Origin of the sequence: Hyphomonas polymorpha PS728, from assembly GCF_000685315.1 — a bacterium.
Lineage (GTDB): Bacteria > Pseudomonadota > Alphaproteobacteria > Caulobacterales > Hyphomonadaceae > Hyphomonas > Hyphomonas polymorpha.
In genome coordinates this window covers 1-52,500 of record NZ_ARYM01000020.1, presented here as the reverse complement: position 1 = coordinate 52,500, position 52,500 = coordinate 1, and the positions used below count along the sequence as shown (strand labels likewise).

Annotated in this window: 50 protein-coding genes, 2 tRNA genes and 1 pseudogene; 29 read left to right on the top strand and 24 right to left on the bottom strand. The window is 63.0% G+C overall.

Features of this window, described 5'->3' with window-relative positions; genetic code table 11:
- Positions 1–214: 214 nt before the first annotated feature.
- The gene (locus HPO_RS15335) at positions 215–649 is read right to left on the bottom strand and encodes a CBS domain-containing protein (protein ID WP_035600624.1); all 435 of its coding nucleotides are present in this window, start codon (positions 647–649) and stop codon (positions 215–217) included.
- Positions 650–763: 114 nt separating this feature from the next.
- Entirely contained in the window at positions 764–1,477 is a 714-nt protein-coding gene (locus tag HPO_RS15330) for a rhomboid family intramembrane serine protease (protein WP_051612667.1), read from the bottom strand.
- 107 nt (positions 1,478–1,584) lie between these two features.
- On the opposite strand from HPO_RS15330, the gene HPO_RS15325 reads away from it, so the two are divergent.
- Complete coding sequence (locus HPO_RS15325; RefSeq protein ID WP_035600621.1) at positions 1,585–1,965, top strand: DUF4345 family protein; 381 nt, start codon at positions 1,585–1,587, stop codon at positions 1,963–1,965.
- A gap of 63 nt (positions 1,966–2,028) precedes the next feature.
- Here HPO_RS15325 and HPO_RS15320 read toward each other — a convergent pair whose 3' ends face one another.
- Positions 2,029–4,623, bottom strand: coding sequence for a TonB-dependent receptor (locus HPO_RS15320; RefSeq protein WP_241767939.1), 2,595 nt, complete (start codon positions 4,621–4,623; stop codon positions 2,029–2,031).
- A gap of 410 nt (positions 4,624–5,033) precedes the next feature.
- Here HPO_RS15320 and HPO_RS15315 point away from each other — a divergent pair, with 410 nt between their 5' ends.
- Entirely contained in the window at positions 5,034–5,582 is a 549-nt protein-coding gene (locus HPO_RS15315) for a PAS domain-containing protein (RefSeq protein WP_035600620.1), read from the top strand.
- A gap of 164 nt (positions 5,583–5,746) precedes the next feature.
- Here the strand turns inward: HPO_RS15315 and HPO_RS15310 are convergent, their stop codons facing one another.
- Positions 5,747–7,384: a choline dehydrogenase gene (locus HPO_RS15310; RefSeq protein ID WP_035600618.1), complete on the bottom strand. Its 1,638-nt coding sequence runs from the start codon at positions 7,382–7,384 to the stop codon at positions 5,747–5,749.
- Between the two features lie 167 nt (positions 7,385–7,551).
- Between HPO_RS15310 and HPO_RS15305 the strand changes: the two genes are divergently transcribed.
- Both HPO_RS15305 and HPO_RS15300 read left to right on the top strand, forming a co-directional pair.
- Positions 7,552–8,163 (top strand): PilZ domain-containing protein, encoded by a 612-nt coding sequence (locus tag HPO_RS15305; protein WP_035600616.1) that lies wholly within the window; start codon positions 7,552–7,554, stop codon positions 8,161–8,163.
- On the top strand, positions 8,163–8,768 hold the full coding sequence (locus tag HPO_RS15300) for a hypothetical protein (RefSeq protein ID WP_035600613.1): 606 nt from the start codon (positions 8,163–8,165) through the stop codon (positions 8,766–8,768). Before HPO_RS15305 ends, HPO_RS15300 begins: the two co-directional genes overlap by 1 nt.
- A gap of 56 nt (positions 8,769–8,824) precedes the next feature.
- Here HPO_RS15300 and HPO_RS15295 read toward each other — a convergent pair whose 3' ends face one another.
- Positions 8,825–9,355: a gamma carbonic anhydrase family protein gene (locus tag HPO_RS15295; RefSeq protein ID WP_035600610.1), complete on the bottom strand. Its 531-nt coding sequence runs from the start codon at positions 9,353–9,355 to the stop codon at positions 8,825–8,827.
- A 262-nt stretch (positions 9,356–9,617) separates the two neighbouring features.
- Here HPO_RS15295 and HPO_RS15290 point away from each other — a divergent pair, with 262 nt between their 5' ends.
- Positions 9,618–10,424 carry a PhoH family protein gene (locus HPO_RS15290; RefSeq protein ID WP_035600607.1) on the top strand — a complete coding sequence of 269 codons (807 nt, stop codon included), beginning with the start codon at positions 9,618–9,620 and terminating at the stop codon, positions 10,422–10,424.
- A 118-nt stretch (positions 10,425–10,542) separates the two neighbouring features.
- Positions 10,543–11,619 carry a hypothetical protein gene (locus HPO_RS15285; protein WP_035600604.1) on the top strand — a complete coding sequence of 359 codons (1,077 nt, stop codon included), beginning with the start codon at positions 10,543–10,545 and terminating at the stop codon, positions 11,617–11,619.
- A 21-nt stretch (positions 11,620–11,640) separates the two neighbouring features.
- Here HPO_RS15285 and apaG read toward each other — a convergent pair whose 3' ends face one another.
- Both apaG and metZ read right to left on the bottom strand, forming a co-directional pair.
- A complete protein-coding gene (apaG, locus tag HPO_RS15280; RefSeq protein WP_035600601.1) occupies positions 11,641–12,057 on the bottom strand; it encodes a Co2+/Mg2+ efflux protein ApaG in 417 nt (138 codons plus the stop codon).
- 25 nt (positions 12,058–12,082) lie between these two features.
- Entirely contained in the window at positions 12,083–13,282 is a 1,200-nt protein-coding gene (gene metZ, locus HPO_RS15275; protein WP_035600599.1) for an O-succinylhomoserine sulfhydrylase, read from the bottom strand.
- A 61-nt stretch (positions 13,283–13,343) separates the two neighbouring features.
- On the opposite strand from metZ, the gene HPO_RS15270 reads away from it, so the two are divergent.
- The 3 genes from HPO_RS15270 to HPO_RS15260 all read left to right on the top strand — a co-directional run bounded on the left by HPO_RS15270 (position 13,344) and on the right by HPO_RS15260 (position 15,587).
- Positions 13,344–14,360, top strand: coding sequence for a 2'-deoxycytidine 5'-triphosphate deaminase (locus HPO_RS15270; RefSeq protein WP_035600656.1), 1,017 nt, complete (start codon positions 13,344–13,346; stop codon positions 14,358–14,360).
- Between the two features lie 207 nt (positions 14,361–14,567).
- The gene (locus HPO_RS15265) at positions 14,568–14,885 is read left to right on the top strand and encodes a hypothetical protein (protein WP_035600597.1); all 318 of its coding nucleotides are present in this window, start codon (positions 14,568–14,570) and stop codon (positions 14,883–14,885) included.
- Positions 14,886–15,587: a cysteine peptidase family C39 domain-containing protein gene (locus HPO_RS15260; protein WP_035600594.1), complete on the top strand. Its 702-nt coding sequence runs from the start codon at positions 14,886–14,888 to the stop codon at positions 15,585–15,587. It abuts the gene before it with no gap.
- Here HPO_RS15260 and HPO_RS15255 read toward each other — a convergent pair.
- The 7 genes from HPO_RS15255 to HPO_RS15225 form a co-directional block, all read right to left on the bottom strand.
- Positions 15,584–16,327 carry a DUF481 domain-containing protein gene (locus tag HPO_RS15255; RefSeq protein ID WP_035600591.1) on the bottom strand — a complete coding sequence of 248 codons (744 nt, stop codon included), beginning with the start codon at positions 16,325–16,327 and terminating at the stop codon, positions 15,584–15,586. The two genes, HPO_RS15260 and HPO_RS15255, sit on opposite strands and share 4 nt — an antisense overlap.
- Before the next feature lie 63 nt (positions 16,328–16,390).
- Positions 16,391–17,122: a proteasome-type protease gene (locus HPO_RS15250; protein WP_035600588.1), complete on the bottom strand. Its 732-nt coding sequence runs from the start codon at positions 17,120–17,122 to the stop codon at positions 16,391–16,393.
- 24 nt (positions 17,123–17,146) lie between these two features.
- Positions 17,147–17,950, bottom strand: a complete 804-nt coding sequence (locus HPO_RS15245; protein ID WP_035600584.1) for a transglutaminase family protein — start codon at positions 17,948–17,950, stop codon at positions 17,147–17,149.
- Between the two features lie 10 nt (positions 17,951–17,960).
- A complete protein-coding gene (locus tag HPO_RS15240) occupies positions 17,961–18,902 on the bottom strand; it encodes an alpha-E domain-containing protein (protein ID WP_035600581.1) in 942 nt (313 codons plus the stop codon).
- A gap of 3 nt (positions 18,903–18,905) precedes the next feature.
- Positions 18,906–20,333, bottom strand: a complete 1,428-nt coding sequence (locus HPO_RS15235; protein ID WP_035600579.1) for a circularly permuted type 2 ATP-grasp protein — start codon at positions 20,331–20,333, stop codon at positions 18,906–18,908.
- 119 nt (positions 20,334–20,452) lie between these two features.
- Positions 20,453–22,285: an SLC13 family permease gene (locus HPO_RS15230; RefSeq protein ID WP_035600577.1), complete on the bottom strand. Its 1,833-nt coding sequence runs from the start codon at positions 22,283–22,285 to the stop codon at positions 20,453–20,455.
- Between the two features lie 279 nt (positions 22,286–22,564).
- Positions 22,565–22,638 (bottom strand) — tRNA-Gly (locus HPO_RS15225).
- Positions 22,639–22,861: 223 nt separating this feature from the next.
- On the opposite strand from HPO_RS15225, the gene HPO_RS15220 reads away from it, so the two are divergent.
- A complete protein-coding gene (locus HPO_RS15220; RefSeq protein ID WP_035600573.1) occupies positions 22,862–23,956 on the top strand; it encodes an acyltransferase family protein in 1,095 nt (364 codons plus the stop codon).
- A gap of 40 nt (positions 23,957–23,996) precedes the next feature.
- Here the strand turns inward: HPO_RS15220 and HPO_RS15215 are convergent.
- Positions 23,997–24,081: transfer RNA gene (locus HPO_RS15215), tRNA-Tyr, on the bottom strand.
- Positions 24,082–24,227: 146 nt separating this feature from the next.
- Here HPO_RS15215 and HPO_RS15210 point away from each other — a divergent pair.
- Together HPO_RS15210 and HPO_RS20580 are read left to right on the top strand one after the other, a co-directional pair.
- Entirely contained in the window at positions 24,228–24,998 is a 771-nt protein-coding gene (locus tag HPO_RS15210) for a TrmH family RNA methyltransferase (RefSeq protein ID WP_241767938.1), read from the top strand.
- A 42-nt stretch (positions 24,999–25,040) separates the two neighbouring features.
- Positions 25,041–25,958: a hypothetical protein gene (locus HPO_RS20580; RefSeq protein ID WP_035600567.1), complete on the top strand. Its 918-nt coding sequence runs from the start codon at positions 25,041–25,043 to the stop codon at positions 25,956–25,958.
- 7 nt (positions 25,959–25,965) lie between these two features.
- Here HPO_RS20580 and HPO_RS15200 read toward each other — a convergent pair whose 3' ends face one another.
- Positions 25,966–26,670, bottom strand: coding sequence for a hypothetical protein (locus tag HPO_RS15200; protein WP_035600565.1), 705 nt, complete (start codon positions 26,668–26,670; stop codon positions 25,966–25,968).
- A 142-nt stretch (positions 26,671–26,812) separates the two neighbouring features.
- Here HPO_RS15200 and HPO_RS15195 point away from each other — a divergent pair, with 142 nt between their 5' ends.
- A complete protein-coding gene (locus HPO_RS15195; RefSeq protein ID WP_035600654.1) occupies positions 26,813–27,439 on the top strand; it encodes a sulfotransferase family protein in 627 nt (208 codons plus the stop codon).
- A gap of 12 nt (positions 27,440–27,451) precedes the next feature.
- Here the strand turns inward: HPO_RS15195 and HPO_RS15190 are convergent, their stop codons facing one another.
- The 3 genes from HPO_RS15190 to HPO_RS15180 are packed head-to-tail and all read right to left on the bottom strand — an operon-like array spanning position 27,452 to position 30,134.
- Positions 27,452–28,624, bottom strand: coding sequence for an acyl-CoA dehydrogenase family protein (locus tag HPO_RS15190; protein WP_035600562.1), 1,173 nt, complete (start codon positions 28,622–28,624; stop codon positions 27,452–27,454).
- Positions 28,625–28,680: 56 nt separating this feature from the next.
- Positions 28,681–29,847, bottom strand: a complete 1,167-nt coding sequence (locus HPO_RS15185; protein ID WP_035600560.1) for an FAD-dependent oxidoreductase — start codon at positions 29,845–29,847, stop codon at positions 28,681–28,683.
- Positions 29,848–29,870: 23 nt separating this feature from the next.
- The gene (locus HPO_RS15180) at positions 29,871–30,134 is read right to left on the bottom strand and encodes a hypothetical protein (RefSeq protein WP_035600557.1); all 264 of its coding nucleotides are present in this window, start codon (positions 30,132–30,134) and stop codon (positions 29,871–29,873) included.
- Positions 30,135–30,364: 230 nt separating this feature from the next.
- Between HPO_RS15180 and HPO_RS15175 the strand changes: the two genes are divergently transcribed.
- The 5 genes from HPO_RS15175 to HPO_RS15155 all read left to right on the top strand — a co-directional run bounded on the left by HPO_RS15175 (position 30,365) and on the right by HPO_RS15155 (position 36,407).
- Complete coding sequence (locus tag HPO_RS15175; RefSeq protein WP_035600555.1) at positions 30,365–31,441, top strand: extracellular solute-binding protein; 1,077 nt, start codon at positions 30,365–30,367, stop codon at positions 31,439–31,441.
- A 32-nt stretch (positions 31,442–31,473) separates the two neighbouring features.
- On the top strand, positions 31,474–33,039 hold the full coding sequence (locus HPO_RS15170) for an ABC transporter permease (protein WP_035600552.1): 1,566 nt from the start codon (positions 31,474–31,476) through the stop codon (positions 33,037–33,039).
- Positions 33,036–34,043 (top strand): ABC transporter ATP-binding protein, encoded by a 1,008-nt coding sequence (locus HPO_RS15165; RefSeq protein WP_035600549.1) that lies wholly within the window; start codon positions 33,036–33,038, stop codon positions 34,041–34,043. Before HPO_RS15170 ends, HPO_RS15165 begins: the two co-directional genes overlap by 4 nt.
- Positions 34,044–34,134: 91 nt before the next feature.
- Positions 34,135–35,568 (top strand): M48 family metalloprotease, encoded by a 1,434-nt coding sequence (locus HPO_RS15160; protein ID WP_035600547.1) that lies wholly within the window; start codon positions 34,135–34,137, stop codon positions 35,566–35,568.
- 89 nt (positions 35,569–35,657) lie between these two features.
- Positions 35,658–36,407 carry a DsbA family protein gene (locus HPO_RS15155; protein WP_035600545.1) on the top strand — a complete coding sequence of 250 codons (750 nt, stop codon included), beginning with the start codon at positions 35,658–35,660 and terminating at the stop codon, positions 36,405–36,407.
- Here the strand turns inward: HPO_RS15155 and HPO_RS15150 are convergent, their stop codons facing one another.
- Positions 36,408–37,370, bottom strand: a complete 963-nt coding sequence (locus tag HPO_RS15150) for a UDP-glucuronic acid decarboxylase family protein (RefSeq protein ID WP_035600543.1) — start codon at positions 37,368–37,370, stop codon at positions 36,408–36,410.
- 77 nt (positions 37,371–37,447) lie between these two features.
- The gene (gene arfB / locus HPO_RS15145; RefSeq protein WP_035600541.1) at positions 37,448–37,882 is read right to left on the bottom strand and encodes an alternative ribosome rescue aminoacyl-tRNA hydrolase ArfB; all 435 of its coding nucleotides are present in this window, start codon (positions 37,880–37,882) and stop codon (positions 37,448–37,450) included.
- Positions 37,883–38,022: 140 nt separating this feature from the next.
- Here arfB and HPO_RS19925 point away from each other — a divergent pair, with 140 nt between their 5' ends.
- The 4 genes from HPO_RS19925 (at position 38,023) to HPO_RS15125 (ending at position 42,111) form a co-directional block, all read left to right on the top strand.
- On the top strand, positions 38,023–38,538 hold the full coding sequence (locus tag HPO_RS19925) for an RcnB family protein (protein ID WP_051612666.1): 516 nt from the start codon (positions 38,023–38,025) through the stop codon (positions 38,536–38,538).
- Positions 38,539–38,680: 142 nt separating this feature from the next.
- Positions 38,681–39,091: an NUDIX hydrolase gene (locus tag HPO_RS15135; RefSeq protein ID WP_035600538.1), complete on the top strand. Its 411-nt coding sequence runs from the start codon at positions 38,681–38,683 to the stop codon at positions 39,089–39,091.
- 311 nt (positions 39,092–39,402) lie between these two features.
- Positions 39,403–40,434, top strand: coding sequence for a hypothetical protein (locus HPO_RS19920; RefSeq protein ID WP_157532871.1), 1,032 nt, complete (start codon positions 39,403–39,405; stop codon positions 40,432–40,434).
- Between the two features lie 30 nt (positions 40,435–40,464).
- A complete protein-coding gene (locus HPO_RS15125) occupies positions 40,465–42,111 on the top strand; it encodes a ShlB/FhaC/HecB family hemolysin secretion/activation protein (protein ID WP_084324355.1) in 1,647 nt (548 codons plus the stop codon).
- Here the strand turns inward: HPO_RS15125 and HPO_RS15120 are convergent.
- Positions 42,099–43,271: an aminotransferase gene (locus tag HPO_RS15120; RefSeq protein WP_035600534.1), complete on the bottom strand. Its 1,173-nt coding sequence runs from the start codon at positions 43,269–43,271 to the stop codon at positions 42,099–42,101. The two genes, HPO_RS15125 and HPO_RS15120, sit on opposite strands and share 13 nt — an antisense overlap.
- A 433-nt stretch (positions 43,272–43,704) precedes the next feature.
- Here HPO_RS15120 and HPO_RS15115 point away from each other — a divergent pair, with 433 nt between their 5' ends.
- The 5 genes from HPO_RS15115 to HPO_RS19915 all read left to right on the top strand — a co-directional run bounded on the left by HPO_RS15115 (position 43,705) and on the right by HPO_RS19915 (position 49,275).
- Positions 43,705–45,297 (top strand): phosphoenolpyruvate carboxykinase, encoded by a 1,593-nt coding sequence (locus tag HPO_RS15115; RefSeq protein ID WP_035600531.1) that lies wholly within the window; start codon positions 43,705–43,707, stop codon positions 45,295–45,297.
- Between the two features lie 161 nt (positions 45,298–45,458).
- Positions 45,459–46,667, top strand: coding sequence for an acetyl-CoA C-acyltransferase (locus HPO_RS15110; protein WP_035600530.1), 1,209 nt, complete (start codon positions 45,459–45,461; stop codon positions 46,665–46,667).
- 135 nt (positions 46,668–46,802) lie between these two features.
- On the top strand, positions 46,803–47,540 hold the full coding sequence (locus HPO_RS15105; protein ID WP_051612664.1) for a TlpA family protein disulfide reductase: 738 nt from the start codon (positions 46,803–46,805) through the stop codon (positions 47,538–47,540).
- A 4-nt stretch (positions 47,541–47,544) separates the two neighbouring features.
- Positions 47,545–48,063: a hypothetical protein gene (locus HPO_RS15100; protein WP_035600528.1), complete on the top strand. Its 519-nt coding sequence runs from the start codon at positions 47,545–47,547 to the stop codon at positions 48,061–48,063.
- A gap of 150 nt (positions 48,064–48,213) precedes the next feature.
- Positions 48,214–49,275 carry a hypothetical protein gene (locus HPO_RS19915; RefSeq protein WP_051612663.1) on the top strand — a complete coding sequence of 354 codons (1,062 nt, stop codon included), beginning with the start codon at positions 48,214–48,216 and terminating at the stop codon, positions 49,273–49,275.
- On the opposite strand, the gene trhO is transcribed toward HPO_RS19915, so the two are convergent.
- Positions 49,259–50,206, bottom strand: a complete 948-nt coding sequence (trhO, locus tag HPO_RS15090) for an oxygen-dependent tRNA uridine(34) hydroxylase TrhO (RefSeq protein WP_051612662.1) — start codon at positions 50,204–50,206, stop codon at positions 49,259–49,261. The two genes, HPO_RS19915 and trhO, sit on opposite strands and share 17 nt — an antisense overlap.
- Positions 50,207–50,764: 558 nt before the next feature.
- On the opposite strand from trhO, the gene HPO_RS15085 reads away from it, so the two are divergent.
- Both HPO_RS15085 and HPO_RS20575 read left to right on the top strand, forming a co-directional pair.
- Positions 50,765–51,256, top strand: coding sequence for a flavodoxin family protein (locus tag HPO_RS15085; protein ID WP_035600523.1), 492 nt, complete (start codon positions 50,765–50,767; stop codon positions 51,254–51,256).
- Positions 51,256–52,074, top strand: a complete 819-nt coding sequence (locus HPO_RS20575) for a hypothetical protein (RefSeq protein ID WP_157532869.1) — start codon at positions 51,256–51,258, stop codon at positions 52,072–52,074. Before HPO_RS15085 ends, HPO_RS20575 begins: the two co-directional genes overlap by 1 nt.
- A 91-nt stretch (positions 52,075–52,165) precedes the next feature.
- Here the strand turns inward: HPO_RS20575 and HPO_RS21255 are convergent.
- Positions 52,166–52,477, bottom strand: a pseudogene (locus HPO_RS21255) (REP-associated tyrosine transposase); the annotation flags it as partial.
- Positions 52,478–52,500 lie beyond the last annotated feature (23 nt).

Below are 52,500 nucleotides of genomic sequence, written 5' to 3'. Positions count from 1 at the left end.
CATTTGTTCGGGCGTTCGGGAGAACCGCACATATAGCCGCTGTTCGATGTAAAGGGCAACCCCTTTTCTTCCGTTCGGCGACCGCTGGGCGGTCTTCGCTGGGCCGTTTGTTTCCGCCCGGCTCAGCGAAGGCCGCGATGTATCGGTGCCTTCTCAGAACCACAAGCCCTCATTCTGCGAAATTCACAGATTCACTGCTGTTTGTGGAAAAGGGTCAGAACTGGGCGGAGAGGTAAGACTTCATCGCCTGAGCCTCCGCCTCGGTCTCCGCGATCTTCCATTTCACCAGATCCCCGATCGAGACAAAGCCCGTCAGCCGGTTATTGCGCACCACGGGAAGATGCCGGATGCGCCGGTCCGTCATCAGCTGCAGCGCCTGGTCGATGGGGGCGTCCGCCGTGATGGTGATCACGGCCCGGGTCATGGCGTTGCCGACCTTCATCTCGAGGGCCGCCTCCCCCTCCCTTGCAAACTGCCGGACGATATCGCGTTCCGACAGCACACCGACGATCTCGCCATCAGCATCCAGCGTCACGGCTGCCCCGATCCGCCGTTCATCCAGCAGGCGCGCCGCTGCGCGCAGGGTATCATCGGCCCGCAACGTGATGACTTCACGGCCCTTGTCGTTGAGAATCTGTTCAATGATCATTCCGGTCCTCCATCGCGGCGGCGGCCTTCAGGCCGTCTCACCTGAACGAAGGATACCATAAGCGGGAACGCGATGCGACTCCCATGAAATCGGCGTTAAATGCCCTGTTTCCGTCTATATATCGAGTTTGCGCAGAGCGTTCCAAATCAGCACACGGGCAAAAAGCGCCCCAGCAACATAGCCGCCCGCATGCACCTCCCAGGCAATCGATGCGCCCAGAAGGGCCGGCCCAACCAGGGCAAACAGAAAGTTTGCGATGATGAATATACTGGTCACCGTCAGGAAGTTGCGAGACAGAAGCCGCGATGACGCGCCTTCCCGCATCAGGAAAAAGGCTCCCATCAGACCACTGATTCCGCCCGAAGCGCCCACCGCAATCGGGCCGGATGGATTGTTGAGCAACAGATAAACCAGCCCGCCTCCCGCCTGGGAAAAGAAGATCAGCACAAAGAGCATTATGATCGCACCGGGACCATATCCACCGCGCAGAGCCGAGAGCATTTCCAGCACCGGCTTGCCGATGGCGATCATGAAAACGGCGTTCAGAATAACGTGAAACCAGTCCCCGTGCAGCAGGGTGCTAAGCACAAAAGGCGCCATCGCGCCCATCCATCCGGCGTAGGGCGGCGCCACGCCGGGCAGCAGAACGGGACCGCCGATCCACCCCCAGAAGCGTTCCGGAAACAGCGCCCCATGATACAGCGCCGCGATTTCCAGCTCTTGCGGAGCGAAGACGCGAGCGCCGTGAAGCGCGATCAGCAGCAGCGCAAACACTGTCAAAGGCAGCGGCGCGTTGACGATCGGGGGGCGCTTTTCAGCAGGTTGCATCCGGAAATCCTCATTTTGCGCGGCCAGAATCGGCCTGCGGCGCGTCCTTTCATGTAGGCGCGAACGTTAAATTTGCCTCGCCGACGCCTGAAACTAGTTCTTCTCTTATGTACGTGAAGCTGTTTCTCGGGCTCGTCGCGGCCCTTTTCGCCCTCTTCGGCGCCGCCTCCCTAGCAAACCCTGTCGGCATGGCCGGCAGCCTCGGCGTCGTTGTGAGCGGCCCAAATGGGGCTTACGAGCTGCGCGGCATCTATGGCGGGGTCAGCCTGGCTGCCGCCCTGCTCTGCGCCGGCGGCGCGATTCGCCCCTCCCTGACGCTGCCCGCGCTCTGGTTTCTCATTGTATATATGGGCGGCTATGTGTTCGCGCGCGGCTTTGCCCTGCTGCTCGGCCCCGCCCCCACCAGCGCGTATATCGGCTTCGTGGCCTTTGAGGTGATCGTTCTGGCCGGGGCGATTCTCGCGCTCAGAGCCACCCGGCAGCCCTGATCCCAAAAGAAAAGCCCCGCCAGCGAGGCGGGGCTTCCATAAGAAACACTGGCCGGAGCCGTCTCAGAACGTCTTGCGCAGCGTCACACCATAGGAACGCGGCGCTACCGGATAGCCCATATAGGAGCCAGCCTGCGCCACGGCCGGGAAGGCGGTCGTGATGTATTCGTCGTTGAACACGTTGCGCACCCACAGCGTCACACCCAGACCCGACTCATTGGTGAAGCCGGTCGAGGCATTGAAGGTGTTGACCTTCTTCTGTTCGCCGAAGGCGGCCTGTTCGGCGTCGCTGTCGAAATGGTCGACGGCGCTTTCATACTGCCAGTCGCCGCGGACATAGGCGTCCCAACCCGCGACATCGAAGAAATACGTCGCCGCCGTGGAGGTGGCCACTTCCGGGATACCGTAGACCTTTTCTCCGGACAGGTCGCCGCTCGCCGAGTTCGGGAAGCTGTCATAGACCGGATCCTGAAGCGTCCCGGCCACCATCAGCTGCAGATTGCTGATCGGGTTCCAGGTCACGTCGAATTCAAGACCCTTGTTGGACTGCTTGCCGGCATTCGCCAGCGCGAAGCCCGTGCCCGTGAACACGTTCGACTGGAAGCCTTCAATCGTCTGGTCGAAATAGGCGAGATTGAACGCGACGTTGGAATAGACGCCTTTCAGGCCCACTTCGAACACAGTCGAATCTTCCGGCCCGGCATAGCGTGAACCGGTCGTAAGGTTCGGTAGGGCAAGGCCTGCGTCACGGATGGGAGAGGAAGGCGGGCTCGTCACGGGCGAACCGGGGATGAAGTCCGACGCAAAAGGACGCGAGTCGCGCGACAGGTTCCAGGACGTCGCCTTGAAGCCCGTGGCATACGACACATAGGTGTTGAGGTTGTCGTTCACATCGTACGCGAGGCGCAGCGTGTAGGTCGTGGCGGAATCTTTCGAGCGGCCATCTTCCACGGCGTTCGGGAAGCCCAGGAAGGGCGGCAGGAACTGCAGCGGCTGGAGGGCCAGCAGCGGGTTTTGTGCCGGGTTCTGAACAGCGGCCTGAATGGCGGCGAAGGCCGCCGGGTTGGCCTGCGCGAAAGCAGCCACCTGCGCCGGGTTCTGCGCGTTCACGCCGAAACCCGCCATCGTCTGGGCAAAGCCGATCGCAACGAAGTCCAGCGAGGAGAGCACGTCCGTCGCCTGGATGCTGTTGCGCGCGTCTTTCTTGTCTTCAGTATAGTTGAGGCCAATCGTTGCCGTCAGGCGGTCCGTCAGGCGGTAGTCAACCGTTCCGAAAAGCGACCAGGCGGTGTTGTCCTGGCCGGCATCGTCGCGGAAGCCCTGGCCTGCCTGGGCGAGCGTCGTGCCCACCGGAAGCCCCAGCGCGCTTTCAAGGCCCGCCAGAATGTCGGTGATCACGCCCGTATTGGGGTTAAGGCCGCCCGCCAGCGCGTTGGCATAGGCGCGGTAGTCCGTCCCGTAGAGCAGCGCATTCTGGATATCGACCTTTTCGTCGAAATAGAAACCGCCGACCATCCAGTCGAGGCGCTCGCCATCGGTCGATGTCAGGCGGAATTCCTGGGTGAAGGTATCGATATCGGTCTTGTTGGAGTTCTCGCCCAGCAGGTCAGCGCCGGTGAAGTCGGAATCCTGGTTCGTCTCCAGGCGCGACATGCGATACGCGGTAATCGAGGTCAGGCGCACTTTTTCGAAGTCGAAGTCTGCCTGCAGCGACAGGCCGCCATTGTCGACCTTGTTCGTGGACGGAAGGTTGTAGGCCACGCGATAGCTGTAGGGATCTTCCGGAACGATCTGCCCGCCGATGGCCTGCACGATGGCGCCTGTCGGTCCGTTGACGACGTTGGCCGCTGCGCAGCACAGCTCGTCGATCTGGTCATAGTCCGCCATCAGACGGAAAGAGGTGTTCACATCCGGCTCGAACAGCAGGTCTCCGCGGATGCCCCAGCGGTTGCGTTCGTTCGTCTCGGTGCCCGTGCCGATATCTTCGACATAGCCATCGCGCTTGTTGTACGTGACGCCCACGGCGCCGGCGAGGTTCTCCGCCAGCGGACCCGTGACATAGCCGTTTGCGCGGTAGCCATTCTCATTGCTGATCGTGCCATCAACCACGCCGCCAAACTCGTATTGCGGTTTCTTGGTGACGACCGAGATCACGCCTGCCGATGCGTTCTTGCCGAACAGGGTCGACTGCGGCCCGCGCAGGACTTCCACGCGCTCGATGTTCGGAAGGTCGGAAATCTGCGAGGCAGAGCGCGAGCGGTAGACACCATCAATAAAGACACCGACCGACGGCTCGATACCGGCATTATTCGCCCCGTTGCCGAAGCCGCGGATCACGAAGTTGGTGTTGGCCGAAGACTGCAGCTGGCCAACGCGCAGCGACGGAATGATCGACTGCAGGTCGTTGAGGTCGACAATGGCCGCCCGCTCAATGGTGGTATCGTCCACCACCGACACGGCAATTGGCACATCCTGCAGCGTCTGTTCGCGCTTGGTGGCCGTGATCGTCACGGTCTGCATGGTGCGGGTTTCTTCGGCGGCTTCCTGTTCCTGGGCCAGCGCCGGGGCGGCGGCCGAAAGGGCAGTCAGGCCGACGCCAAGGCAAAGCACGGCGCTCAGGGCCTTGCGGCCTGCTGGCGTCACTTCAGATTTTGACACGTGGAGTTTCCTTCCTGGGAGTTCTGCTGATCGTGTGTGCCATCGCCCTGTCCGGTGGGAACGCGGGCGCCAGCAAAGTTTCTTATTATTATGAATAGATTGTAATCGGCAGATTCGCGGCAAGGCAAGACCTGCCCACAGACAACCGGCAGGCGCACCGGGCGTAACCCTGGCGCATGTGTTCCGGCGTGAAACGCTTGGTGGCCGCGCGCGAGGCACAAGCGTTCGCCCCCGCCCGCCCCGCCCCGCCAATTCTTCCCTCTGAAGCGTATTAAACCGCCCCCGCACGCACGTTTATTCCCCCACTGCGTGAATTACACCGCGGCGCGCGAACTGGAACAATTATTGCGATTGAGGAGCCGGAAAGGGCCTCCCCTTGGCCCGATGGAACACCAGGAGCAATCCAGAACATGGTCGAGCATTCGATCCACCCGAACACCCGTGTCCTGCTGGACGCCTGGCGCCGCATGCAGACCGAGCCGGATGTGCACGCCGCAGCCGGCCCCAACGTGGCCGAACATGAAGACCTGATCGAGCGCATCTTCGTGCTCGAGCTGATGGACGATCGCACCTGGCTTGTGCGCACCGCCGGCGAAGCCGTCACCTCACTGGTCGGGCGCCGCCTGTCGAATCATAATTTCCTGGATCTCTGGACTGGTCCGGACCGCGTTATGGTCGATGCCTGCCTTGAGGCGATCCGCCTGGATGGCGGTCCGGGTGTCATCCGCGGGCGCGGTGAAACCCTATCGGGCGCCCGCGCTGAACTGGAAGTCACCCTCATGCCGCTATCGGCTGGTATGACCGGCGCAACGCGCAGCCGTATGCTCGGCCTTTATCAGACGCTCGGCAGCGAAGGCGCGCTCAATGGCCAGCCAGTCTTCCGTCACCGCGTCTCGATGATCGTGCCCCCCGATACCCGCCGCGTCGGCCCGAAGCTGCGCTTGGTGGCATCGAACTGAAAAGAACAGGCTCTGCCCGCAAGGGCAGCCTGCGTGAAGCCTGGCCTTGCCGGTGGTCAGGGGGCTGAGCGCGCCAGAATGGCGCGCATCACCGGGCGGAACGCGAGATCCCCATAATCTCCGCGTCCCGCGCCAGGTTTCACGCTATCGGTTTCAAAGACAGCTCAGGCCCCCGCCAGCGCGGGCTCCTCGCGGGCCAACGCGGCGCGGCCGAGGATCATGTCGGCAGCTTTCTCCGCCACCATGATGGTCGGCGCATTGGTGTTGCCGCCCACCAGTGTCGGCATCACCGAGGCATCCACCACGCGCAAACCTTCCACACCGCGCACGCGCAGCTCTCCGTCGACCGGGCTTGCTTCGGTTGCGCCCATCGAAACCGTGCCGACCGGGTGATAGATCGTCTCGCCCTTCTGGCGGATGAAGGCGTCGATCTCGGCATCGGTCTTCACCGATGCACCGGGGAGGATTTCCCCGCCGGTATAGGCTTTCAGCGCATTCTGGCGGCAAACCTCGCGCACCATCTTCACCGACTCGCGCATCACGCGGCGGTCTTCTTCCGTAGCGAGATAGTTCGGGTCGATTGCCGGATGGGCAAACGGATCGTTCGAGGCCAGCATAACCGTGCCCCGGCTTTCCGGACGCAGCTGGCAGGCGTGGACCGTATAGCCATCCTTCTCCGGCCCGGCATTGCCATGGTCCATCATGATGGCATTGACGAGGTGCAGCTGAATGTCCGGCATCGCCAGGCCCGGCCGTGAGGAGAGGAACGCGCCCGCCTGCAGGAAGTTATCCGCCCCCGGACCAGTCTGGTTATAGAGATATTGCAGACCCACGCCCAGCTTCTTGATGCCCTTCTGCAGCGAATAGGCCGACAGCGGCACCGGCATGTCATGGATCACCGTCACGTCGAGATGGTCCTGAAGGTTGCGGCCCACACCGGTGGATTTCACCGTCGTCTCGATGCCATGGCGCTTCAGTACCTCCGGATCGCCCACGCCGGACAGCTGCAGGATCTGCGGCGACTGCACTGCGCCTGCCGAGAGGATCACTTCACGGTCAGCGCGGATCTGCCGGGCAATGCGCCCCTTGCCTTCCACGACTTCCACACCCACGGCCTTGCCCTTTTCGATCACCACGCGCGTCACCACACCGGTGGAAATGATCTTGAGGTTGGGCCGCTGAGTTTCGATCGGGCGCAGATAGGCGAAAGATGCGCTCCAGCGCCCGCCTTTGAAAATCGTGCGCTGATAGCGGCCAAAGCCTTCCTGGCTGGCGCCGTTGAAGTCTTCCGTAACCGGATAACCGGCTTCCCGCCCGGCATCGATAAAAGCCTGGTAGACCGGGCCGGACATCGGGCTCTCGGTCACGTTCAGCGGGCCGCTACCGCCATGGAAATCATTGGCCCCGCCCTCATAGCTCTCCGACTTGCGGAAATAGGGCAGCACATCGGCAAAGCTCCAGCCCTTCAGGCCCATCTGGCCCCAGAGATCATAGTCGCCCGCATGGCCGCGGATATAGACCATGCCATTGATGGAGGACGATCCGCCCCAACCCTTGCCGCGGGGCCAGTAGAGGCGGCGGTTTTCCATATACTGCTGAGGCTCGGTGAAGAAACCCCAGTTATGGTCGTTCGCCTGCTTGATCAGGCCGCCGACGCCCGCAGGCATCTTTACCATCAGGGAGGTGTCTTTTTTCCCCGCCTCGATCAGGCAGACCTTCACTGTGGGATCTGCAGAGAGGCGGTTTGCCAGCACGCATCCCGCGCTGCCGGCACCGACGATAATATAGTCGAAGCTGTCCATCTTGTTTTCCTCCCGGCGGCCGGCCGTTCTTCATTGTTAGCCGTAAACTATCTTGTTCACGGGTGTGCGCAAGAAATTGTCAACGATCATGAACTATCTGTCAGACGTGACATATTGCCTTTATTGCGTTGGGGTGAGCGCAATCGGCCAAGCAGGAAGTAGCGATAATGACGCGACCGCTCGCCCATCCCCAGGACGCTGAGTCCGGACGGCTTTCCCGCCGTGACCGCCGTGGCTTCAAGCGGGTCGAGTTGAAACTGACCGGCCGTTTCCTAATCGGCGACAGTGAAGACCATGTGCTCAGCACGGCCGACATTTCCTGCGATGGCGCCTTCATCGTCTCTTCGGAACGCCCCGGACTTGATCAGCAGGTCGTCTGCTATTTCGACGAGGTTGGCCGGGTTGTGGCCAATGTCGTGCGCGTTTCGCCCGAAGGCTTCGCCGTGCGCTTCCACACCTCGCCGCACAAGCGCGACAAGCTCGCCGACCGTCTCACCTGGCTGATCAATCGCGACAAGCTCGGTCTTGAGGAAGAGCGGGGCGAAACCCGCTACCGCGCCAGCGGTGAAGCCATCGTAAATCTGGCCGATGGCAGTCAGCTGAAGTGCAGCGTGACGGACATCTCCCTCACCGGCGCTGCCTTTGAAACCACCGGCAAGCCACCCTTCGTGGGCGAACGCGTTACCGTCGGCAATCTTGTCGGCGAAGTTGTCCGCGTCACCGGCGACAAGTTCGCCGTCCGCTATGTCCATGGGCAGAAACCCGCCGCTTCCAACTGATGGCAGATGATCTTGGCCGCCGGGTGAAACAGGTTACCGGCCAGGCGCCCGGCGCGCCGGCCAGCGCTGCCGCCGCCCCGATCGACCTCTCCCGCATAGACCCCGCCATCTGGCGGGTGCTTGCCGGCGGCGAGGTTCACGGTCCTTACACGCTCGGCCAGATACAGCAATTTGCCATCGAAGGCCGGCTTCACGCCGCCTCACGCATCTCCGGCGGCGATGATCAGCCCTTCCTGCCGATCCGCGACATGCCCCGGCTTGCCGAAGCGCTGGCCCCGGCTTTTGCTGAACGCGCCCGCCGCCGGGCTGAAGCGGCCAACTATCTGATCACCGCCCGCGCCCCTGCCCCGGCCGAAGCCGCGCTCTGGCGCGACCTGCCTGCCTGCCTCGACACGCTCGGCAAGCATATGCAACCCATTCCCGGCACGTTCCTCCTGCGCTCGGCCCGTTCTCTTTCGGAAGTACGCGCCACCCTTGCCGAGGCCCTGCCGAAGACAGCGCAGGTCTTCGTGTTGCAGACCCGTGAGGCCCGGCTCGGCTGGGTCGGTTTTGAGGAAGACATGGCGGCGGCGGTGCGCCCCGTCTGGAACGCGCCCCTCTCCTGACCTCTAAATCTGTCCGAAAGTGTCCGGATTTGTCCTGCAGGTGTCCGCCAAACGGCTCAGCCGATACGCTTGATGCCCTTTGAATGGCGCTGCCAGTTCTCGACATAGTGGATCGCGGACATCCTGATCACCTGAAGCTGGACCTCTGATACATCTTTGACCACTTTTCCCGGCGCGCCCATCACAAGCGAGTTGTCGGGGATCTCTTTTCCTTCCGGAATCAGGGCATTAGCCCCGATGATGCAATTTCGGCCAATCTTGACCCGATTGAGGATCGTCGATCCCATGCCGATCAGCGTGTCATCGCCAATTTCGCATCCGTGCAGGATCACCCGGTGGCCAATGGTGACATTCTTCCCGATCGTCACGGGCGCGCCGATGTCGGTATGGATCACTGAAAGATCCTGAATGTTGGAATTTTCTCCAATGATTATAGGGTCATTATCCCCGCGGAGGACACAGCCATACCAGACCGAGGCGTTCTCCTTCAGGATCACATTGCCAATCACTTCGGCGCTTTCGGCAATCCAGAACTTGCCCTCGCCCGGCAATTGCGGCGCCACCCCATCCAGTTCGAAAATGGCCATATCAATCTCCTCCTGCCCGCAAATCGTTACGCTCGCGGAATGTCACTTAACCGTCGGATAATACTGGTAGTGTATAGTCATCTCAGATTCGGAGAGGCAATGGCTCGCTTGGTGCCCATTTTCACCTCACCACCGGAAGCGCCCCTTCCGGATACGGGCTCGCCGCCTGCAAGGCTGGGGCCTCTCTCTTCCTTCTCTTCACCGGGCCGCTGCGCATTCCTGCCAGCGGCTTTTTTCATGCCTGCAAGCAAGGAGGCCTCCCATGGGTAAACGCAATCCTGCCAAACGCCTGAAAGCCGCTTCGGAAGTGCGCTCGTCAGCCTGGTTCGACGAGCCGGCACGCGGCAAGGGCGCCCATCTCCACGCCATAGAAGGCGGGCGCGGCTGGCACCCTGACGATGCCCATCCGGTGACCAATCTTTCGCCCCAGCAGGACCGCACCCAGCGGTATCAGAAAACCGTCAAGCCCCGCTCGGAAAACCAGGCCCAGCTTATGGCGGCTATGGACAGCCATGCCCTGGTCTGCGCCCTGGGGCCCGCCGGCACCGGCAAAACCTACCTGGCCATCTGCAAAGCCGTTGAAGCCCTGCAGAAGGGGCGCGTTTCCAAGATCGTGCTCTCCCGCCCGGCGGTTGAGGCGGGCGAACAGATCGGCTTCCTGCCCGGCGGCATGGAAGACAAGCTCGCCCCCTATCTGCGCCCGCTTTACGACGCCCTGTCAGACCGGCTCTCCCCGGCGCAACTCAAGCACATGCTGTCGGAAGGCGTGATCGAGATTGCGCCCATCGGCTTCATGCGCGGGCGCACGCTCAACAATGCCTTCATCGTCATCGACGAGGCGCAGAACTGCACCTACACCCAGCTCAAGATGCTGCTGACCCGCCTTGGCTGGCACTCCACCATGGTCATCACCGGCGATCCGAACCAGTCAGACCTGCTGCCCGAATTCTCCGGCCTGGCCAAAGCCGCAGACAAGCTGGAAGCCCTGTCTGGCGCCTCGGTCATCCGGCTGGAGGCGGCAGATGTGGTCCGCCACCCCCTCGTTGCGGAGATGCTGGACGTTCTCTGAACCCGGCGCGCCCTTGCCGCTGATTAACCTTAAAGCCGGGTCTCTCGCGGGGCCCGGCTTCTTAATTGGCCTGTTTCTTGCCTGCCGACGGGAAGATACCTGTCCCCAGGAGGGAAACATGCTGAAATCAGGCTCCAAACTTGCTGTCGCGCTGTCGGTTCTGGCCGTTGCAGCCTGCGCGCAGACCGGATTTGATACAAAATCGGCGCCCGCCGCCGCGCCAACGCCCGCTGAGATCGCTGCCGCTGCCGAGGCGCCTGCAGGCTGGCGCCCCTTCTCGGCAGACAGCCCCTGGAACACCAAAATCCCCGCGGATGCGACGATCGACCCGCTCTCCGAAGTCCTGATCGAAGATTTCGCCAGCCACAGCTCGCTGGCCATCAACATGCCGCTCTATTCGGTAGCGACCTACTATATCGACTCCGCCAAGACGCCGAAGAAGAAGGTTTTCCCTTACTTTGAAGGCTATTACGGACGCGGCTTCGAGCCGGGCACGCGCATTCCTGCGCCGGCGTTCGCTGTGCCTCCCGGCCCCGAAGGCAGCACCGCCTATCTCGCCATGATCGACCCTGCCGCCGGCCGTGCCTGGGAAATGAAGCAGGGCGCTCAAGACCCGGAAACAGGTTACTGGGGCACCTCCTTCGGCGCCGAAGCGGACCTGACAGGTACAGGCGTTGCCGCCCCCTGGATGACGGCGCCGGACGCCAACCTGTCGGCCTCCCCGCGCCCCTCGGGCGTTCCGCTGATTGCAGGCCTGATCCGGATTGACGAGATCAAGGCGGGCCGCATCGATCATGCCCTTGCCATTGCCTACCCCGCGCCGCGTACCGGCAGCTTCGTCTCGCCCGCCAGCATGGCGCTGGAAGCCCCCGAAGGCGCCGAGCCTAATCTTGTCGGCCTGCCGATGGGGGCCCGCATCCAGCTCGACCCGGCCTATGATATAGAGAACACGAACCTCACGCCCGCTGCCAAAGTCATCGCCCGCGCGCTGCAGGAATATGGCGCCATCGTTGTGGACCAGACCGGCTCAACCGTTCTCTTCGCCGAATCCGCGCCGGCACAGCTCGAAGCCTGGCAGGGCCTGCTGGCCCCCGCCGACCTCAGCCTGCTGTTCACCGAAGACATGATGGGCCGCAATTTCAGGGTTCTGAAACTTGGCGAACAGATGCCCGGCCGCCCGGAAGCCTGGCGTTAGCCCCGGCAGCACATCCCCGCCTCAGCTGGGGCGGGAGGTGTCATACGGGCTGTCGAGCGAGAAGGCCGGGATCCGCGCCACCATCTCTTCGCCCTCATCGTCCACAAGGTCGTAAGTGCCGGTCATCATGCCCGATGGCGTGGCCAGCGGCGCGCCGGATGTATAGCTGAAGCGCTGACCCGGCCCGACCGTGGGAGTCTGGCCGATCACGCCCTCGCCATCGACCGCCTGCAGCCGCCCCGCCGAGTCCACAATGCGCCAGTGACGGCGGATGATGGTCCAGGTCCGGTCGCTCTCATTCTCCACTTCCACCGTATACTGCCACATGAATTTCGCCCGCGCGGGCTCGGATTCGTCGTGCAGGAATTTCGGCCGCACACGGATGCGGACGCCATCAGTGATGGCCTCATATTGCGGAGGAGCGGGGCGTCTTGCCATGGACCAAGCCTTCCCCGGCATAGGTTCACAAGCTGTTAAGGGCGGCAAGGAGATCGGCTTCCAGATCGTCGCCATCTTCCAGCCCGACAGACAATCTGATCCAGCTTCGGTCAAGCCCCATCGCTGCCTGCTCGGCATCGCTCAGGGCACGGTGGGTCGTGGTCGAGGGGTGGCAGGCGAGCGATTTGGTGTCGCCCAGATTGTTGCAGATGTCGACCAGTTTCAACCCGTTCAGGAAACGGAACGCCGCGTCCTGCCCGCCCTTCAGCGACAGGGCGAGCAGCGTGCCCCCCATCTTCATCTGCTTCTTGTGCACCTCATAATGAGGATGGTCCTGGCGGTGGGGATAGCGCACGGCATTGACCGCCGGATGCGCTGCCAGCGCGTCGGCCAGGCGCGCCGCCGTCCGGCTCTGCGCCTCGACGCGCAGCTGCATCGTCTCAAGACCTTTCAGCACTACCCAGGCATTAAACGGCGACGCCGCAGGCCCCATATGGCGCAGCCACGGATCGTAGACGTCGCTCATCCGCTTGGTGTCTGTCAGGATCGCGCCCAGCAGAACCCTGCCCTGCCCGTCCATATGCTTGGTGGCCGAATAGGCGACCACATCGGCGCCCAGCTCCAGCGGGCGCTGCAGCACCGGCGTTGCGAACACATTGTCCACTACCAGCAGCGCGCCAGCGGCCTTGGCAAGCTTCGCCACCGCCTCAATGTCCACCCCGTCGAGCAGCGGATTGGCCGGGCTTTCGATCAGCACCAGCTGGCAACCCTTGCCGATCTCGCGCTTCCAGGCGTCGAGGTCTGCCCCGTCCACGAACACCGCCTCGATGCCGAATTTCGGCATCTGATTGGCGATGATCCAGCGGCAGGACCCGAAAAGGGCCGTTGCCGCCACCACCCGGTCACCGGCCTTGAGCGGCGCCAGAATGGCGGAGGAAATGGCGCCCATGCCCGATCCGGTCACCCGGCAGGCCTCGGCGCCTTCGATCAGGCAGAGACGCTGCTGGAGCATCTCATTGGTCGGGCTGCCATAGCGGGAATAGACGAAGCCTTCTTCTTCCCCGGCCATGCGGCGCATCGCCTGTTCGGCCGAGTCGTAGGCGTAACCGGAGGTCAGGTAGAGCGCTTCGGAAATCTCGCCATGCTGGGAACGCATCAGGCCGCCGCGCACCGCCTGGGTGGCGGGCTTCCAGCCCTTCTTGTCGTTGCCCGATGCATCGGCCATGGCTCTGATCCTTGTGTTTCCAGCAGCGGGTCTTATGCCTGAGCCCAACAGGGTGCAAGTGATGGCTGATATTAGCGGGGTTATTCCCGACTTCGAGATTGAAGACCTGCTGAAAAGCGGGGCGATCCGGTGCGATGAAGCGCCGGAACCGGGGCAGATTCAGCCCGCCAGCCTCGATCTGCGCCTGGCAGTGGACGCCTATCGCCTCCGGGCCAGTTTCCTGCCCGGCAAGGATCGCACCGTTGCCGAGATGCTGCAGGAGCCCGGCATCCACCTTCACCGGATCGACCTCACCCAGGAAGGCGCGGTGCTGGAAACCGGCTGTGTCTATCTGGTGCCGCTGCAGGAGTCCCTGCGCCTGCCCGCTGGCCTGTCGGCGCGGGCCAATCCCAAAAGCTCCACCGGCCGGATCGACGTGTTCACCCGCCTTGTCACCAACAAAGGCAAGGCGTTCGATGAAGTGCCGATGGGCTATTCCGGCCCGCTCTATCTGGAGGTCAGCCCGCGCACCTTCCCGATCAAGGTGCGCCCCGGAGACCGCCTCGCCCAGCTGCGCTTCAAGAAGAAGAAGCCTGAAACGCTGCGCGAGAAGGTCGTGTCGATTGACCTTGAGCCCCCGGCGGGAGAGCCGGCCGGCTACCGCGCCAAGGCCCATTCCGGCGTGGTCGATCTGCGCGGCCTTGGCGCCCATGAGGTCAGCCAGTTCTGGGAACCGGTCTATCCGCAGAATGGCCGCATCGTGCTCAATCCCGAAGAGTTCTACATTCTCGTTAGCCGCGAGACCGTGAAGGTGCCCGCAAATGAGGCCGCCGAAATGGCGCCCATCGCGCCGGAGCTGGGCGAGTTCCGCGCGCATTATGCGGGCTTCTTCGATCCGGGCTTCGGCACCAACAAAGGCGGCAGCCGCGCCGTGCTGGAAGTGCGCTCCCGCGACGTGCCGTTCATCCTTGAGCATGGCCAGCCGGTCGCCAAGCTGATCTATGAGCCGATGACGGAAAAGCCCCGGCACCTTTATGGGGGCCAAGGCTCGAACTATCAGGGCCAGGGCCTGAAGCTCTCCAAACATTTCGCGGTTTGACCGGGAAACCGCCGGCATGTGACTGCCTGAGCCAGATCGATAAAAATCCGAAAATAACCAGACAGTAGGGAACAACTCCCCGGCCCCTGCGTTGATCGGCTGACCCGGATTGTTTCGGGCTCGCAACCGCCGGTGCCCCTTACCTCCCGCACCGGAGGTGGCCGGGTAGCCTAGGTGTTGCTCAATTAAAATAGAAGAGGATTGCCCATGAAACTCCGCGTTCCGACCGCTATTGCCGTGAGCCTGGCTCTGTCGCTCGCTGCTCCTGCAGCTACGTTTGCGCAGGAAGCTCCGTCGCCTTTCCGCAGCGTTGAAGCCCAGACTTTCAGCGCCAATGACCTGCAGCGCTACGGCCTGTCCGACGGCCAGATCGCGACCGTCCAGTCCTACCAGCAGCAGGGCTATGAAGTTCAGGTGATGTCGCCGGAAGAAGCAGCCGAATATACGGGCGGCATGTCGACCAACAACTTCCTCGCCATTGTCGGCCTCGTGGCGATCGTCATCGTTGTGGCCTCCGTTCTGTAAATGAAAGCGCAGGCGCTGTTTGCGGCCATGTCGCTGACGCTCAGCGCCTGCGCCACGCAACCCAATCCAGATCCGGCCAGCTTTGCCAGCCGGACATCGAACAACAGTTTCGAGATGTTCGGCGGCGCTGTTTCACCGCCCGAAACGTTGCTGCTGCCGGTCCAGCATGACCAGCAGATAGATGGCGCGGCCTGCGGAGCGCATGCCCTTGCAAGCGTCGTGAATTACTGGCGTGGCCCTGCCACGGTTGCTGGCAATGACATTTTTCTCGCCCATCCCCCGGCTGATACCAAGGCGGGCTATTCGATGGCCGAATTACAGGCCCTCGCCCAATCCCAGAATCTTGTCAGCAGCGCCGTGCGCCTGCCCGCAGGCGGGCTGAAGGCAGAACTGGAAGCGGGCCGGCCCGTTCTGGTTCCGGTGCAGGTGCCATCCATCTATGTCCAGACTTGGCAATTGCCCGGCGCAAATGTGCCGGTCCTTGGTTTTCCGGCAAATTTCATCACATCGCGGGCCGCCTGGCTGTCGGAGAAGACCGGCAGCAATCTCCTCAATCACTATGTCCTGGTCTCGGGGTATGACGGAGACACGTTCATCGTGATGGAACCGATCATGGGTCTACGGACGATCAGCGCCGAAAGGCTGGCGCGCTACCGCGAAGCCTTCGGTAATGCCGCCATCGTTTTCAGCGCGCCGGACTAACCCCCAAACGCATAGACGATGGAAAAGCGCGTCGCCGTGTCGGTCGCTTCAAAGCGCGGCTGCGGGTTTGTGTCGTGGCGCACTTCAAACGAGAACCGGGCCGAGAGGCTCTTGGTCAAGAGCGCGGTCAGCGTAGTCTTGTTGCCGATCTGGGTGGAAGTATCGGCGTAGAGCAGGTTCGTGTTGTTCCCGAATTTCACAGCGTCATTGAAGGTGTATCCGAATTTCGACGCGGCGATGAACGAGAAAGACTCTTCCCAGTTCGCTGGCACCGTTTCTGGCGGAACGCCTGTGGTGGATGCTTTCAACCGGTCAAATTTCACACCGGGGCCACCCTCAAGCGACCAGGTGGCCGCGCCGCCCTCGAGCACCTGCCAGCCCAGACCGCCGCCGAGAAATGAGCGGCTATCGAAGGCGGAAAACTCGTCAATCTCGTGCGACAGGCGGGCAAAGCCAAAAAGGCGATCATTCAGTGTGCGGTCCGATTGGCCTGCGAAAAACAGCCGGTTCTTGGTCTGACTGCCATTCTTCGTGCCATAATCGGCGATGAATTCCACGCCATTGCGCCAGGCTTGCGTCTCGTGGCTGATTTTGAGGCCAATACCTAGATCACTTGTCTCCGTGTTGCCCGTGTTCAGACCGGCGCTGAAAGAGCCTTCGCCTTTCCACGTGCCTTCTTCGGCAATTGCCGGCAAGGCGAGATAGCTCACGGTGGTGATGGCGGCGAGAATGACCTTCATGCAAGGGCTCCCTGTTCTCATATCTGACTGGGCCGGCCGCTGGATATGCGACCGCGCCTCCTGTCAAAACTTGAATGGGGGCAAGGAGTCGAACGCTTTTTTCAGTGCCTCGCCCCATCCGCTGGATATCTGCGCGAAATAGGGATCATCTGCCTCGATCCGTTTGGAGGCGCCAAGCTGTAGCGTGTCGTTCTCGACGATCTGCAGATCCAGCGGCAGGCCCACCGAGAGATTCGCCTTGATCGTGGAATCGAACGACACCATCAGCAGCTTCACGGCTTCTTCCACCTCCATCGCCGGGTCATAGGCGCGTACCAGAATCGGCCGGCCATATTTGGTCTCACCAATCTGGAAGAAGGGCGTGTCGTCGCTCGCCTCGATGAAATTGCCTTCCGGATAGATGAGGAACAGCCGCGGCTCGACGCCCTTGATCTGGCCGCCGAGGATCATGGTCGAGTTAAAGGTGGAATCAGCCTTCTGCCCGGTGGCCGCGTTGGATTGGATCACCTCCCGCAATGTTTCCCCGACCAGCCGCGCGATCTGGAACATTGTAGGCAGTTCGAGAATCGAGGGGCGCCGCTCCGAAGGCGCCTTGGTGCGCTCCTCCAGAATGCTGACTACTGACTGGGTGGTGGCAAGGTTGCCTGCCGTCATCAACACCAGCGCACGCTCGCCGGGCTTGGACCAGGTAAACAGCTTGCGGAACTTGGAAACATTGTCGACGCCCGCATTGGTGCGGGTGTCCGACATGAAGACCAGTCCGCGATCGAGCTTCATTCCGACACAATACGTCATGGGTGAGCCGCTTTCAGCGCCTTCTTATTGTTGTTGTACCTGGATCAGGACATTCATCGATTCGGTGGCCTCACCGAAGCGCATACCTGAAACAGGCGCGGTCTCGGCATAGTCAAGACCTGTCGCCACGCGAACATAGCGGTCATCCGGCGAGATGGCGTTGGAGACATCAAACCCGACCCATCCAAGCCCCTCCACATGCACCTCTGCCCAGGCATGGCCCGCCTCCTGCTCCACGCGGTCATTCATCATCAGATAACCGCCCGCATAGCGCGCCGGATAGCCCAGCAGGCGCGCCGCCGAAATGAAGATGTGCGCATGATCCTGACATACGCCATGGCCAGCCTCGACCGCCTCCTCGGCCTTCGTGTCCGGGTCCGTGCGGCCGGTTTCATAGCGCACCGCGCCGCGCACAATCTCGGCCAGCGCATGCAGGCGGGGAACATCGCCGCCGCTGGCATCGGGAACAGCCTTGGCGAGCCGGCGGATGTGCGGCCCGGGCCGGGTCAGCGGCGTCGCGCGACGGAACAGCCAGAGCGGGGCAAAACCGGTATGCGGCCCGACCACCCCGGCTGTATCACGCACTTCGACCTCGCCTTCACAGGTGATCGTCAGTTCCGAATGCCCCGCCTCCATGCTGACGAGATGCACACGGTTTGCATGCTGATCATCAAACTCCGCCTCGACCTTTCCGCCTTCGATGACAGTCTTCCAGTTTAACACCTGCTGGTTCGGGCGCGGCTTGGGTGTCATGCGAAGCTGCAGCAGGCCGTAGCCGACCGGATTATCATACACTGAGCGCGTCTTGTGCAGGATCCTGAGAAGCATGTTCCTGTCCTCAGTTGTAGAAGCGGAAGTCCTGCTCGACCTGATGGGCGAGCGCGTTGTTGTTCTGGATGAAGGCCAGCAGAAATTCATGCAGGCCGCTATCCATGATGCGTTCGATACTGCGATCCTCAAGATCATCCCGCATCGACAGCGCCATGTCGAGGCTCGGCGCGCGGGTGTTGTAGTCCGCACACAGATGTCCCAGGTTTCCGGCGATCTTGCGCAGACAATACAGCAGCGAGCGCGGCATCCGCCGGTCAAGGATCAGGAAGTCGGCAATCGTGCTGGCGCGCGCCTCTCCGCCATACAGCCAGCGGAATGCCCGCTCCGCCGAGGCCGAGCGCAGGATCGTCTCCCACTGCACATTGTCCAGCGTGGACCCCACCAGCGTCACCGATGGCAGCAGCACATAATATTTCACGTCCAGAATACGCGCGATGTTGTCCGCCCGCTCCACAAATGTGCCAACCCGCGCGAAGTTGTAGATGTCATTGCGCAGCATGGTGCCGACCGTCGCGCCGCGCACAAGTGAACTCTGCTTGCGGATGATCCCCAGAACCTCGGGCAGCTCCGTTTCCTTGATGGGCCGCGCCAGGACATCCTTGAGCACGATCCAGGATTCGTTGACCGCCTCCCACACTTCCCGCGTCAGCGCCGTGCGCACCAGGCGGGCATTGTTCCGCGCCGCCTCGGTCACGGAAATGACCGAAGACGGATTGCCCGGATCCCGCAGCAGGAAATTGACGACGCTCTGGCCATCGAATTTTCCGCCGGCAGCCAGGAAATCATGGCGGGCGGAGGCAGTATCAATGATGGAGGCCCATTCGTCCTCGGCATGATCAGAACGGGTGAGCGCCATGCGGAAGCCGGCATCGACGAGACGCGCGGTATTCTCGCTCCGCTCCAGATAACGGAACATCCAGAAGAGGCCGCCTGCGGTTTTCCCAAGCATCGCCTATTCCTCCAGAACCCAGGTGTCTTTCGTGCCGCCGCCCTGGCTGGAGTTCACGACCAGGGAGCCTTTCTTCAGCGCCACGCGCGTCAGGCCCCCGGGGGTGATCTCGATGCCATCGGGCGAGACGAGCACGAAGGGCCGCAAGTCCACATGGCGCGGCGCAAGGCCCGCCCGCGTGAGGATCGGCACGGTGGAAAGCGCCAGGGTGGGCTGGGCAATATAGGCAGACGGGCGCGCCTGCAGCTTGGCGCGGAAGGCTTCGATTTCCTTCTTCGACGCGGCCGGCCCCACCAGCATTCCGTACCCGCCCGATCCATGAACCTCCTTCACAACGAGTTCGTGCAGATGCTCAAGCACATAGGACAGGGATGAGGGCTCAGAGCAGCGCCAGGTCGGCACATTCTTCAGGATCGGCTTCTCGCCGGTATAGAACTGAACAATGTCAGGCATGTAGGAATAGATCGCCTTGTCGTCGGCAATTCCGGTGCCCGGCGCATTGGCGATGGTGATACCGCCGGCGCGGTAGACATCGAGAATCCCCGGCACGCCCAGCATTGAGTCGGGCCGGAAGTTCAGGGGATCGAGATAATCATCATCCACCCGGCGATAGAGCACATCGATAGGCGTGTAGCCGAGCGTGGTGCGCATCGCGATCCGCCCATCGACCACGCGCAGGTCATGCCCCTCCACCAGTTCGGCGCCCATCTGGTCAGCCAGGAAGGCGTGTTCGTAATAGGCCGAGTTGTGGATGCCGGGCGTCAGCACCGCCACCACGGGACGGCCCGTGCAGGCCGCCGGCGCGCAGGCCGCCAGGGAGCGGCGCAGGGATTTAGGATAGTCGCTGACGGGGCGCACACGGATTTTGGTGAACAGCTCCGGAAACATGTGGAGCATCGTTTCCCGGTTCTCCAGCATGTAGGAAACGCCCGACGGTGTGCGGGCATTATCCTCCAGAACGAAAAACTCGTTCTCGCTGGTGCGCACCAGGTCAACGCCGACAATATGAGTGTAAACCTTGGCCGGGGGCACCACGCCGATCATCTTCGGCAGGAAGGCGTCATTGTTCTGGATCAGATCCACCGGAATACGCCCGGCGCGCAGAATTTCCTGGCGGTGATAGATGTCGTGCAGGAAGGCGTTGATAGCCCGCACCCGCTGCTCGATGCCTTTGGTCAGCCGCGCCCATTCCTTGCCGGAAATGATCCGGGGCACGACGTCGAACGGGATCAGCCGCTCGTCCGCATCGGCGGCACCATAGACGTTGAAGGTAATGCCGGTCCGGCGGAAGAACGTCTCCGCCTCGCGTGCCTTCCGGCGGAGACGCTCGGGAGGCTCGTCGGCAAACCAATCGCAATAACGTGCATAGGGAGCGCGGGGTTTTTCACCGCTGCCGTCCATCTCGTTGAAAAACCGTGGAGTTTCAGCCATCGACGTATCCTTACGCCGTATTTTGCAGCACTCAACGCCCTTCTCTTAGGCGCTCACTTGCGGCCAAACCCGCCCGAAAATCATGCAAACAGGCGCTTTTGCTGCACAAAAGGAGAGCATCACCCCTGTGGTGTGACCGGCACGAGCGGCCAGAAAATCGGGATCACGATCGCGGCAACCGCCACAAAGATCAGATTCAGAGGCAAGCCGAACCTGACAAAATCCATGAACGCATACCCCCCCGCCCGGTAAACCAGCGTATTCGTCTGGTATCCGATGGGGGTGGCAAAACTGGCGCTTGCGGCAAACATGACCGCCACGATGAAAGGGCGCGGGTCGACGCCCAGGCCGTGGGCAAGCCCAATCGCCAGCGGTGTGATCAGGATCGCCGCCGCATTGTTGCTCATGATCTCCGTGACCATGGAGGTGAAGGCGTAGACGATGATCAACAGGATGAGGGGCCCCGCCCCGCCCGCGACCTGCGAGAGCAGACCGACCACCACAGCCGCTGCCCCGGTCTTGTCCATCGCCGTGCCGAGCGCCAGCATGCCGAAGATCAGCATCAGGATATCCCACTGGATCGACCGGTAGGCTTCCTGATGATCAAGACAGCCGAAAGCCACCACAGCCGTGGCGGCAATCAGGGCAAGGCCGGCAATCGGCATCAACTCGATGGCAGCCAGGCCCATCACCATCAGCACGGCGGCAATCGCCACCGGCGCCTTGTCGCGCCGGATGGCCCGGTCGGAGCTTTCGGTGAGGTTGTTCAGCAGGCCCTCGTCAAACATCTCGCGCATGCCGCGCGGCGGGCCCTCCAGCAGAACGGTGTCGCCCACTTCAAAGCGCAGCTCGTTGATCTGGGAAGCCATGTTCTCACCGCGCCGGTGAATGGCGAGCACATAAACGCCATAGAGGCGGGCGAGGCCAAGGCCGGCCAGGCGCCGCCCGATGAGGCGCGAATGGGGGCCGATCACGCCTTCCATGATCACCGTCTCGGTGGTCTGCACCGGCTCGAAGGAAGCCTGTTTCCCGCCCTGCGTTCCAATCGCGATACTGCCCGCCTCCTTGAGCGTGAGCATTTCCGAAACCGGCGAGCGCAGCACGATCCGGTCGCCCGCCTGCAGCACGATTTTCTTCAGATCCGCCCGCAGCGACACGCCCTCCCGGAACACGTCGATCACGGTGAACCCCTTTTCCGCCGTGAACCCGGTCTCGGCGATCGTCTTGCCGATCAGATCAGAGTTCAGCGGGATAAGGATCTGCGCGATGAAGCGGCGTTCCTTCTGATCGGGCAGCATCGCCGCCAGCGTCTCGCGCTTGGGCAGCAGGAAGGGGCCGAGCACAGAAGTATAAGTGACCCCCACGGCCGCAAAGATCATCCCGGCCAGCGTAATCTCGAACATCCCGAAGGGCGCCATACCCTGGTTCTGGGAAACGCCATCGACCAGAATATTGGTCGAGGTGCCGATCAGCGTGGTGGTGCCGCCGAAGATGGCCGCGAACGACAGCGGCATCAACAGCTTGGAGGGGGTAATATTGATCGCCTTGGCGAGGCGAATGGCGACAGGGATCAGGATGATCACAACCGGCGTGTTGTTGATGAAGGCCGAGAGAAAGATGACAGCCGCCATCATCACCACGACGGCGATGGCAGGTGACCCGCCGTTCGCCAGCCTGACGACGGCGCGCCCCACATAGTCGATGACCCCGGTTCGCTCGAGCGCCGCCGACAGGATGAACATCGCCGCGACTGTAATCGGCGCCGAATTGGAGAAGACCGCAATCGTCTCGTTGACGGACAGGATACCCGTCAGCATCAGCGCGCCCATCGCGATCAGGGCGACCACATCGGCCGGTATCTTCTCCCGGATGAAACCGAAAAATACAAAGACAACAAGGACCAGAACGAAACTGATCTGGAAGACCGAACTCTCGAGGAGCGGAGCGAGCATGCGGTGTCCTGAAACTGTTGCGCTTATTCCCTAGAAAGCCGGAACAGACCGAAAGCGCAATGTAAAACCCGTCCGGTAAACCGAACGGGGGAGGAAATGCTGGGCATTGATTCAATTCGCCTTCCGGGGGTCGCCCAACGGCAACAAGCGCCCGGCAAATCCCCCGCGCCCTAAAGCGCACACCTGCATTTGCATAGGGCGAAACGCGCCGAAGAGTGCCCGTTCATCCGGCGGCCTCAGCCGAGGGCGCGATTTGTCAGGCGATCAGGGGAAACGGGCTGGAGCGGGTAGACGGAATCGAACCGACATACACAGCTTGGAAGGCTGGTGCATTACCATTATGCTATACCCGCCCGCTTCCGAGCGCTTGGTAATATGAGCGATTGAGCCGCCAAACAAGCTCAGCCTGCACATTTTTCACCGCTTCTTTCGCCCCCCGCGGGTGGCACGTGTCTTGCTCTACAATCAGGCAAGCCGGCCATCTGGGAATTTTCTTTGTTTACCAAACTGCCTCCACCGGCGCTGACAGGCCATTTGGCGAAATCCCGCCTCCCCACTCGGGGCCCAAGGTTTATCATGCTTGATGCCCTGCGCGGCATCGGCGCCCTGCTGGTGATTTACGGCCATTACCATTTTGAGCTTTGGCCCGACCGGGGCGGCCTGATCACGAGTTCGCGCGGCTATCTGGTCGTGGACGTGTTCTTCCTGCTCTCCGGTTTCGTGCTGGCATATGCTTTTTACGACAGGCCTAGCTTCGATATCTGGGAGTTCACCAAGAAGCGCGCCTTCCGGCTCTGGCCGCTGCATCTGGCTTCCCTCTTCTGCTTTGTTTTGGTGATGTATCTCAGCGGAGATGCCATCAACGAGCTCGGTCTGCTGCTCAACGTCCTGCTGCTTCACAATGCCGGTTTCGGCGACTGGCACACGAACGCCTTCAATTATCCCTCCTGGTCATTGTCAGTGGAGCTGATCGTCAATCTGGCGCTCGCCGTCGTGATCCTGGCGATACCGAACCGCCGCTGGAACACCCTGTTGCTTGCCGCCCTCGGCCTGATCAGCGCGGCTATCCTTTTCTTCACGGTCGACAGTCTGAACAAGCAGGTTTCCAACGTATTCGGCTTTCTCAATATCGGCTTGCTGCGTGGCTTCATCACCATGCCGATGGGCATCCTCGCTTATCGGATCTTCGCCGCGCACAGGGACTGGTTCGAACGCGAATCGCGCCTGCGGACACTCGGTGTCGGCGTTCTCCTGCTCCTGTTCGTGGCAACGCTCTCCTTGCCGAGCCCCTACAAGACGGATTTCCTTTATCTGCCGCTCTACGGGGCCGTCATCCTACTGCTCGCCAGCCCCGGCACTTTCTGGACGGGCATTGCCCGGCAATTTCGCTTCCTCGGGGAAATCTCTTTCGCGATGTATATCGGGCACATGATCGTGTTGAAGATCATGAAAGAGACAGGCTTCTGGCCGCAGGACTACGTGCCGGGCCTGTTGTTTGCCTGGGGCTTGTCGATCCTGCTGGCGATCGTCGCTCACCACGCAATCGAAAAGCCTGCCTATGACTGGCTGACCCGCAGGTGGTGCAAATCCCCGGCGCCAACGGCCAATGCCGCGTATCAGCTTACGGAGACGCGGTCTGCCCCGGCCCTGGCAAAGGAAAAGTCTCTGTAGGAAAAAAACCCATTCCGGCAAGCGACCGGCGGCGCGGGGGTGGTGGAGGGAGCTGGATTCGAACCAGCGTACGCTAGGCGGTCAGATTTACAGTCTGATGGATTTAACCACTCTCCCATCCCTCCACGGGCCCCCGCGACATACGCCATTTGACGCCGCCGCGCAGTCGCTTCACAAGGGCGGTTTCCCGCCCCGGCTCTACGCTGGAAGCGGCCTTATAAGGACGAACATCATGCGGCGCAACCACCCAAAACGGCGTCAGAACACAGATGTGGCAACTCGCCCCGACCGCCCGGAAACTCAACGGTTTTCCCGCCGCGAGGAAGAAGGCGGCCCCGTCTGGCTGTGGGGCACCCATGCCGTGATGGCGGCCCTGGCCAACCCCGCCCGGCGTTTCCACACGCTGCTGGCCACCGAAAACGCCGCCCAGAAACTCCCGGCAGGACGGCTTTCCCCGCAGATCGTCACCGCCAAGGAAATCGATCAGCGCCTGCCCCCCGGCGCAGTGCACCAGGGCATCGCCCTGCGGGCCGACCCGCTGGAAGAGGCCGTGCTGGAGGACGTGATTGCTGCGGGCGCCACGCGCATTGCCGTGCTCGACCAGGTTTCAGATCCGCATAATCTCGGCGCCATCTTCCGCTCGGCCGCCGCGTTCGGCTTCACCGGCCTGGTCCTGCAAACCCGCAACGCCCCGACGATCACCGGGGTCGTCGCCAAAAGCGCTGCCGGGGCGATTGAAAGCGTCACCGAAATCCGCGCTGTGAACATTGCCCGCGCCCTGGAAGAACTCGGCGAGGCCGGTTTCCACACGGTTGGGCTTGCCGGCGAAAGCGCCCGCCCGCTCGATCAGGCGGTCAAAGGGGCGGCAAAGGTTGCCATCGTCCTGGGCGCCGAAGGGCCCGGCCTGCGCCCCGCCGTAGCCAAGGCCTGCGCCGAGCTTGCCCGCATCCCGATTGCGGCGGAAATGGAAAGCCTCAACGTGTCCAATGCTGCCGCAATTGCCTTCTATGAGGCTAGCCGGGGCAGTTTCCCTGCCACCTGACTCTGTTACACTGCTCCGCAACGCGATCGGGGAGACGCCGGCATGATGCGCTTGATTTCCATCCTTCTGGTTATTGCCGGGCTGGCGGCGGCCGGTCTCGGGGGCGCCGCCCTGATGGAGCGTTACTTCCCGAAGGACGCTGCCCCGGCGATCACAGCGGCCCCGCAGGATATCCCCCTCGCTGAGGCGCCCGCACCAGCGCCGCCGCCCGTCCAGGACGAAACGCCCCCGGCAGCTTCTCCGGCAGAACCGGAAGCCAGCATCGAATCGGCGCCGGCTACCGATGACGACTTCAATTTCCAGCCGATGGTCGAGGAAGGCCCGGCAGACGCCGCCCCCATGGCGCGCGCGATACGGGCCGAGCCCTCGGCGGGCGAAGAGGCCGCCGCTCCCGCGCCGCCCGAAGCGGTGGACATCGACGATCCCAACGTCACCGCCGCCGTCTCCGAATCCTTCATCGATACGCTGAAGACCGTGCCCGTCGCGCATGAGACGCCCGCCTCAGCCGAATACAAGCGCGCCTTCGACGTTACCTTCGCCATCGACGCGACCGGCGGCGACAGCGCCGTGGACGCCCTGCCCGGCCGCGGCGTGATCGAGGAAGGCACCGCGCTCGTGTCAGACCGAGTGGAAGTCCGCCTCTCCGGCGCCGCCTTCACCATCGTGCCGACTTCGCCGCCGGTTCAGTCGCTTTCTCCGCTGACGGAGAATACCTGGCGCTGGTCGGTCACCGCGCTCAGCGCCGGCGACCATGACCTTACCTTCGAGATCTTCGCGGTGGACGCAAATGAAGTCGTGCCCCTGCGCACCTATCGCGACACGGTGACGGTGAAGGTCTCCGGCCTCAACCGCGCCATCGCCTTCGCAGATCAGGCCAACCCGCTGTTTGTGCTGCTCGGCGGCCTCGGCTCCATCCTCGCCGGCGTGCTGGGTGTGGCGCGGTTTGTGCTGAAGAAATAGGAACTGCCTACTTCAACTCGATCCAGAGCTGTTCGGTCTGCGCCAGGAGCTCGCCGTCTGCGGTGAACAGTGCGCTCGCCGCGCCATGCTTGCGGCCATCGTCATAGAGATGCCAGGCCGCCACGATCAGCGGCGCGCCTGCCTCGGGCCGGCGCAGCACCTCGCCCCTGATCCGCCCCAGCACCATTGGCCGCTCCTGAAAGCCAATGGCAAACGCTCCGGGGCAATCCAGCGCCGCCCACAACACTTCCTCGCGCACCAGGCCCTCGGCATCGGCATAATCTGCCTCAGGCGTCCACACATCGGTCACCCCGTCATAGCCATGCGGGCGTCCGGTGAAGATGCAGAGCCCATCCTCGCTCCGTGCTGGTCCGCACACGAAGCAATGGGGGAAAGCATGATCAGCTGCCGGCGGAAAATTGTCCCGTCCCTGCGCAGCCACATCGAGCGATGGCGCGGCCGGCGCACGGCCTAGCGTCTCCACGCGCCGCGCGGCCCCCACAACCGTCTCTCCATGGCGGCACTCACAGGCCCCGTCTGCAATCACGAGGTCCATCGCCGCCTCAACCGGCGGCGGCGCGCGCAGCGACACTTCGATCGCCCCGCCCATGCCGGCCTTGCGCATCTCGCTCGCAATCAGCCCAGCCACATAGCCACCATTGGCTGTATCCGGCGGGCCATTGAAACGCTTTGGAACGAATATCTGCGGCATGGGAGGAGCGCCTTGTCTGAAACCTGTGCCTGTCGCTTACCCGGCCCGCAAAGGGCGGGTCAATCGCCAGAGCGTTTTGCGCAGAGCTCGCCCGTGCTAGTGTCTTGAAATAAGCGCCGTTCAGAGCGCTATGGGGGACAAAATGACACTCTCTGTAATCAGCGCAGGCTTTGGCCGCACAGGCACGCTCTCTCTCAAACTGGCATTGGAAGAAATCGGCTTCGGCCCCTGCCACCACATGAAAGAGGTACTGGAGAATGGCGCGTCCCAGGTGCCGCTCTGGAATGCGGCAGTAGCCGGAAAGCCTGACTTTGAGGCGATCTACAAAGGCTACAAGGCAGCGGTGGACTGGCCAACGGCAGCCTTCTGGCGCGAACTCGCTGCAGCCTATCCGCAGGCCAAAATCATCCTCTCAACGCGCTCCGCCGAAAGCTGGTATGACAGCATTTCCCAGACGATCCTCTCCACGCTGACCGCGCCCGACAACTGGCCGCCGCCAGCGGTCGAATGGTTCAACATGGTGCTGAAAGTCCTTCACCGCAGTCTCGGGCCAACCTTCGACAAGGAAAGCGTCGTCGCCGCCTTCCATGCGCATGAAGCCGCCGTAAAGGCCGAAATTCCGGCAAACCGCCTGCTGATTCACTCCGCCAGGGATGGCTGGGAGCCACTCTGCGCCTTCCTCGGCGCGCCGGTTCCCGCCACGCCCTATCCGCGCACCAACAGCAAGGAAGAATTCTTCCAGCTGATGAAGGGCGCGGATGGCCTTTAGTCCGCCTACAGATCAGTAGCTCTTCGGCAGGCCCAGCACGCGCTCGGAGATGAAGTTCAGGATCATCTCGCGGCTCACCGGCGCAATCCGCGCCAGCATCGCCTCACGCATCATCCGCTCGACATGGTATTCCTTGGCATAGCCCATGCCGCCATGGGTCAGCACGGCGGTTTCACAGGCGGTAAAGCCAGCCTCCGTACCCAGATATTTCGCCGCGTTCGCTTCGGCGCCGCAATCGGCGCCCGCATCATAAAGCGCCGCGGCCTTGTAAGCGAGCAGTTCAGCGGCTGAAAGCTCCGCCCACGACTTGGCGAGGGGGTGGGCAATGCCCTGGTTTTGGCCGATTGGCCGGCCGAACACGACGCGCTCATTGGCATAGCGCGTCGCCCGCTCCAGCGCCGCAAAGCCGAGGCCAACGGACTCCACCGCAAACAGCACGCGCTCCGGGTTGAGGCCCTGCAGCAGGTATTTGAACCCATCGCCTTCTTCCCCGATCAGGTGTTCCTTGGGCACTTCCAGCCCGTCGATGAACAGCGCGTTGCACTCAACCGCCTTACGGCCCATCTTCGGGATCGGCTTGGCGTCGATCTTGCCGCGATCCAGATCGGTATAGAACAGGGAGAGGCCCATATAGGGCTTGGCGCACTGATCCTTCGGCGTGGTGCGCGCGATGATCAGGATTTTGTCCGCACGCTGAGCACCCGTCGTCCAGATCTTCCGGCCATTGATCACATAGCCCTTGTTGGTCCGCTCGGCCTTGGTCTCCAGGCTGGACGTGTCGAGGCCCGAGTTCGGCTCGGTCACGGCAAAGCACATCTTTTCTTCGCCGGAGATGATCTTCGGCAGGTTCTCGCGCTTGAGCTCCGGGTTACCAAACTTCTCCAGCGGCTTGGGCCCGAAGATGTTGAGGTGGATCGCCGAGGCGCCGGAAAAGCCCGCGCCCGTGCGCGTCACGGTCTGCATCATCAGCGCCGCTTCGGTCAGCCCCAGGCCGGCCCCGCCATATTCTTCGGGAAACGCAATGCCGAGCCAGCCACCCTTGGCCATCGCATCGCAGAAAGCTTCCGGCCATTCGCCCGTCTCGTCGGTCTTGGCCCAATAGGCGTCGTCAAACGGCTCCAGCGTCTTGGCCACCGCGTCGCGGATGGCGGCCTGATCTTCGGTCATCGGCTGGATCACATGCATGGCGTAAGCTCCCTTTGGCGCCGAGACTTAAGGCGCGCGGGCAGGCACGTCCAGCGTCAGGCCGTCGCGGAACAGGCCCGGCGCGGGGTGAACGTAGCGGCAAGCGCGCCCGCGTCCTGCCCGAGAATCTGATCGGCAATGATCTGCGCCGTCACCGGTGCCAGCAGGATGCCATTCCGGTAATGCCCTGCCGCCACATAGACGCCCGGCGCCGCAGTCTCCCCGATGAAGGGCGCGTGATCGGGCGTTCCGGGGCGCACACCGGCCCACCGCTCGGTCACCAGCGCACCCGCGAGCGCCGGGCAGAGTTTCACGCCCTCGGCCCGCAGCGCCTCGATCACCTCGTCTTCCGGCGTATCGATCACCCGGCCGGTTTCCATCGTCGCCCCGATCACCACCTGCCCGCCACGCGGCACCAGATACACATGCCCCGCACGCACCACGCGCTGCGGCGCGCCCTCTCCGGCTGCCACCGACAGCATCTGCCCGCCATGGCAATCTATATCGTCCAGCGCCGTGTCCCAATTCACCAGGCTGTAGAGCGCGCCCTGCTCCTCCACCTTGATGACAGACGTTTCCCACCCCGCCGCCGCGATCACGGGGTCATGCCCCTCCAGCACAATGCGTCCGCCGCTGGATCTGAGCGGCGCAGGCCCGTCCACAAAGCTCACACGCGGATTGGCCATGAGGGCCGCCAGCAGCGCGGTCACCGTCCGGCGATTGTCCACGCGGGTATCGGTCTCAAGCTCCAGCCCGCCCAGAACCTCACCGGAAAGGGCGGGTTCAAGCCTGCGAACGTCTTCGCCACTGAGCGCCCTGTGCGCCACCCCGCGCGCGGCGAGTACCCGCCCGATTGCCGCCAGATGCGCCGCCTCGCCTGCCTCCATCGCCACGGCCAGCGCCGGGGCAGGCTCAAAACCGGACGGCAGGCCAGAGGCGCGCTCAATCTCGGCGGCGAAGTCCGGCCACAAGTTTGCGCTCTCAAGGCAAAGATCGAACAGCCGGGGGTGAACGCCCGCCTCAGCCGCCGCCTCGAAGGCCGGGGCAATCATGCCGGCCGCAGCCCAGCTTGCGCCGCGCCCGCATGCCCGCGTGTCAAAAAGGGTAACCTGTGTGCCACGGCGAAACGCCAGCTCGAACGCAAGGCTGAGGCCAATAATGCCCGCGCCAATGATGGCGACCCGTGGCTGAGAGGAAGAATTACGCGAACCGGCCCTGATCATGGGGGCCTTTTAGGCGCGCAGTGTCAGTACGGAAAGTGGGCGACCTGAAGCCCGGTCTCGGTCATCCAGAAATTGCAGAAGGCTTCGGCCGCTTCACGGCTCTGGAAAATCAGCTGTTTCAGGCGCTCGCCCGCCGGGCCAAAACCCGTGCGCACCATCAGTTCCAACGATGCGGCATCCCATTGCCCCATCGCATCCTGCTTTTCCACGAACGCGTCGATCAGAGCAGCAAGGCGCAGATCCTCGTCCGAAGACGCTATATCGAAGTCGACGATGACATCCGTCATTCCACCACCCGTCTATTCGTTACCAGTCTATTAACAGACTGTACCAGAAGCCTGAAGTGTTTTCGCAACTGCAAAAACTCTGCCATTGCCCCGTTGGTTCCCTGTAACTTCCGGAAACAGCAGGGATCATGGGCGGTCTGTGCAATATTTGGGCAAAACGTCGCGACATCACAGAGTTGCGATTCATTCTCAAACATGGTTTGGTCCCGCCAGCTCTTAAGGAACCTGATATGAAACGTATTCTCGCCGTTGCCGGTCTGGCGCTCGCCCTTGCGGCTTGCGGCAATCCGGATGCGCCAAGCGCGCCGGAAACGCCCGCCGCCGTCGAAGAAACCGCCGCACCGGCGGCCGGCCTCAACGGCACGATCAATGTCTATTCCGCGCGTCACTATGATTCCGACAAAGCGATGTACGCCGCCTTCGAGGCTGAGACCGGCATACGCGTGAATGTCCGCGAATCCGGCGCGCCCGAACTTCTGGAAACGATGAGGGCCGAAGGCTCGCGCTCTCCCGCGGATGTTATCATCGCATCGGACGCCGGCGCGCTTTACCGCTTCCAGGAAGCTGGCTTCACGCAGGGCGTCACTTCCGAAAAACTCTCCGCCGCCATTCCCGCCCAGCTGCGCGAAAAAGACGGCCATTGGTTCGGCCTCACCAAACGCTACCGCATCATCGTTTATGATCCCCAGGTCGTTTCGGCCGATGAAGTTGCCACCTATGCCGATCTCGCCGATCCGCGCCTGAAAGGCGAAGTCTGCGTGCGATCGTCCACCAATATCTACAACCTCTCCCTGATGGGCGAGCTTATCGGCCGCAACGGCCCTGAAGCCGCAGAAGAATGGGCAAAAGGCGTCGTCGCAAACTTCGCCCGCAAGCCGCAGGGCGGCGACACCGCCCAGATTGAAGCAGTCGCTGCCGGCGAATGCGCGGTTGCCCTCGTCAACCACTACTACTGGGTGCGCCTTGCCACCGGCACGCCGGAAGAGCGGCTGAAGACGGCCAAGACCCAGCTCTCCTTCCCTGATCAGAACGGCAATGGCACCCATGTGAACGTCGTCGCTGCTGCGGTTGCCGCCAACGCGCCATCCCCGGATCTTGCCATCCAGTTCATCGAATACCTCGCCACCCCCAAGGGCCAGGAGCTGCTGACCACCGAGAACAAGGACTTCCCCATTGTTGCCGGTGCTACAGTTCCGGCCGGCCTCGAACAGGTGACCGGCTTCGAGGAAAGCGACTTCCCCCTCACGGAGCTGGGCACGCATCAGGCAGAGGCGCAGGCGATCTTTGATCGCGCGGGCTGGAACTGACACAGGCCACCGCCATTCCGATCTCAAGACAGGTGCCGGCGCTCGTCGCCGGCATCGTCATTGCGGTGCCTGTGATCATGGTGCTGCTGGCCGGCCTGTTTGACGGCGGCGGCCCCACCTGGACGCATATCCGCGAGACGCTGCTGCTGCGTTATCTGGGCGGCACAATCAGCGTGCTTGCGCTCACCGGCGCGCTCTGCCTGCTGTTTGCCGTGCCGGCCGCCTGGCTGGTCACCATGTTCCGCTTTCCGGGCCGGGCCGTGTTCGAATGGCTGCTGATCCTGCCGCTGGCCGCGCCGGGCTATGTGCTCGCCTATGCCTGGGCAGACCTTGCCGGGGTGGGCGGCCCGCTCCAGTCCGCCCTGCGCGACGTAACCGGCTGGTCGGCGCGCGACTACTGGTTTCCGGACATCAGCTCCCTGCCGGGCCTCGCTTTCGTCCTGGCCTGCACTCTCTATCCCTACGTGTATCTCACCGCGCGCTCGGCGTTCGTGTCCCAGTCGGTCTGCGCCCTTGAGGCAGCCCGCAGCCTCGGCGCCAGCCCCGGGCGCAGCTTCTGGGCGGTTGCCCTGCCCGCCGCCCGCCCGGCCATCGCCGCCGGGCTTGCCCTTGCCCTGATGGAGGCGGCAGCCGATTATGGCGCCGCCGAGTTCCTGGGCGTTCCCACCCTCACCTTCGGCATCGTCCGCGCCTGGAAAAGCTTTGGCGAGCCCGCCGCCGCTGCCCGGCTGGCCTTCGTGCTGATCGGCGTGATCGCCGTCCTCATTCTCACCGAGCGCTGGGGACGGGGCCGCGCGGGCAGCCAGCATTCCTCCATCCGCTGGCGGCACGTCTCGCGCACGCAATTGACCGGCCTGCCCGCTCTTGGGGCCAGCCTGTCCTGTTTTGTCCTGTTTCTGATCGCGTTTGGCCTGCCGGTGGGCCGCCTTGTCTGGAGAAGTATCGAGACGGGCACCCGCGCAGCGCCCATCTGGGACGCCCTGGTAAACTCGGTGATGCTGGCTGGCGCTGGCGCGATCTTCGCCTTTGTCCTCGCCCTGATGATCGTACTGGCCGCCCGCGCCAAAGGCCCGGCAGCTCTTTTTGCCCGCGCCAGCGCTGTCTCCGGCTACTCCATCCCCGGCGCTGTTCTTGCGCTCGGGGCCCTTGCAATCATTGCGCTTTTCCCGGTTACCCTCTCTGGCGGCGTGGCCCTTCTTGCCCTCACCTGGGTCTATGCCTCCCGCTTCACCGCTGCCGGAACCGAACCGATGGCCGCCGCCCTTGCCCGCGCGCCCGCCTCTCTCTCCAATGCCGCCCGCAGCCTCGGCGCCAGCCCCACCCGCCAGGCCTTCGAGGTTGACCTTCCCATCGCCCTTTCCGGGGCAGCGGTCGCCGCCCTCATCCTTTTCGTTGAGGCCTTGAAAGAACTGCCGGCCACCCTGATGTTGCGGCCCTTCAACTGGGATACCCTGTCCGTGCGCGCCTATGCCTATGCCAGCGACGAACGCCTTGCCGCTGCCGCGCTGCCGGCTTTGCTGATTACGGCAGCGGGTCTTGTGCCGGTGATCCTCCTCTCCTGGCAGCTTTCCCGCTCCCGCCCCGGTGAGGATCAATGAGCGCGCCGCTTTCTGCTCATGGGGTAACCCGCCGCTATGGCGACCGTGCGGTTGTCGATGGCGTCAGCCTCAGCCTGCCCCCAGGCCAGATCACCGCGCTGCTCGGCGGCTCCGGCGCTGGCAAGTCTACTCTGCTGCGCCTGCTGTCAGGTCTTGAAGGCGTAGATGAAGGCGAAATCCGCCTCGGCGAGGAAATTCTCTCTGCGCCCGGCCGCACGGTGCCCGCCGAAAAACGCCGCATTGGCCTGATTTTCCAGGATTTTGCCCTCTTTCCCCACCTCACCGCGGCGCGCAATGTCGCCTTCGGCCTGAAGCATCTGCCCAAGGCTGAGGCCGCGGCCCGCGCGCAGGCCTGGCTCGCCCGCCTCGGCCTTGAGCCGCGCGCCAATGCCTATCCGCATGAGCTTTCCGGCGGCGAGCAGCAGCGCGTTGCCATCGCCCGCGCTCTGGCGCCGGAGCCTGCCGCCATCCTGATGGATGAGCCGTTCTCGGGCCTCGACCCCAGCCTGCGCGACAGCGTGCGCGACGCCGCCCTCGACGCCATTCGCGCGGCCGGTATCCCCGCCCTGCTGGTCACGCATGATCCCGCCGAAGCCCTGGAACATGCAGACCGCATTGCGATCATGAGCCAGGGTAAGCTGTTGCAGGAAGGCGCGGCCAGCGAGATCTACACCCGCCCCGTCAGCGCCGCCGTGGCAGGCGCCCTTGGCCCCCTGAACCGTTTTCCAGCCGGCAACGCGCCGGCCGGCCTTCTCAGTGGACAGGATCCCGGCGCGCTGATCCTGGTGCGGCCGGAAGGCGTCTGCATCGACCCGGCCTCGCCGATCCGCGCCACTATCCTCTCTGCCCGCATGACCGGGCCGCTGACGCGCCTGACGCTGGACCTGCAGGGCCTGAAACTGACCGCGCTTGTCCCGCCGATGTCCGGAATTGTCCAGGGAACGGAAACCGGGGTCCGCCTCGATCCGGCCCTCACGTTCACTTTCGCGTCAGACAAAGTCTGACAAATCAGTTAGACCGCAAGGGGCACCTCGCCATACGCGCGGCAAAGTCCTAATCTAACATGGTCATTGCAATGACCACAGGAGCCGCTTCGTGGCACACAAAGTCATCCGGATCGCAACCGCGGTCGCCGCAACGGCGATCATGGCCTTCAGCGCGTCAGCCCAGAGCCTGATCCGCGATGCCGAGATCGAGGAAACCATCCGCGAATGGACCGACCCGATTTTGGAAGTCTCCGGCCTCGTTCCCGAGGATGTCGGCATCTACATCATCAACGACCCCTCGCTGAACGCCTTTGTCGCCAACGGCCAGCGCATCCACATCCATACCGGCCTGATGATCGCGGCCGAAACACCCGGCCAGATCAAGGGCGTCATCGCCCACGAAACCTGCCATATCGCCTGCGGCCATACTGTCTCGCGCTCGCGTGCGGCGGGCGTTGCCATGCGCCCGGCCCTCCTGTCGATCGGCCTTGGCCTGCTCGCCATTGCGGCGGGCGAAGGCGGCGCAGGCGCGGCCCTGATCGGCAGCTCGCAGCAGTTCGCTGCCATCAACTTCTTCACGCACACCCGCCCCGAAGAAGCGTCTGCGGATGCCCACGCCGTCAAATACCTTGCCACGCTGGGGCAATCCCCCGCCGGTATCGTCGAATTCTTCGAGAACTTCCGCTATCAGGAAGTGATGTCGGAAGCGCGCCGCTATCCGTATTTCCGCGCCCACCCGCTGGCGTCCGACCGTATCCGCACAACCCGCGCCCTGGCTGAAGCCACCGGCCTGATGGACGTTCCGCCTACGGACCGGGAATTGCAGCAATACCAGATGCTCCGGGCCAAGCTGGTCGGCTTCCTCGACTCCCCGGTGAAAGTGCGGCGTGATTATCCGGCAACCGACACCAGCAAGCCTGCCCGTTATGCCAGAGCGATCTCTGCTTACCGCGCTGCCGATATCCAGTCCGCCATGCGCGATATCGACTCGCTCCTCGCCGAGGAGCCCGAAAACCCTTACTTCCACGAACTCAAGGGCCAGATCCTGTTCGAGAGCGGACGGGTTGCTGACTCGGTCGAGCCGCACAAACGCTCCCTGGAGCTGAAGCCCGGCCAACCCCTGCTGCTAATCAACTATGCTCGCTCCCTCAACGCGCGGGATGATGAGGGCGATGTGCAGCTGGCTGAAGTGGCGCTGCGCGATGCGCTCATCGCGGAGCCGGACAACGCCTTTGCCTGGGCGCAGCTGGCAATCACGATGGAGAAGCAGGGCCGCCGCCCCGAAGCGCAGCTGGCCACTGCCGAGTCCGCCTATTGGGTGGGCGATATCGTGCGGGCTAACAGCTTTGCCCACCGCGCCGTAGACCAGCTGGAGCGTGGCACGCCCAACTATCGCCGGGCTGACGACATTCTGCTGATCACCGATCCGAACAATCCGGAGAACCGGGAATTTTACCAGCGCCAGAACCGTGGCCAGCGCCTGTCCATCGAAACCAGCAACCGCGACATGCCATTTGGCGATTTCTCGCGTCAGCGCCCCTGAGGGCGCGGCTGATAAACCCTCTGTGAGGACGGGTGGACGCGCCCGGCGGCGTGCCTATAGTCCGGCCAGCTAAATCAGGGATTCCCGAAATGAACCGTACGCTTCGTCTTTCTCCTTTTCTCGCCCTCGGCTTTGCGGGCCTTGCGCTGCTGCCAGCCTGCGCGCAGGGCGGCGGCACGACCGACAGGGCGGAAGTGGAAAAGATCGTGGAAGAGTACATTCTCGCCAATCCCGAGATCATCGAGAAAGCGCTGATCGCCCTGACCGAGAAGGACCGTCAGGCCCAGGCCAGCGCGGCCAAGGCAGCCATTTCGGACAATGCCAGCGCCCTCTACAATGACAGCGCGGACTATTTCGTCGGCGACGCGGACGCGCCCGTCACCGTGGTTGAGTTCTTCGACTACCGGTGCGGTTACTGCAAACGCTCGGCGGAATGGACGGCCAATCTGCCGAAGACCTATGACGGCAATGTCCGCGTCGTGTTCAAGGAATACCCGATCTTCGGCGGCATCAGTGAAACCGCCGCCCTCGCCGCGCTCGCCTCCGGCCGGCAGGGAAAATACATCGACATGCACCTTGCCCTGATGGCGCTCAAATCCAATGACGATCTGACGGAAAAGAAGATCGATGAACTGGCCATGCAGCTGGGCATCGATGTGCAGCGGATGCGCGCCGACATGAAATCCGACGGCGTAAAGAAACAGCTCGCCGACATGCAGGCCCTCGGCCGCAAGCTCAATGTGAATGGCACGCCGGGCTATTTCATCGGCGATCAGGCTATCGAAGGGGCAAACCTTCCCCGGATCGATGAAGTCATCCGCGCTGAAATCGCGGGCTGATCAGACCTTCATATTCCGGTCTGCCAGCAGCGCATCGAAATAGGCGATGGTCTTTGACAGGCCATCGCGCAACTCGACGGATGGCTCCCATTTCAGAAGATCGCGGGCCTTGGTGATATCTGGCTGGCGCTGCCGGGGGTCGTCCTGCGGCAGCGGGCGGAAAACGAGTTTCGATTTCGAGCCCGTCAGGTCGATCACATTCTCCGCCAGCTGACGGATGGTGAATTCGCTGGGATTACCGATGTTGATCGGCCCGGTCACGCTGTCGGGCGTCTCCATCAGGCTGATAAGACCGCGCACAAGATCGTCCACATAACAGAAGCTGCGCGTCTGCGAGCCGTCACCATACAGGGTGATCTCTTCCCCCTTCAGCGCCTGGACAATGAAGTTGGAGACAACCCGCCCGTCATTGGGATGCATCCGCGGACCATAGGTGTTGAAGATGCGGGCCACCTTGATCCGCAACGCGTGCTGCCGGTAATAATCGAAGAACAACGTCTCGGCGCAGCGCTTGCCTTCATCATAGCAGGAGCGCGGCCCGATCGGGTTCACATTGCCCCAGTATTCTTCCGGCTGCGGATGAATGACAGGATCGCCATACACTTCCGATGTGGAGGCCTGCAGGATCTTGGCCTTCACCCGCTTGGCCAGCCCCAGCATGTTGATGGCGCCGTGAACGCTGGTCTTGGTGGTCTGCACCGGGTCAAACTGATAATGCACCGGGCTTGCCGGGCAGGCCATGTTGTAGATCTCGTCGACCTCGACATAGAGCGGGAAGCACACGTCATGCCGCATCAGCTCGAAGCGCGGATGGCCGATCAGATGAGACACATTCATCCGGGTGCCGGTGAAGAAATTGTCGACGCAGAGCACGGTGGCGCCCGCCTCCAGAAGCCGCTCGCAGAGGAACGAGCCGATAAAGCCGGCCCCGCCCGTAATCAGAACGCGCTTCTCAAGATGCATGGTCTTCAAATCCCGAACTCGAACAAAAATGCTGCTCAGCAGGGTCTACCGGATATCGCCCCTCGCAGGAAAGGCCCCTATTCCTCACCCGGCACATTACCGCGCAGGGATTTGACCTCGCTGCGGCGCTTCTTGGCGGCGATGCGCCGGCGCACGCTGCCAGCGGTCGGCTTGGTGGCCACCCGGCGCTTGGGCGGGATGGAGGCTTTCAGGATCATCTCGGCAAGACGCTGGCGTGCAGCCGTGCGGTTCTGCACCTGGCTGCGATGCTCGCTCGCTTCCAGGATCAGGCGGCCATCGGCGGTGATACGGTTGGCATAGAGCTTTTCAAACCGCGCCTTCAGGCCCGCCGGCAGCGAGGAGGCCTGCACCTGCCAGGTCAGCTGCACCGCGCTCGATACCTTGTTCACATGCTGCCCGCCCGGGCCTGAGGCGCGCACGAAGGATTCGCTGAGTTCCCAGGCCGGGACGGTAATGGCCTCAGACACCCGCAGATCGCCGAATTCCGCCATGACATGATTCCTGAAGCAAGTGTTCAGCGGGAGTTCAGGCAATCGCCCGCACAAATCAACCTGCAATGCTGGATGTCCCAGCCTCCCGGATTGCCCGGCCCCTGAGCCGGCGGCCCGAAACCGTAAGATGGAGCAGCGCCATGCGCCTCAGCAAATCCTTTACGCGCCTCATTGCGGCAACTACCGCAGCCAGCCTTCTGGTTGCGCCCATGGCCCATGCCGACCGCGACCGTGGTGGCAAAGGCAAGCGCGGATACGAACGCGGCTATGACCGGGGACATGATCGCGGTTACGACCGCAGCCGCGGCCATAAGCATGATCACAAGTATCACTACCGCCACAGCTCCAAGCCGCATTATCATTACAGCCCGCCGGTTCGCTATGTGCCGCCGCCGCGGTCTTCGGTAACGGTCACCTATGGCTACACCTACGGGCCTCACTATTATCGGGGATATGCGCCCCGCTACAATGTGGGCAGCTATTACGGTTATGCCCCGCGCACCGTCTACATCACCGAGTATGACCGGTATGGCCTCTATGCCCCGCCGAGCGGCTATCACTGGGTCCGCGACAATGACCGGGGCGATGCCATTCTCGCCTCTGTGGCAACCGGCGCCATCATTGGCCTCGTCGTGGGCGCGCTTGCCACCAACTGATCTCTTCGCCTCGTACCCCTGAAATGAGGCTCAGACACCCGGACCGGGACAAACCCCGGCTCCGGGTGTCTTTTTTGTTGCCGGAACCGCCCTAATCCGTGACAGAGCGCGGACATTTTCGGACAGATCAGGACACAGGCAAATGACAAAACCCGTCGAGGCCGGTTGCGGCGCCGCCATAGTGGATGCCGAGGGCAGGCTGCTGCTTATCCAGCGCCTTCGCCAGCCCGAGGCGGGCGCCTGGGGATTGCCCGGCGGCAAGATCGACTTTGGTGAACGCGCTGAGGACACCGCCCGGCGGGAGATCCAGGAGGAACTGGGGATCGTGATCGAGATCACCGGCCTGGCCTGTATCGCCGAAACGATTGATGCCGGCGATGGCCGCCATTGGGTGGCGCCGGTTTACGCTGCCCGGATTGTCTCGGGAGCGCCCGAAGTGATGGAGCCGGAGAAGCATGGCGGCTGGGGATGGTTTGCGCTCGATGCCCTGCCCGGCCCACTGACAAGCCCGGTCAGGGACTGGCTGAAGGCCCAAGGGCTCGCCGGCGTGTAATACCTAACGCGACAGCCAGAAATTGACGCGCTGGGCGCGCAACTTACAAAACCATCCAATTTTGAACGGCTATTTCCGGCGCAGCATTCAATTCTCCAGAAATGCCTTTTTATCCCTGTTTTTATGTTGTTTTTTCCATTACTGCGCCGCAAAATCCCGCCGTTTGGTAAAACAAAACGCTAAAATCGCGAAAAAACTGACGACGTTTAGGAAATCACATTCTCTCCAAGATAGCATTGTTGGCACCCGAGGCATTGCCAATTTTTTAGCCTCCGGTTGGGCCAGCGTGTCGATTCACGGAGGAGTGATCAATGCCCAAACTACCCATGACAGCAATCGCGCTGGTTGCCATCGCCGCTCTGGCTGCCTGCGAATCCAATGGCCATACCCGCTATGCCAGCATCGGCACCGTCGGCCCCGGTGGCTCGAACGGCGGCGACGGATCAGATGGCGGCAACGGCTCGGACGGCTCGGATGGACAAAACGGTGGTCCAGGTGTTCAGGGCCCACCCGGTCCCGCAGGCCCTGCCGGTCCTCAAGGCCCGGCTGGCCCCACCGGCCCGCAAGGTGAACCCGGCGGCAACTTCGCCCTGGGCGACACCGGTCTGATCGCCACCGGCGGCCTGGTTGGCCCGAGTGGTATCGGCGGCACCGGCCTGCTGGCCAACCTCGGCGACACCTCCACCAGTATCCCGGTCGTCTCCGATGTCAGCACGTCCGCCGGATCGATCATATCAGCGACCGGCACCAACCTCGACGCAGCCCTTGGCGAAACAAACCTTCCCACTGAGCTTGCTAGTGTAACCGGCGCTGTAACCCAGACGGTGACCAATCTGGGCGGCGCGCTGGAAAGCTTCGGCACTGACGGCGCTCCGCTTGTCGATGGGGTCACCTCTGCGGTCTCCCCGGTCCTGACGGCCAGCCTTGGCGGCGGCACCCTTGCCGGCGACGAGAGCGCCGGCTCGCTGATCGGCGTCAGCCTCCTGTCCCCAGACCAGCAGTCCGGCACGCTTGCCGAAATCGGGGTTGCGTCGGACGGCACTCTGCTGAGTGCGGATCTGTCGACCAGCACGGATACAGCTCTGGTGCTCGGCTCTGTGGCCAGCGTGGACCTTGGCCCGCTGACGGGCGGGGTGAACGACCTGCTGGGTGAGACGAGCCTTACCGAAGTCACCAGCCTGCTGGAGGGCGGCACTGTCGATAGCGGCCTTCTCTCCGGCCTGACTGCGCCGGTGCAGGATCTGCTGACCAGCGGCGGAGACGTCCCTGAAACACCCCTCACCCCTATCCTTTCCGGCACGACGGGACTTCTCGGCGGGCTGCTGGGCGGTGGTGCAAATTAGCCTACGGACACAACGAAAGAAGAAGACCATATGAGAAAGCGCCACGTTCGATTTTCACACACCCTGCTATTGAGCGTGGCGCTTTCCTCCCTTTACTCACCGGCAGCCCTGGCCGCCCCTCAGGCTACGCCGGACGAACGCCTCAATCCGGGCTCCCGCCCCGAAACGCCCGTTATTGATCCGGATACGGCAGAAGCGCCTGAGCGCGGCGTGGTGGATGTTGCCGCATCTGTGGCAACGGCCTCCGCCGTGCCAATCCGCGGCGTCCAGTTCAAGGGCACCGATGTGCCCGCCATTGTGGCAGAGGCCACCCAGCCCTTCCTGGGGCGGCCAGCCGATACCCAAACACTGAAGGAAATGGCAGCGGCCATGAGCGCCGCCTACAAGAAATCCAATGTAGCCCTCTTCACCCTGGCCATTCCAGCGCAGGATCTGTCGGACGGCGTGGTCGACGTGCTGATCGCCGAAGGCCATGTTTCTGAAATCATTACACGGACGGATGACGAAATCAGCGAGCGCCGTCAGTTGCGGGGGTATCTGCGCCCGCTCCTTACGGAAAAGCCCGCCACCCGCGAAAGTTTCGAGCGGGGCATGACCCTGGCGCGGCGCGAGGAAGGCGTGAAGGTAACCCCAGGTCTTCGCACCGCGCGCGAACCTGGCGCGGTGATCCTTGTGCTGGATGTGGAAGACAAGAAGGACGGCTTTGCGGTGGGCTATGACAGCCGCGAATCGCGGCTGGTCGATTCCGGTCGTTTCAGCGCATCCGGTTTCCTCTACAGCAAGCTGCGTGCGGGAGATGCCCTGCGCGGCCGCCTTTCTTTCACGCCGGACGGGCGCCAGTCCCGCTCTGCCAGCCTGCAATATACCACGCCGATCGGCACCGATGGCCTGACCCTGTCTGCCGCCGGCGCGTATCAGGAGACCCGGCCCACCTCCATACCCATTGAGGGCGACGCCACTTTCCTGACGGCGGGACTTGCCTATCCTGTGCTGCTGAACTTCACCCGGGACCTGACGGTCAACGCCTCCATCGACCATATTGAGAGCAGCAATTCGGCGCTGGGATCGGTGATTGCCGACGAAAACATCACCGCAGCGCGCTTTGGGGCACGCGGAACATGGGTAGCGCCCAAACGGTCTGCCAGCCTCAATCTCATTGTGGCGCAGGGGCTGGACGTTGGTGATGCCCGTTCGTCCGTGGCCGGATCGGATACGGCCTTCACCAAGGCAAACGCAACCGGCAGCTTCGTTCAGGCGATCGGGGAAGACCTCTTCCTCCGCCTGAAAGCCTCGGGACAATGGACCGACGACATTCTGCCCGCCAATGAGCGGCTGATGATCGGCGGCATCGAATACGGCCGGGGCTTCAGCAACGGGCTTATCAGCTTCGACAAGGGCTATGTGGTCTCGCTGGAGCCAGCCTGGCGGCCGCTGGATGAGGGTTCCTTTGCCCGCAGCGAAGTCTATCTGTTTGCCGATTATGCCGATGGCAGTCTGCTGGGCGCTGGCGGACAGACATTCGATCTCAGTTCTGCCGGTATCGGCACGCGCATTTCCTACAAGAAGTACGCCACCCTGGGGCTGGAATGGGCCGAGCCGCTCAGCCTGCCCGTGCGCGGGATCAATGAGGACGGCGTGTTCACCGTGACCTGGGCCCTGCGCTATCAGCCTGACTGAGGCAGCCTTTCGGCGAGCCGCGCGATCGCCGCATCGAGCACTTCATCCTTCTTGCAGAAGCAGAAGCGGATCATATTCTGCGGCGGATTATCCCCGGCATAGAAGGCGCTGCACGGGACGGCAGCCACGCCCACTTCCACCGTCAGCCAGCGTGCGTAGTCCACATCGGTGGCAAAGGACGGTCCGGCGCCATCCGTCAGTACCGTGAGGAAGTAAGTGCCCTGCGCCGGCAGCACGGTGAACCCCACGCTGGCCAGCCCGGCTGCCAGCCGGTCGCGCTTTGCCTGCAGAGACGCAGCGAGGCTGGCATAATAGGCATCCTCCTTGCCCAGCGCATAGGCCACCGCCGCCTGCAGACCCGGCGGGGTTGTGAAGGTAAGGAACTGGTGAACTTTCGCGACGGTGGCGATCAGCTCCCGCGGGCCGCTGACATAGCCGACCTTCCAGCCGGTCAGGGAGAAGGTCTTGCCCGCCGAGCCGATGCGGAGGGTGCGCGCGCGCATCTCTGGCAGCGCGGCGATGGGGTGATGGGCGGCGCCGTCAAACACAAGATGTTCGTACACCTCATCGCAGAGAACATAAGCATCGTGCGCAAGGGCGAGGCGCGCGATGGCGGAAAGCTCCTCTCCGGCGAACAGCTTGCCGGTGGGGTTCATCGGCGTGTTCAGCAGCACCAGCTTTGTCGCCGGGCTGAAAGCGGCGGCGAGCGCGCCTTGCGGGACGTTCCAGCCGGGCGCCTCCAGCCGCACGATGCGCGGGACCGCGCCGCACTGGCGGATGATCGGCAGATAGCTGTCATACAGAGGCTCGAACACGACCACCTCATCGCCCGGCGCGAGCATTGCCATCAGGCATGCGGCAAGCGCCTCGGTGGCGCCGGAGGTTACCAAGGTCTCATCGCGCGCGTCATAGGCAAGGCCATAGAAGCGCCGGTCATGATCGGCCACCGCCTGGCGCAGGGCCGGAAGGCCGGTCATCGGCGGATACTGGTTCGGCCCCTCGATCACTGCCCGCGCAGCCGCCTCCCTTATATCCGCCGGGCCGTCCTCGTCGGGGAAGCCCTGCCCCAGATTGATGGCGCCATGCTCCGCCGCGAGGGCAGACATGGTGGTGAAGATCGTGGTGCCGAGGCCGGCGAAGTCTGGATTGAGCGGTTTCATGCCGCCCCGGTTTACAGAAGGCGCCGCCCGCGGGCAATCGAGGGGGCGCCCGCCCGCCACTACCGCCCGCCTTCGTCTGCCTACGGAGTTAACACCCATACAGGTTATCTTTTAAGGGAAGGCGGCCTCTCCTTCCCCCACGCCCATCCTGCCCGCTTGCCCGGAAATCGAAGGGATTAATGTGCCATTCTGGTCAGCCCTAGCTGCCTGAATTGGAGGCGCGAATTGAGAGCCCCCCAAAAATGACACCGGTGCCAAAATTTGACAACGGAAGACATCGGAGACTCAGCGTCATTAACCGCCAGAAATGCTGCGCTGCAGCCAAATTCGCATGGGCACGGATGTTGCAAAAGCTTCTCACGAAGCGCTAATGGGCCCCATGGTGCAAGGGCCGGGGCGCCCTAAGAGTTCGCTAAAATTCGAGGACAGCGTAATGAGCGATACCGTAGCAATCCTGGCCGAGCTGGGTGTGCAGACAAAATCCGTAAGGAAGAACTGGAACGAGGCACGCCTGTATGAAACGGCTGTGGCCGCTGGCGAGGCCCGCGTGGCCAAAGGCGGCGCCCTGGTCGTGGAAACCGGGCAGCACACCGGCCGGTCTGCCAAGGACAAGTTCACGGTCCGCGATGCGACGACCGAGAAAACCGTCTGGTGGGACAACAACGCCTCAATGACGCCGGAGCAGTTCGAAGCTCTGTGGACGGACTTCAAGGCCCACCTTGCCAAGCAGGACATGTATTCGCAGGACCTCTTCGGCGGCGCTGACCTGGACTATCGCCTGCCTGTCACCGTGGTGACTGAATTTGCCTGGCACTCCCTCTTCATCCGCCACCTGCTCCGTCTTCCGACGGCAGACGAACTGGCCGGTTTCAAGACGGAATTCACCATCATCAACTGCCCGAGCTTCCGCGCTGACCCGGCCAAGCATGGCTGCCGCAGCGAGACGGTGATCGCCGTCAACTTCGCCAAGCGCCTCGTGCTGATCGGTGGCACGTCCTATGCCGGCGAGACGAAGAAGTCGGTGTTCACCATCCTCAACTATCTGCTGCCCAATCAGGGCGTGATGCCGATGCACTGCTCGGTCAACACGTCTGACAAGGACGACGCCGCGATTTTCTTCGGCCTGTCGGGCACCGGCAAGACCACCCTTTCGGCAGACGCCTCGCGCACGCTGATCGGCGACGATGAGCATGGCTGGTCGGAGAATGGCCTCTTCAACTTTGAGGGCGGCTGCTACGCCAAGATGATCAAGCTCTCGCCCGAGGCCGAGCCTGAAATCTACGCCACCACGAAACAATGGGGCACCGTGCTCGAGAACGTCGTGATGGACCCCACCACGCGCGAACTCGACCTCGACTCCGCAGCGCTGGCTGAAAACTCCCGCGGCGCCTACCCGATCGAAGCGATCCCGAACGCTTCGCTGACAGGCCGCTGCGGCCAGCCGAAAAACCTGATCATGCTGACGGCAGACGCCTATGGCATCATGCCGCCGATCGCCAAGCTGACCCCGGCCCAGGCGATGTACCACTTCCTCTCCGGCTATACCGCACGTGTGGCGGGCACGGAGAAAGGCGTGACCGAGCCTTCGGCCACCTTCTCCACCTGCTTCGGCGGCCCGTTCATGCCGCGCCACCCGTCGGAATACGGCAACCTGCTGCGTGAGCTGATTGCCCGCTACAACGTCGATTGCTGGCTCGTCTCCACCGGCTGGACCGGCGGCCCGTATGGCCAGGGCAGCCGGATGCCGATCAAGGCAACCCGCGCCCTGCTCAACGCTGCCCTCGATGGCTCGCTCAACACGGTCGAATTCCGCAAGGACGAGACCTTCGGCTTCCTCGTGCCGGTCTCCGTGCCGGGCGTCGACGCCAAGATCCTCGACCCGCGCAGCACCTGGGCCGATCCGGCCGCTTACGACAAGCAGGCGGCAAAACTGGCTGAAGAGTTCGTGGCCAACTTCAAGAAATTCGAAGCCTATGTGGACGAGGCCGTGAAAGCCTCCGCCCCCAAGCCGAAGGTCACCGCGTAAGCGCTTCTGACCGCTCCGAACAATCAAGCCCGCCAGCCCCGCGCTGGCGGGCTTTTTGCTGCGACCAATGAACGTTGACGTAAAGGGAAGGCTTCCGTTCGGGCAATTCCCTCACTAGGGTGCGCCGCACAAAGACGTGAGCATCGAACAAGGAGGAAGCCATGCGTGAAGCCGTAATCGTTTCAACAGCCCGTACTGCCCTGACCAAAGCTGGTCGCGGCGCCCTGAATGACACCCACGGCATCACCATGGCCGGCCATGTGATCAAGGGCGCGCTGGAGCGTGCCGGCGTCGAAGCGGCCGCCGTGGAAGACGTATTCCTTGGCTGCGCCGCCCCCGAAGGCGCCACCGGCCACAACGTGGCCCGCAACGCCGCGCTTGCCGCTGGCTGCCCGTCCACCACGTCGGGCGCCACCATCAATCGCTTCTGCTCCTCGGGCCTGCAGGCCATCGCCAACGCCGCTCACACCGTGATCAACGAAGGCGCAGCCGTCACCGTTGGCGGCGGCGTGGAGAGCATCAGCCTCGTCCAGGGCTCGGGCCAGTCCAACCGCTACAAATACTTCGAACCGGAACTGGCCAAGACCTGGCCGGCCATCTGGATGACGATGATCGAAACCGCCGAGATCGTCGCCGAGCGCTATGGCGTCAGCCGCGAATACCAGGACCAGTATTCGGTCGAGAGCCAGCGCCGCACGGCCGAGTTCCAGCAGAAGGGTTACATGGCCGAGGAAATCGTGCCGCTGAAAACCCGCATGAAGCTGGTCAACAAGGAAACCAAGGAAGAAACCTTCGAGGACGTGATCGCCGACCGCGACGACTGTAACCGTCCGGGCACGACCTATGAGATGGTCGCTGGCCTGAAGCCGGTCTTCTCCGGCGGCATGGTCGTCAAGGAAGGCAAGTTTGTCACCGCCGGCAACGCTTCGCAGCTGTCCGATGGCGCCGCTGCCGTGGTCGTCATGGAAGCCAAGGAAGCCGCCCGCCGTGGCCTGAAGCCGCTCGGCCGCTTTGCCGGCTTCAACGTGGCGGGTTGCGACCCGGACGAAATGGGCATCGGCCCGGTCTTCGCCGTTCCGCGCCTGCTGGAGCGCCATGGCCTGAAGGTGGACGACATCGACCTGTGGGAACTGAACGAAGCCTTCGCCTCGCAGTGCCTCTACAGCCGCGACCGTCTCGGCATCGACCCCGCGAAATACAACGTCAATGGCGGCGCCATCTCGATCGGCCACCCCTTCGGCATGACCGGCGCACGCTGCACCGGCTCCATCCTGCTGGAAGGCCAGCGCCGCAAGGCCAAGTGGGGCGTTGTCACCATGTGCATCGGCGGTGGCATGGGCGCTGCCGGCCTGTTCGAAATCTACAGCTAAGCCTGAGGCTTCAGTGACGAATTGCGAAGGGCGGCCCAAAAGGCCGCCCTTTTGCTTATGGGTCGGTTGAGGATAGCTGCCTTCATCCGGTCACCGGTTGATGGCACGCTTCAGGGGTTAACCGGAGTCATGCCGATGAAAGCTTTCCTGATTGCGCTCGCCGCCGCCGCGATGCTCAGCGCCTGCGGGCCCGCCCCACAGCCTGATCTGGCCAGCGCGCCCGAAGCGGCGACGGGCGAGAGTGCCCGCCCAAAGGCACAAGGCTTCATCACGCAGAACGCCGCTCCCCCGGAAGGCGCCGCCGACACCAAGGGCGACGGCGTGTTCCGCGACGATTACGGCCGGCCCTTCCAGTATGCCCTGCTCGGCCAGAAGCTGCCGGAGTTTACCGCGCCCACGTCTGATGGCGGAACCTTCAGCTCGGCTGACATTTCGCGCTGGACCGTAATCGATGTGTGGGGCGCCTGGTGCGCAGACTGTGTGGCCGATGGCCCCTATGTCGATGCGCTCGCCCGCGCCATCGCGCAGGATCCCGACCTCAACTTCCTGTCGATCCATGTGCCGGCAAACGCCAACCGCGCCACACCAGAGGAACTTTACGGCAAGTATGGCTCGCTGGAGGCGTATTTCGCATCGGCGGGCTATTCGGTGCCGTCGGTGGTGCTGGATAATGATGCGAGCCTGCGCCAGCTGCTGCAGATCAGCTGGACGCCGAGCTATCTGCTGGTGTCCCCGGACGGCGTGGTGCGCGGCTTCCGCACTGATTTGCGCGTGATCGAGGATCAGCCGGTGAAGACCTTCATCCAGGATATTGCCGAAGTGAGAAAAGAGGTGCGGGACCTTCTCGCCTCTACCCCTTCTGACATAGAATGAGGGGATGACCCACCCGGCCCTGCCCGCCCTCTCTCTGTGTCTGGCGCTGATCCTGGCTGCCTGCGGGACGCCTGCCGGCCAGTCCGGCGGTGAAGCGGCCTACTTCATCGGGCCCGAGGGCACCGCCAATCTGACGGCTGAGACGCCCTTCACCGTGCCGGCCCTTGAGCGCGCCTTTCCTGGGTTGGACGTGGTGACGATCCCTGATGCGGACATGCCGGCCTTTCATGTTCGCGAGGCGGGCAGCACCGCGCCGCTCTATGTTGTGACGCCAGACTGGACACGCGGCTATGCCGGGGCGGTGGCCACCACCTCACCCGATGTGGCCGGTCCCGGCGGGGTTCGCGTAGGGGCAAGCCGTCTTGCCGATGTGCCCGAAGCGCTGAAGACCCGCTGCGCGCCGCCCCCTACGGTCAGCGACATAGGACTGGTCTGCGAGAGCCCGCATTTCCGCCTTGAGTTCAGGGGCACCGGCGCCGATCCGCTGCTGGCTCGCCAGACTTACCTGCCTCCGGTGCCCTGAAATCACTCGCCTGTGACGCGAAAGATGGTTGACCAAACCGTAATGCAGCCACGCGGCGCCTCTGCGTGGATGCAAGGTTTGAATCTTCCGCGCTGACCGGCTAGTCCTATGCGCGGTGATGAACAAAACGGATGAGAAGGCGGGAAAAGAATGCTGCATCCTTCGACCAAGAAGCTGATCGACAAGCTGGGCGAGATGACGCGCAAGCAGCGCGTCTCCTGGATCGAGGGAGAGAACGGCACCATCGTTCATGACACCGAAGGTTACCGCGTCGTGCTGACGCCGGAGCCTCATGGCGTGATCCTGACTGATGCCGTAGGCCGCGAGATAGAGACCTGCAGCCCCGAGGAAATCGCCGACGAGAAAGACGCGGCCGGGCGCCCTTATGCCCTGTTCATCGGGGAGTTATTCCGCGAGGCCCACCGCCATGCGCGCGGCGCCGAAAAGGCGATCCGCACGCTGCTGGCGGGGCTGGAAGCGGCCGATGAAACACCTGAAACTGTCGCGGCCGCGCCTGAACCGGAGCCGGAGCCGGAGCCGGAAACAGTGACCGACGAGACGACCTCTCTGGACGGGGAAACGGCCATCACGGCTGCCGTGGCGACGCTGGCTGATCAGATCAACAACACCGCGCCGATGGCGGGGCCGGAAGTCGCCGTGGCGCCTCAGCCGGAAGCTGAGCCCCAGCCTGAGCCGGAGCCCCTGCCGGAGCCCGACTTTGTAGCGGCCACGCCAGAACCGGCACCGGAACCTGAAGCCGAGCCAGCCCCTCTGCTGCATGCGCTGCCGGCGGCCTATGCCGAGACCGAAGAGGCCCCGGAAGAAACGATGGAGGAGGCCGCTGCGCTGGCCGCGCCAGAGACTGAACCAGAGCCTGAGCCAGAGGCTGAACCTGTTGCCGCTGCAGCAGCGCCCGAGCCGGAGCCTGCCCCTGAGCCCGTCCCTGCGCCGGCGCCGATGCAGCAGCGTTTCTCGCTGTCGGGCATTCCCTATGGCGTCGGGTTTGCGGGCACGCAGGCCGTGCCAGCCCCCGAAGAAAAGCCTGCAGAAACAAAGCCTTCAGAACCGCGTACGCTGATCATCGACGGCACCGAAGACCTGCCCGACGTGATGCCGCCGCTGGACGATGCGCCGCTGGCGCCCCGCCGGGCCGAGAGCGAGGACACGGGCGCCCCACCGGCCATTCCGCGCCGGTTTAATCCCTGGAATTAAAAGAGATTTCCGCGCGCGGGCCGACATGGGCCTGGCCGCGTTTCTTCGCCAGCTCGATCTGCTTCTGCCGCTCGGCAAAGCGGGCGCGCTGAGAATCTGTCATCTTTTCAACGCAGTGCGGGCAGGACACGCCTTCGACATAGGCGGGGTCTTCCCGCTGCATTTCCGAGACAGGATGGCCGCAGGCATGGCACAGGACGTGACTGCCAGGGGACAAATCCGGACAAACAGAGACGCGTTCGTCAAAGACAAAACACTCCCCGCGCCAAAGGCTGCCCTCGGCGGGCACCTCTTCGAGATATTTCAGGATGCCGCCTTCCAGATGGAACACGTCGTCGATACCCTCGGCCTTCACAAAGCTCGTCGCCTTTTCGCAGCGGATGCCGCCGGTGCAGAACATGGCGATCTTCGGCTTGCGGCCTTCCGCTTCCAGCTTCTCCCGGAACTGGCGGAACCAGGCGGGGAATTCGCGGAAGGTTTCAGTCCTGGGGTCAATCGCGCCCTCGAAGGTGCCGATGGCGACTTCATAATCGTTGCGCGTGTCGATCAGAACGGTGCCCGGATCTGAAATCAGCGCGTCCCAGTCCTGCGGCTTCACATAGGTGCCAACGAGGCTGTTGGGATCGGTGCCGGGCACGCCCATGGTGACGATCTCGCGCTTCAGGCGCACTTTCAGGCGCAGGAAGGGCATCTCGTCGGCCTCTGAAAACTTCGCCTCCAGCGTCTCGGCGCCGGGCAGCGCGCGCAGGGTGGCGAGGGCCTCGGCGATGGCCTCAGGCGTGCCGGCGAGGGTGCCGTTGATGCCTTCTTCGGCCAGCAGCAGCGAGCCCTTGATGCCAAGGCCGCACAGCTTCGCCGCGAGGGCCTGGCGGCGCTCGGCATAGTCGGGAAAGCGGAAGAATTTGTAGAGGGCGGCAATCTGGATCGTCATGGCCCGCCTTATGACAGAAGGCAGCGCCCGCGAAAACGGGGGAATCCCTTATGCGCCAGCACCAAAAGCCGGACAGGGCGGCCCCTTCCGGATTTGCTGGGATGTGGCAGGCGGAGGCGGAATGCGCCGCATGCGATGATGAACGATCTGAGAAGGAAGGATCGCGACGCCTTCCGCCTCCGGTGCCGGGGCTGGTCAGGCCCCCGCCCCCGGCCGGGAGATGAAACCGGCCGGAAGCGACGGGGAAAGCCTCGCATGGCGCAGATAGGCGGCGGATAGGCGGGCCGGGATGGCCCGTGGCGGCGGGGATTGGGGGGTGGAGAGGCGAAGGCTTGTCCCTCAAACCCCACCCCTCTTTCGTCACCCTCGACCGGCGCCAGCCGGTCTGAGGGCCCATCACCTTCGATTTCCGCAAGCGAAACCACGCCGTTTGCCTGTCAGGCCCGCGCGGGAGATGGGCCCTCAGATGCGCTCTCGCGCATCGAGGGTGACGAGACTGAGAGGCCGCGCATTGCCGCGCGGGATGACACGGCGCGCGGCGCCCCCTATCCTGCCCGCATGAAACAGCTTCTGATCATCTGGCATTCGCGCACGAGGGCGGCCGAGGCGATGGCGCGGGCGGCGTTTGAGGGCGCGCAAGGAGACGAGGCGTGCGGGGCGCGGCTCGTGCCCGCGCGGGCGGCGCAGGCGGAGGATTTGCTCGCCGCCGATGGCTATCTCTTCGCCGCGCCGGAAAACCTCGCCAGCCTTTCAGGCGAGATGAAGGAGTTCTTTGACCGCTGCTATTATCCCGTGCTCGGACGGATCGAAGGGCGGCCCTACGCCCTGATGATCGCAGCGGGCAGCGACGGGGACGGCGCCGCCCGCCAAGCCGCCCGCATCTGCAAGGGCTGGCGCCTGCGCGACGTGCAACCGCCGCTGATCGTGAACACCGCCGCTCAGACGGCGGAGGAGATTCTGGCGCCGAAGGTGCTGGGGCAGGATGTGCTGGCGCAGTGCCGGGAGCTGGGCGCGGGGATGGCAGCGGGGATTGGGAGCGGGATTTGGTAGTGCCTGACAGCATCTCATATCGTCCAAGCTTAGTATCATTTCTTGACATCCTTGGATTTCGAGAACTGTTGGCGTCCGCGTCAGCTGACGACGTTGCGAAGCACTTGCTCGAATTGAAGCGAGCAACTCAACCCATCGACCAAGGCGCCCCTGACGACACGCTCGCGAGTGAGCCAAAATGGTTTCAAGTATCGGACGCTATAGTACGCATACGACATTTTGATACGCAGTATAAAGATGGGGCCCTTTACTATGAGCTTTCCGATCTAGGTCTTGCGCAAGCGTCTCTCGCAGGCCAAGGCGTTTTCATCAGGGGTGGGCTTGCAATAGGCGATGCCGCAGTAGGAACCGATGAAATTCCATTGGCATTTGGGCCTGCAGTAGCCGACGCTTACGAACTCGAAGCCAAGTTGGCAGTATACCCCCGAATAGTAATCTCTCAAAAAGTAATTGATCAGTACAGGAGCGGAACAGAATTAAAAGCACAGCAACACTCAAGCGAATACGATGAGAAAGCAGTTTTACCGATGATCCGGAGTTCTTCAACAGGACCTTGGCTTGACTATATGTCCACGGCAGAAGCCAGCGGAATAGAGTTTTCAACCTACCTCGGTTTTTGCAACCGTCACAAAGAGCAGCTTGCTAGATGCTTGTCTGAGTTTGCATCAGATCCCAGAAAAATGGAAAAGTATCTTTGGTTAGCCTCTTATCACAATTGCCATGTCCGGGAATCGATTGTTCTGCGTGACAGCTGGTATCCAGAAGAAGATCTCATAATTGAAAAGCCATTTGGCTGGGATTTTCCCAGCAAACTCTAACACCCGGTTCGCCGCAGGGTGCATTAAGCGGAGCGCAATGCACCACGTCGAACGTTGAATGGTGCATTGCGGCCTTTGGCCTTAATGCACCCTACAGGTTTGCTTTTTGGTCTCTGTGCCAACTTGAGTATGGCCAATCCGGGATTTCAGCGACGAGGCCGTGCTTGACGGGATTTCCGTATACGTAGTTTATGCAGTTTTCGAGGTCTTGCTCATCCCGGACGAGGTGTTCCCAGAAGCGGCGTTGCCAAATGCCGCGTTCGCCGGGGCGACGGCCTTGTGCCGGATCATCTGACTTCGCCAGGGATTTTGAGAAGTTCAGCTTTATGAGGCGCCAGCGGGTGGAAAAATTGGCGTCGCCTTCGGGCAGGTTCCAGATGCAATGGAGGTGATCCGGCAGGACGGGTAATCATCCCATTTTTAAGC

Excerpts from the sequence above, each read along its gene's own strand:
- HPO_RS15240 (WP_035600581.1), bottom strand. The coding sequence starts at position 18,902 with ATGCTTGGGAAAACCGCAGGCGGCCTCTTCTGGATGTTCCGTTATCTG.
- HPO_RS15285 (WP_035600604.1), top strand. The coding sequence starts at position 10,543 with ATGCTGAAATCAGGCTCCAAACTTGCTGTCGCGCTGTCGGTTCTGGCC.
- HPO_RS15245 (WP_035600584.1), bottom strand. The coding sequence starts at position 17,950 with ATGCTTCTCAGGATCCTGCACAAGACGCGCTCAGTGTATGATAATCCG.
- HPO_RS15155 (WP_035600545.1), top strand. The coding sequence starts at position 35,658 with ATGAACCGTACGCTTCGTCTTTCTCCTTTTCTCGCCCTCGGCTTTGCG.
- HPO_RS15120 (WP_035600534.1), bottom strand. The coding sequence starts at position 43,271 with ATGAAACCGCTCAATCCAGACTTCGCCGGCCTCGGCACCACGATCTTC.
- HPO_RS15200 (WP_035600565.1), bottom strand. The coding sequence starts at position 26,670 with ATGCCGCAGATATTCGTTCCAAAGCGTTTCAATGGCCCGCCGGATACA.
- HPO_RS15180 (WP_035600557.1), bottom strand. The coding sequence starts at position 30,134 with ATGACGGATGTCATCGTCGACTTCGATATAGCGTCTTCGGACGAGGAT.
- trhO (WP_051612662.1), bottom strand. The coding sequence starts at position 50,206 with ATGACGATCCAGATTGCCGCCCTCTACAAATTCTTCCGCTTTCCCGAC.
- HPO_RS15315 (WP_035600620.1), top strand. The coding sequence starts at position 5,034 with ATGGTCGAGCATTCGATCCACCCGAACACCCGTGTCCTGCTGGACGCC.
- HPO_RS15290 (WP_035600607.1), top strand. The coding sequence starts at position 9,618 with ATGGGTAAACGCAATCCTGCCAAACGCCTGAAAGCCGCTTCGGAAGTG.
- HPO_RS15175 (WP_035600555.1), top strand. The coding sequence starts at position 30,365 with ATGAAACGTATTCTCGCCGTTGCCGGTCTGGCGCTCGCCCTTGCGGCT.
- apaG (WP_035600601.1), bottom strand. The coding sequence starts at position 12,057 with ATGGCAAGACGCCCCGCTCCTCCGCAATATGAGGCCATCACTGATGGC.
- HPO_RS15335 (WP_035600624.1), bottom strand. The coding sequence starts at position 649 with ATGATCATTGAACAGATTCTCAACGACAAGGGCCGTGAAGTCATCACG.
- HPO_RS15325 (WP_035600621.1), top strand. The coding sequence starts at position 1,585 with ATGTACGTGAAGCTGTTTCTCGGGCTCGTCGCGGCCCTTTTCGCCCTC.
- HPO_RS15135 (WP_035600538.1), top strand. The coding sequence starts at position 38,681 with ATGACAAAACCCGTCGAGGCCGGTTGCGGCGCCGCCATAGTGGATGCC.
- HPO_RS15100 (WP_035600528.1), top strand. The coding sequence starts at position 47,545 with ATGACCCACCCGGCCCTGCCCGCCCTCTCTCTGTGTCTGGCGCTGATC.
- HPO_RS15310 (WP_035600618.1), bottom strand. The coding sequence starts at position 7,384 with ATGGACAGCTTCGACTATATTATCGTCGGTGCCGGCAGCGCGGGATGC.
- arfB (WP_035600541.1), bottom strand. The coding sequence starts at position 37,882 with ATGGCGGAATTCGGCGATCTGCGGGTGTCTGAGGCCATTACCGTCCCG.
- HPO_RS15115 (WP_035600531.1), top strand. The coding sequence starts at position 43,705 with ATGAGCGATACCGTAGCAATCCTGGCCGAGCTGGGTGTGCAGACAAAA.
- HPO_RS15235 (WP_035600579.1), bottom strand. The coding sequence starts at position 20,333 with ATGGCTGAAACTCCACGGTTTTTCAACGAGATGGACGGCAGCGGTGAA.
- HPO_RS19915 (WP_051612663.1), top strand. The coding sequence starts at position 48,214 with ATGCTGCATCCTTCGACCAAGAAGCTGATCGACAAGCTGGGCGAGATG.
- HPO_RS15300 (WP_035600613.1), top strand. The coding sequence starts at position 8,163 with ATGGCAGATGATCTTGGCCGCCGGGTGAAACAGGTTACCGGCCAGGCG.
- HPO_RS15330 (WP_051612667.1), bottom strand. The coding sequence starts at position 1,477 with ATGCAACCTGCTGAAAAGCGCCCCCCGATCGTCAACGCGCCGCTGCCT.
- HPO_RS15190 (WP_035600562.1), bottom strand. The coding sequence starts at position 28,624 with ATGCATGTGATCCAGCCGATGACCGAAGATCAGGCCGCCATCCGCGAC.
- HPO_RS15165 (WP_035600549.1), top strand. The coding sequence starts at position 33,036 with ATGAGCGCGCCGCTTTCTGCTCATGGGGTAACCCGCCGCTATGGCGAC.
- HPO_RS15185 (WP_035600560.1), bottom strand. The coding sequence starts at position 29,847 with ATGATCAGGGCCGGTTCGCGTAATTCTTCCTCTCAGCCACGGGTCGCC.
- HPO_RS15125 (WP_084324355.1), top strand. The coding sequence starts at position 40,465 with ATGAGAAAGCGCCACGTTCGATTTTCACACACCCTGCTATTGAGCGTG.
- HPO_RS15195 (WP_035600654.1), top strand. The coding sequence starts at position 26,813 with ATGACACTCTCTGTAATCAGCGCAGGCTTTGGCCGCACAGGCACGCTC.
- HPO_RS15265 (WP_035600597.1), top strand. The coding sequence starts at position 14,568 with ATGAAACTCCGCGTTCCGACCGCTATTGCCGTGAGCCTGGCTCTGTCG.
- HPO_RS15305 (WP_035600616.1), top strand. The coding sequence starts at position 7,552 with ATGACGCGACCGCTCGCCCATCCCCAGGACGCTGAGTCCGGACGGCTT.
- HPO_RS15295 (WP_035600610.1), bottom strand. The coding sequence starts at position 9,355 with ATGGCCATTTTCGAACTGGATGGGGTGGCGCCGCAATTGCCGGGCGAG.
- HPO_RS20580 (WP_035600567.1), top strand. The coding sequence starts at position 25,041 with ATGATGCGCTTGATTTCCATCCTTCTGGTTATTGCCGGGCTGGCGGCG.
- HPO_RS15105 (WP_051612664.1), top strand. The coding sequence starts at position 46,803 with ATGAAAGCTTTCCTGATTGCGCTCGCCGCCGCCGCGATGCTCAGCGCC.
- HPO_RS15260 (WP_035600594.1), top strand. The coding sequence starts at position 14,886 with ATGAAAGCGCAGGCGCTGTTTGCGGCCATGTCGCTGACGCTCAGCGCC.
- HPO_RS15230 (WP_035600577.1), bottom strand. The coding sequence starts at position 22,285 with ATGCTCGCTCCGCTCCTCGAGAGTTCGGTCTTCCAGATCAGTTTCGTT.
- HPO_RS15220 (WP_035600573.1), top strand. The coding sequence starts at position 22,862 with ATGCTTGATGCCCTGCGCGGCATCGGCGCCCTGCTGGTGATTTACGGC.
- HPO_RS15150 (WP_035600543.1), bottom strand. The coding sequence starts at position 37,370 with ATGCATCTTGAGAAGCGCGTTCTGATTACGGGCGGGGCCGGCTTTATC.
- HPO_RS15110 (WP_035600530.1), top strand. The coding sequence starts at position 45,459 with ATGCGTGAAGCCGTAATCGTTTCAACAGCCCGTACTGCCCTGACCAAA.
- HPO_RS19925 (WP_051612666.1), top strand. The coding sequence starts at position 38,023 with ATGCGCCTCAGCAAATCCTTTACGCGCCTCATTGCGGCAACTACCGCA.
- HPO_RS15085 (WP_035600523.1), top strand. The coding sequence starts at position 50,765 with ATGAAACAGCTTCTGATCATCTGGCATTCGCGCACGAGGGCGGCCGAG.
- HPO_RS15255 (WP_035600591.1), bottom strand. The coding sequence starts at position 16,327 with ATGAAGGTCATTCTCGCCGCCATCACCACCGTGAGCTATCTCGCCTTG.
- metZ (WP_035600599.1), bottom strand. The coding sequence starts at position 13,282 with ATGGCCGATGCATCGGGCAACGACAAGAAGGGCTGGAAGCCCGCCACC.
- HPO_RS19920 (WP_157532871.1), top strand. The coding sequence starts at position 39,403 with ATGCCCAAACTACCCATGACAGCAATCGCGCTGGTTGCCATCGCCGCT.
- HPO_RS15250 (WP_035600588.1), bottom strand. The coding sequence starts at position 17,122 with ATGACGTATTGTGTCGGAATGAAGCTCGATCGCGGACTGGTCTTCATG.
- HPO_RS15270 (WP_035600656.1), top strand. The coding sequence starts at position 13,344 with ATGGCTGATATTAGCGGGGTTATTCCCGACTTCGAGATTGAAGACCTG.